The sequence below is a fragment of the Alishewanella sp. SMS8 genome, assembly GCF_030737935.1.
GTDB lineage: Bacteria > Pseudomonadota > Gammaproteobacteria > Enterobacterales > Alteromonadaceae > Alishewanella > Alishewanella maricola.
The window spans coordinates 406,442-449,920 of the sequence record NZ_JAPJEA010000003.1; the positions used below are offsets into that span (position 1 = coordinate 406,442).

Annotated in this window: 44 protein-coding genes and 1 pseudogene (1 of these 45 running past the window's edge); 26 read left to right on the forward strand and 19 right to left on the reverse strand. The window is 46.8% G+C overall.

What is annotated here, in order from left to right; genetic code table 11:
- The 7 genes from ORJ01_RS12290 to ORJ01_RS12320 all read left to right on the forward strand — a co-directional run.
- Positions 1-506: the end of a CoA-acylating methylmalonate-semialdehyde dehydrogenase gene (locus tag ORJ01_RS12290; protein ID WP_306178272.1), read on the forward strand. It extends 991 nt beyond the left edge of the window; the window shows 506 of its 1,497 coding nt (coding positions 992-1,497); its start codon lies off the left edge, out of view; the stop codon is at positions 504-506.
- A 106-nt stretch (positions 507-612) separates the two neighbouring features.
- Positions 613-1,770 (forward strand): acyl-CoA dehydrogenase family protein, encoded by a 1,158-nt coding sequence (locus ORJ01_RS12295; protein WP_226750094.1) that lies wholly within the window; start codon positions 613-615, stop codon positions 1,768-1,770.
- A gap of 93 nt (positions 1,771-1,863) precedes the next feature.
- Positions 1,864-3,018, forward strand: coding sequence for an enoyl-CoA hydratase/isomerase family protein (locus tag ORJ01_RS12300; protein ID WP_306178273.1), 1,155 nt, complete (start codon positions 1,864-1,866; stop codon positions 3,016-3,018).
- 3 nt (positions 3,019-3,021) lie between these two features.
- Positions 3,022-3,918: a 3-hydroxyisobutyrate dehydrogenase gene (gene mmsB, locus ORJ01_RS12305; protein WP_306178274.1), complete on the forward strand. Its 897-nt coding sequence runs from the start codon at positions 3,022-3,024 to the stop codon at positions 3,916-3,918.
- Positions 3,919-4,288: 370 nt separating this feature from the next.
- Positions 4,289-5,047 carry an SDR family oxidoreductase gene (locus tag ORJ01_RS12310; RefSeq protein ID WP_306178275.1) on the forward strand — a complete coding sequence of 253 codons (759 nt, stop codon included), beginning with the start codon at positions 4,289-4,291 and terminating at the stop codon, positions 5,045-5,047.
- Between the two features lie 165 nt (positions 5,048-5,212).
- The gene (locus ORJ01_RS12315) at positions 5,213-5,650 is read left to right on the forward strand and encodes a nuclear transport factor 2 family protein (RefSeq protein WP_306178276.1); all 438 of its coding nucleotides are present in this window, start codon (positions 5,213-5,215) and stop codon (positions 5,648-5,650) included.
- Between the two features lie 383 nt (positions 5,651-6,033).
- The gene (locus ORJ01_RS12320) at positions 6,034-6,330 is read left to right on the forward strand and encodes a DUF6482 family protein (RefSeq protein ID WP_226750089.1); all 297 of its coding nucleotides are present in this window, start codon (positions 6,034-6,036) and stop codon (positions 6,328-6,330) included.
- A gap of 106 nt (positions 6,331-6,436) precedes the next feature.
- Here ORJ01_RS12320 and ORJ01_RS12325 read toward each other — a convergent pair whose 3' ends face one another.
- From ORJ01_RS12325 to wecA, 3 genes are read right to left on the reverse strand one after another with little or no spacing between them, the layout of a single operon-like run.
- Complete coding sequence (locus ORJ01_RS12325) at positions 6,437-7,600, reverse strand: polysaccharide pyruvyl transferase family protein (RefSeq protein ID WP_306178277.1); 1,164 nt, start codon at positions 7,598-7,600, stop codon at positions 6,437-6,439.
- Positions 7,593-8,933 carry a flippase gene (locus tag ORJ01_RS12330; RefSeq protein WP_236129445.1) on the reverse strand — a complete coding sequence of 447 codons (1,341 nt, stop codon included), beginning with the start codon at positions 8,931-8,933 and terminating at the stop codon, positions 7,593-7,595. Before ORJ01_RS12330 ends, ORJ01_RS12325 begins: the two co-directional genes overlap by 8 nt.
- The gene (gene wecA / locus ORJ01_RS12335; protein ID WP_226750086.1) at positions 8,930-9,991 is read right to left on the reverse strand and encodes a UDP-N-acetylglucosamine--undecaprenyl-phosphate N-acetylglucosaminephosphotransferase; all 1,062 of its coding nucleotides are present in this window, start codon (positions 9,989-9,991) and stop codon (positions 8,930-8,932) included. The genes ORJ01_RS12330 and wecA overlap by 4 nt, the downstream gene beginning before the upstream one ends.
- 209 nt (positions 9,992-10,200) lie before the next feature.
- Between wecA and ORJ01_RS12340 the strand changes: the two genes are divergently transcribed.
- From ORJ01_RS12340 to ORJ01_RS12360, 5 genes are read left to right on the forward strand one after another with little or no spacing between them, the layout of a single operon-like run.
- Positions 10,201-11,256, forward strand: a complete 1,056-nt coding sequence (locus ORJ01_RS12340) for a glycosyltransferase family 4 protein (protein ID WP_306178278.1) — start codon at positions 10,201-10,203, stop codon at positions 11,254-11,256.
- 1 nt (position 11,257) lies between these two features.
- Complete coding sequence (locus ORJ01_RS12345; RefSeq protein ID WP_306178279.1) at positions 11,258-12,004, forward strand: WecB/TagA/CpsF family glycosyltransferase; 747 nt, start codon at positions 11,258-11,260, stop codon at positions 12,002-12,004.
- A 10-nt stretch (positions 12,005-12,014) separates the two neighbouring features.
- A complete protein-coding gene (locus ORJ01_RS12350; RefSeq protein WP_226750083.1) occupies positions 12,015-12,908 on the forward strand; it encodes a glycosyltransferase in 894 nt (297 codons plus the stop codon).
- A complete protein-coding gene (locus tag ORJ01_RS12355; protein WP_306178280.1) occupies positions 12,908-14,230 on the forward strand; it encodes a hypothetical protein in 1,323 nt (440 codons plus the stop codon). The genes ORJ01_RS12350 and ORJ01_RS12355 overlap by 1 nt, the downstream gene beginning before the upstream one ends.
- Positions 14,214-14,936: a YdcF family protein gene (locus ORJ01_RS12360; protein WP_306178281.1), complete on the forward strand. Its 723-nt coding sequence runs from the start codon at positions 14,214-14,216 to the stop codon at positions 14,934-14,936. The genes ORJ01_RS12355 and ORJ01_RS12360 overlap by 17 nt, the downstream gene beginning before the upstream one ends.
- A 48-nt stretch (positions 14,937-14,984) precedes the next feature.
- Here the strand turns inward: ORJ01_RS12360 and rrtA are convergent, their stop codons facing one another.
- Complete coding sequence (gene rrtA, locus ORJ01_RS12365; protein ID WP_306178282.1) at positions 14,985-15,503, reverse strand: rhombosortase; 519 nt, start codon at positions 15,501-15,503, stop codon at positions 14,985-14,987.
- Between the two features lie 130 nt (positions 15,504-15,633).
- Between rrtA and ggt the strand changes: the two genes are divergently transcribed.
- Both ggt and ORJ01_RS12375 read left to right on the forward strand, forming a co-directional pair.
- Positions 15,634-17,373: a gamma-glutamyltransferase gene (ggt, locus tag ORJ01_RS12370; RefSeq protein ID WP_306178283.1), complete on the forward strand. Its 1,740-nt coding sequence runs from the start codon at positions 15,634-15,636 to the stop codon at positions 17,371-17,373.
- Positions 17,374-17,392: 19 nt separating this feature from the next.
- Complete coding sequence (locus tag ORJ01_RS12375) at positions 17,393-18,136, forward strand: enoyl-CoA hydratase-related protein (RefSeq protein WP_306178284.1); 744 nt, start codon at positions 17,393-17,395, stop codon at positions 18,134-18,136.
- A 41-nt stretch (positions 18,137-18,177) separates the two neighbouring features.
- Here ORJ01_RS12375 and ORJ01_RS12380 read toward each other — a convergent pair whose 3' ends face one another.
- Positions 18,178-18,627: a hypothetical protein gene (locus ORJ01_RS12380; protein WP_226750077.1), complete on the reverse strand. Its 450-nt coding sequence runs from the start codon at positions 18,625-18,627 to the stop codon at positions 18,178-18,180.
- A 171-nt stretch (positions 18,628-18,798) separates the two neighbouring features.
- The gene (gene cysK, locus ORJ01_RS12385; RefSeq protein ID WP_226750076.1) at positions 18,799-19,770 is read right to left on the reverse strand and encodes a cysteine synthase A; all 972 of its coding nucleotides are present in this window, start codon (positions 19,768-19,770) and stop codon (positions 18,799-18,801) included.
- 126 nt (positions 19,771-19,896) lie between these two features.
- Here cysK and ORJ01_RS12390 point away from each other — a divergent pair, with 126 nt between their 5' ends.
- The 3 genes from ORJ01_RS12390 to ORJ01_RS12400 are packed head-to-tail and all read left to right on the forward strand — an operon-like array spanning position 19,897 to position 22,286.
- The gene (locus ORJ01_RS12390; protein WP_306178285.1) at positions 19,897-20,739 is read left to right on the forward strand and encodes a MoxR family ATPase; all 843 of its coding nucleotides are present in this window, start codon (positions 19,897-19,899) and stop codon (positions 20,737-20,739) included.
- Between the two features lie 44 nt (positions 20,740-20,783).
- Positions 20,784-21,953, forward strand: a complete 1,170-nt coding sequence (locus tag ORJ01_RS12395; RefSeq protein ID WP_306178286.1) for a VWA domain-containing protein — start codon at positions 20,784-20,786, stop codon at positions 21,951-21,953.
- A 45-nt stretch (positions 21,954-21,998) separates the two neighbouring features.
- Positions 21,999-22,286 carry a hypothetical protein gene (locus ORJ01_RS12400; protein ID WP_306178287.1) on the forward strand — a complete coding sequence of 96 codons (288 nt, stop codon included), beginning with the start codon at positions 21,999-22,001 and terminating at the stop codon, positions 22,284-22,286.
- Between the two features lie 1,000 nt (positions 22,287-23,286).
- Here the strand turns inward: ORJ01_RS12400 and ORJ01_RS12405 are convergent.
- The 6 genes from ORJ01_RS12405 to ORJ01_RS12430 all read right to left on the reverse strand — a co-directional run bounded on the left by ORJ01_RS12405 (position 23,287) and on the right by ORJ01_RS12430 (position 28,641).
- A complete protein-coding gene (locus ORJ01_RS12405; RefSeq protein WP_306178288.1) occupies positions 23,287-24,804 on the reverse strand; it encodes a DUF3360 family protein in 1,518 nt (505 codons plus the stop codon).
- Positions 24,805-25,179: 375 nt separating this feature from the next.
- Positions 25,180-26,037 (reverse strand): PA4780 family RIO1-like protein kinase, encoded by an 858-nt coding sequence (locus ORJ01_RS12410; protein ID WP_226750073.1) that lies wholly within the window; start codon positions 26,035-26,037, stop codon positions 25,180-25,182.
- Between the two features lie 91 nt (positions 26,038-26,128).
- On the reverse strand, positions 26,129-27,025 hold the full coding sequence (locus ORJ01_RS12415) for a hypothetical protein (protein WP_306178289.1): 897 nt from the start codon (positions 27,023-27,025) through the stop codon (positions 26,129-26,131).
- Between the two features lie 11 nt (positions 27,026-27,036).
- Positions 27,037-27,801: a hypothetical protein gene (locus tag ORJ01_RS12420; RefSeq protein WP_226750071.1), complete on the reverse strand. Its 765-nt coding sequence runs from the start codon at positions 27,799-27,801 to the stop codon at positions 27,037-27,039.
- Between the two features lie 2 nt (positions 27,802-27,803).
- Positions 27,804-28,349: a hypothetical protein gene (locus ORJ01_RS12425; protein WP_226750070.1), complete on the reverse strand. Its 546-nt coding sequence runs from the start codon at positions 28,347-28,349 to the stop codon at positions 27,804-27,806.
- 7 nt (positions 28,350-28,356) lie between these two features.
- Positions 28,357-28,641, reverse strand: a complete 285-nt coding sequence (locus tag ORJ01_RS12430; RefSeq protein WP_226750069.1) for a J domain-containing protein — start codon at positions 28,639-28,641, stop codon at positions 28,357-28,359.
- A gap of 221 nt (positions 28,642-28,862) precedes the next feature.
- On the opposite strand from ORJ01_RS12430, the gene ORJ01_RS12435 reads away from it, so the two are divergent.
- The 3 genes from ORJ01_RS12435 (at position 28,863) to secF (ending at position 32,199) form a co-directional block, all read left to right on the forward strand.
- Positions 28,863-29,180 carry a hypothetical protein gene (locus tag ORJ01_RS12435; RefSeq protein WP_306178291.1) on the forward strand — a complete coding sequence of 106 codons (318 nt, stop codon included), beginning with the start codon at positions 28,863-28,865 and terminating at the stop codon, positions 29,178-29,180.
- 210 nt (positions 29,181-29,390) lie between these two features.
- On the forward strand, positions 29,391-31,244 hold the full coding sequence (gene secD / locus ORJ01_RS12440) for a protein translocase subunit SecD (RefSeq protein WP_306178292.1): 1,854 nt from the start codon (positions 29,391-29,393) through the stop codon (positions 31,242-31,244).
- Positions 31,245-31,254: 10 nt separating this feature from the next.
- Positions 31,255-32,199: a protein translocase subunit SecF gene (secF, locus tag ORJ01_RS12445; protein ID WP_306178293.1), complete on the forward strand. Its 945-nt coding sequence runs from the start codon at positions 31,255-31,257 to the stop codon at positions 32,197-32,199.
- Positions 32,200-32,458: 259 nt separating this feature from the next.
- On the opposite strand, the gene asnB is transcribed toward secF, so the two are convergent.
- The gene (asnB, locus tag ORJ01_RS12450; protein WP_226750065.1) at positions 32,459-34,123 is read right to left on the reverse strand and encodes an asparagine synthase B; all 1,665 of its coding nucleotides are present in this window, start codon (positions 34,121-34,123) and stop codon (positions 32,459-32,461) included.
- Positions 34,124-34,286: 163 nt separating this feature from the next.
- On the opposite strand from asnB, the gene ORJ01_RS12455 reads away from it, so the two are divergent.
- From ORJ01_RS12455 to ORJ01_RS12480, 6 genes are all read left to right on the forward strand, one after another.
- The gene (locus ORJ01_RS12455; protein WP_306178294.1) at positions 34,287-35,108 is read left to right on the forward strand and encodes a DUF3025 domain-containing protein; all 822 of its coding nucleotides are present in this window, start codon (positions 34,287-34,289) and stop codon (positions 35,106-35,108) included.
- 9 nt (positions 35,109-35,117) lie between these two features.
- Positions 35,118-35,918, forward strand: a complete 801-nt coding sequence (locus ORJ01_RS12460; protein ID WP_226750063.1) for an ATP-binding cassette domain-containing protein — start codon at positions 35,118-35,120, stop codon at positions 35,916-35,918.
- On the forward strand, positions 35,918-37,120 hold the full coding sequence (locus ORJ01_RS12465; protein WP_306178295.1) for an ABC transporter permease: 1,203 nt from the start codon (positions 35,918-35,920) through the stop codon (positions 37,118-37,120). Before ORJ01_RS12460 ends, ORJ01_RS12465 begins: the two co-directional genes overlap by 1 nt.
- A 75-nt stretch (positions 37,121-37,195) precedes the next feature.
- Positions 37,196-37,411: a bacterioferritin-associated ferredoxin gene (locus ORJ01_RS12470; RefSeq protein WP_306178296.1), complete on the forward strand. Its 216-nt coding sequence runs from the start codon at positions 37,196-37,198 to the stop codon at positions 37,409-37,411.
- A gap of 161 nt (positions 37,412-37,572) precedes the next feature.
- The gene (locus ORJ01_RS12475; protein ID WP_306178297.1) at positions 37,573-38,463 is read left to right on the forward strand and encodes an aspartoacylase; all 891 of its coding nucleotides are present in this window, start codon (positions 37,573-37,575) and stop codon (positions 38,461-38,463) included.
- Between the two features lie 45 nt (positions 38,464-38,508).
- A complete protein-coding gene (locus ORJ01_RS12480; RefSeq protein ID WP_306178299.1) occupies positions 38,509-39,348 on the forward strand; it encodes an ABC transporter substrate-binding protein in 840 nt (279 codons plus the stop codon).
- A gap of 55 nt (positions 39,349-39,403) precedes the next feature.
- Here the strand turns inward: ORJ01_RS12480 and gloA are convergent, their stop codons facing one another.
- The 6 genes and pseudogenes from gloA to ORJ01_RS12510 all read right to left on the reverse strand — a co-directional run.
- On the reverse strand, positions 39,404-39,805 hold the full coding sequence (gene gloA / locus ORJ01_RS12485; RefSeq protein WP_229584247.1) for a lactoylglutathione lyase: 402 nt from the start codon (positions 39,803-39,805) through the stop codon (positions 39,404-39,406).
- A gap of 217 nt (positions 39,806-40,022) precedes the next feature.
- Positions 40,023-40,682, reverse strand: coding sequence for an endonuclease III (gene nth, locus ORJ01_RS12490; protein WP_306178300.1), 660 nt, complete (start codon positions 40,680-40,682; stop codon positions 40,023-40,025).
- A gap of 13 nt (positions 40,683-40,695) precedes the next feature.
- Positions 40,696-41,391 (reverse strand): electron transport complex subunit E, encoded by a 696-nt coding sequence (locus tag ORJ01_RS12495; RefSeq protein WP_306178301.1) that lies wholly within the window; start codon positions 41,389-41,391, stop codon positions 40,696-40,698.
- The gene (gene rsxG / locus ORJ01_RS12500) at positions 41,388-42,017 is read right to left on the reverse strand and encodes an electron transport complex subunit RsxG (RefSeq protein WP_306178302.1); all 630 of its coding nucleotides are present in this window, start codon (positions 42,015-42,017) and stop codon (positions 41,388-41,390) included. Before rsxG ends, ORJ01_RS12495 begins: the two co-directional genes overlap by 4 nt.
- A complete protein-coding gene (gene rsxD / locus ORJ01_RS12505) occupies positions 42,014-43,081 on the reverse strand; it encodes an electron transport complex subunit RsxD (protein ID WP_306178304.1) in 1,068 nt (355 codons plus the stop codon). The genes rsxG and rsxD overlap by 4 nt, the downstream gene beginning before the upstream one ends.
- Positions 43,078-43,479 (reverse strand): annotated as a pseudogene (locus ORJ01_RS12510) (electron transport complex subunit RsxC); the annotation flags it as partial. The gene rsxD and the pseudogene ORJ01_RS12510, both read right to left, overlap by 4 nt.

Genomic DNA, 43,479 nt, shown 5'->3' on the forward strand with positions numbered 1-43,479 from the left:
GCGTGCTATCACTGATTGAGCAAGGTAAAAAAGAAGGCGCGACCTGCGTGTTAGATGGCTCTGACTGCGTGGTCGATGGCTACCCTAACGGTAACTGGGTTGGCCCTACCGTGTTCAGTAATGTCACCACCGAGATGGAAATCTACAAGCAAGAAATCTTTGGGCCGGTGTTATCTACCATGACGGTAGATTCGTTAGAAGAGGCGTTAAAAGTCGTTAACGACAGTCCTTTTGGTAACGGCACGTCAATTTTCACCGCCAGTGGGGCCGCTGCTCGGAAGTATCAGCACAACGTAGAAGTGGGTCAGGTGGGTATTAATATTCCTATCCCAGTACCGCTACCCTTTTTCTCCTTTACCGGATGGAAAGGCTCGTTTTACGGCGATCAACATGCTTATGGTAAACAAGCTGTGCGCTTCTACACTGAGACTAAAACCATTACGGCGCGTTGGTTCGATGACGATATTCCGGTAGCCGGCCCGAATATGTCGATTAATTTACGTTAAGAGTTGACAGGGGCGAACGTGGCGACGGCGACAGCGAAGACAAAACCATTAAAAATTTGCAGCTGCGCCGTCGTCCGTTTTGCTTAGAACAGTACAGGAAATCTCTATGAATTTTAATTTAACCGAAGATCAACAAGCCTTTGTTGATGTGGCTAAGCAGTTTGCTGAGCAAGAATTAGCCCCACATGCAGCACAGTGGGATCGAGATCATTTCTTTCCAAAAGCCGTGATCCAAAAAGCGGGTGAACTGGGATTTTGTTCGCTGTATACCGCAGAAGAAGATGGCGGTATGGGGTTATCACGCTTAGATTCGTCGATTATTTTTGAACAACTCGCCATGGGCTGTACTGCGACCACGGCCATGTTGACTATTCACAACATGGCGACCTGGATGATTGCAACTTGGGGCACGGCAACCGCTAAAAGTGAGTGGGTTGAGTCGCTCGTGACCGGGCAAAAGCTAGCGTCTTATTGCTTAACTGAACCGGGCTCAGGCTCTGATGCCGCAGGTTTGCGTACCAGCGCGAAGAAAGACGGTGATCATTATGTGCTCAATGGCTCAAAAATGTTTATCTCGGGCGCGGGCGAAACCGAAGTGTTAGTGGTGATGGCGCGTACCGGAGAAGCTGGGCCTAAAGGGATATCAGCCTTTATTGTACCTGCTGATGCCAAAGGCGTGATTTACGGTAAAGCCGAAGAGAAAATGGGCTGGAATGCACAGCCTACACGCTTAATTACTTTTGAAGATGTGCGTATTCCTGCGCACAATTTATTAGGCAATGAAGGCGAAGGTTTTTCTTTTGCTATGAAAGGCTTAGACGGCGGCCGCATTAATATTGCGACCTGCTCTATCGGTACAGCGCAACAAGCGATGAATACCGCGCGTAATTATATGTTAGAGCGTCAGCAATTTGGTAAGCCTTTAGCGGCGTTTCAAGCGCTGCAGTTTAAACTGGCCGATATGGCCACTGAATTGGTAGCGGCTCGGCAACTGGTGCGCTTAGCAGCCTTTAAATTAGATCAGCAAGACAGTGAAGCCACCGCTTATTGTGCGATGGCCAAACGTTTTGCCACCGATGTCGGTTTCCAAGTGTGTGATCAAGCACTGCAACTGCATGGCGGTTACGGTTACATCAAAGAGTATCCTCTTGAGCGGCATTTCCGTGATGTCCGCGTACACCAGATCTTAGAAGGTACGAACGAAATTATGCGGCTGATTATCGGCCGGCGTTTATTAGATGAAGCGGCAGGCGATATCTTATAACGATAAAAAATCACGGTAACGCTGAGCTTATGCCATGTTATGTCACACACAGGGCTTACACTCAGCGTTACTGTACACTTTTAAGGAATGTTTATGCTGGTAAATACTGACAGTAGTGTAGTGCTTTATCAGGAGTTGCAAGCAGCCAATGGAAAGCTGATTGGCGTGGCGACACTCAACTCAGAAAAATCACTTAATGCCTTAAGCTTGCCGATGGTTGAATCCTTACTGCCACAATTGCAAGCATGGCAAGCTGATCCAACCGTCGCTATGGTGATGTTGCAAGGCGCGGGTGATAAAGCTTTTTGTGCGGGTGGCGATATTCGCGATTTGTATCAAGCTATGCAGGATGCCCCGGGCCAATTTCAACCTTATGTTGCTGATTTCTTCTGCAAAGAATACACCCTCGATTATTTGATCCATACCTTTGGCAAGCCCGTGTTAGTGTGGGGTAATGGCATCGTCATGGGCGGTGGTTTAGGCCTGATGGCGGGCGCTTCGCATCGTATCGTGACCGCGAGCAGTCGTATTGCCATGCCGGAAATGGCCATCGGTTTATATCCTGATGTTGGCGCTAGCTGGTTTTTAAATCGAATGCCGGCAGGCTGTGGTTTATTTTTAGGTTTAACCGGTGCATCCATTAATGCCGCAGATGCGCGATTTATTGGTTTAGCGGATGTATTTATTTGCCATGAGCAAAAAGCCGAGTTAGTGCAAAAGCTTTGCAGTATTAACTGGGGTAATACGGTGTCGTTAAACCACCAGAAGCTGTCTGATGCACTGCGGGTGCAAGAACAAGGTTGTCGCACACAAATGCCACTTAGCCAGATCCGTGTGCATCAAGAGCCTATCGCGGCTTTAGCCCAAGCAGCGACCTTAGCCGAGGTGGTCAATAGTATTATGGCGATGCCAGGTGAAGATAAATGGCTGACTAAAGCCAAAGCGTCGCTGAGCTATGGCAGCCCGATCACCGCTCATATTGTGTTTCGTTTATTACAGCTGGGTCAAACAAAAATACTGGCCGACAGTTTCCGTTTGGAACTGGGCTTAAGTGTGCAATGTGGCAAGTTAGGCGAATTTCAAGAAGGTGTGAGAGCTTTATTAATTGATAAAGACTTACAACCTAAGTGGTTATATCCCGACGTGGCAGCCGTGCCGGTGGAAGTGGTGGCAGAACTGTTTCGTTCGCCATGGTCAGAAGCCGCACATCCCCTCGCACAATTGGGTAAACAACAACAAGGATATTAGAACATGGCAAAAGTGGCATTTATTGGTTTAGGTAATATGGGTGGCCCGATGGCACTCAATTTGCTGAAAGCAGGTCATCAGGTTACGGCTTTTGATTTATCAGCTGCAGCACTGGCACAAGTGCAAGCAGAAGGTGCTGCGGTTGCGGCATCGGCCGCTGAGGCGGTGTTAGGTGCAGAGTTTGTCATTTCTATGCTGCCTGCGGGTAAGCATGTTGTAGGTTTATATTTAGGCGAGCAGGGCATCGCGGGCAATATTAGTCAATCGGCTTTAGTGATTGATTGCTCGACAATTGATGCTGAAAGTGCGCGTAAAGTCGGTGCCGGGTTGCGTGAGCAAGGGATTGCCTTTATTGATGCGCCCGTATCGGGTGGCGTAGGTGGAGCTAAAGCCGGTACCTTAACCTTTATCATCGGTGGTACTGCAGCCGATTATGAGCGAGCGAAAACGGTGTTAGCGAACATGGGTAAAAACCTGTTTCATGCCGGTGATGTTGGCGCCGGACAGGTTGCGAAGATCTGTAACAATATGCTGTTAAGCATTTTGATGGCGGGTACTTCTGAAGCCTTGCAGATGGGCATTGCCAATGGTTTAGATCCCAAAGTGCTTTCTGAAATCATGCTGAAAAGTTCAGGTCGTAACTGGACGCTAGAGTTATACAATCCCTGCCCAGGTGTGATTGATACTGTTCCTTCAAGCAATCATTATCAAGGTGGCTTTATGGTCGACTTGATGGCGAAAGACTTAGGCTTGGCGATGGAAGCGGCAGAGCAAAGCGCAAGTAAAACGCCATTAGGCAGTTTGGTACGTGATTTGTATGTGAGTCATCAGCAAGCTGGTTACGGTAAATTAGATTTTTCGAGTATTTTTACGTCATTTAAAAAGTCAGATGCTAATTAGTTGATTAGTTGATTAGTTGATTAGTTGATTAGTTGATTAGTTAAATAGTTTGATTTTTTTGTTTGAGGGGGCTTGTGTGATAGCGCCAAGTACGTCCTGAACAAGTGTTAACTTTGACTAAAACTAGCGGTCGACCGTTTTATAAAGAGCAGTATTAGTTGATGCTGTTACTGCGTACGTTTTTTCTGCAACACGCCATGAACCATCCCAAGGCTCCTTTTCGGCCATCCATGGCCTACAACGGTTGCAGAAAAAAGTACATCCGTAACGGCTGGCTTGGTTTGTGTAGCGGCCTTGTTTTATCTTCGGCTAAATAAAGTACATCGACCATCATCCTATTGAACAAAATATTACAAACAAAGGTAATAAAATGAATCTTAAAGACAAAACCATCGTGATCACGGGCGGCGCTCAAGGCCTGGGTTTAGAGATGGCGCGTATGTGTGCTAGTGAAGGCGCCAAGCTGGCGTTAATTGATATGAATACCGAGCAATTGGCTGCTGCAAAAGCCGAACTCTCGGCACAAACCACGGTGCACGTATACCAAGCTAACGTAGCCGTTGAAGACGAAGTTGAGGTGACTTTCAGCCAAATCGACAGTGATTTTAACGGTATCGATGGTTTGATTAACAACGCCGGGATCCTGCGTGATGGATTGTTATTGAAATTCAAAGATGGCGAAATCACCAGCAAGATGCCGTTGGCACAATTTCAATCGGTTATTGATGTTAACCTGACAGGCGTATTTTTATGTGGCCGTGAAGCGGCAGCAGCGATGGTGAAGCGTGGCAACAAAGGCGTTATTATCAATATGTCGAGTGTCGCGCGTGGCGGTAACATGGGGCAAACCAACTATGCAGCATCTAAAGCCGGTGTTGTGGCAATGACCGTGACCTGGGCACGTGAGTTAGGGCGTTACGGTATTCGGGTTGGCGCCATTGCCCCGGGCGTTATTCGTACCGCGATGACAGATGCCATGAAGCCAGAAGCACGTGATCGTTTAGAGAAAATGAAACCGGTTGGCCGGCTAGGTGAGGCCAGTGAAGTGGCCCATACCGCTAAGTACATTTTTGAGAATGATTTTTTTACCGGTCGTGTGGTAGAAATAGATGGTGGCATCAGTATGTAAAGCGGGTTAGGCGCTTCAGCTCATGTTTGCTATTGATGAAGCCTTGAGCTTCGCCCTAAAGGTCGTGTTGCAGGCTTTAGCGGGGCTTGCGCAAAACGCTCAAGACACTATGGCTGCTTTTGCGCCTTAACCTGTGATAACCCTTATCTTTAGAGGATCTGACCGATGAAAAGCTTATTTTTTTGTTTGTTATTAGCGCTGCCTAGCGCCGTATGGGCGGATGAACAACGCGTCCTTACGAACATGTTGGACACCTTTTTAGATGGGGCGAGCCGAAATGATCCCATGATACATAATGCCTTTTGGGCAGAAGAGCTGATTTACACCAGTTCTGCGGGTACCCGTTTTGGTAAAGCGCAGTTAATGCAAGGCGTAAATAGCCGTGGCGAGATCCCTGCTGCGGAAGTGAGCATGCGTTATGGTCGTGAAGATTTGCAAATTATGCAGTATGGCGATACTGCCGTGGTGGCCTTTGTTTTGGTAGGAAAATCAGCAACAGAAACACTGCGCTTTTTAAATAGTGGTACTTTGGTCAAGCGCAACGGACAGTGGCAAGTGGTCAACTGGCAGGCCACTAAATTGAGTGGGCCGAGCATTAATTAAGTGTTAGTAAACGCCTGCTGGACGAGGTGAAGATCCGATCTTAAGGTTAAGTCGTACATTCTTTAGACAAACCTTAGGGCTTGTTGACGTTTCCTGTTTAGATTTTGTTCGTTTGGCGATGTTTTGATCGCGAAACGAGGAGTGTAATTTAGTTATTCTAAATAAACGACGAGAGACAAAGAGCAAAGCATCGCCAGACGAACCCTTCGGGCAGCGTGTGGCTGGCATTTCTACTGCGTTATCGCTTGTTTATGTAGAATAACTACACGGCACAAGCTCTGCCTTGTATAAATACCAGCCACTCAGCTGCAAAAACAACCAGCAAACGTCAACAAGCCCTAGTTAGGTAATCCCCTTAACGTTCACAGCTTGGAGTTACTGCTATGCCACATCATCGCCTTACCCATTTGAACCATCAAGACGTACGCATTGATGAGTTAACCGTACACTCTTATGAAATGGGCCTTTATTTGGTTGAAGCTGACTTTGACGGCCGTAAAGGCTTCATTGTTGATGAGCAAAATCAACCACAACATTTTCATAGTGTCGAACAGGTTAAAAAGTCGCTCAGCGATTGCACGGTTAAACAGGCTTGGTTAGTTCACAAATCTGCTTATGATGAAATGTGCGGTGGCCCAGAAAAAGTAGATAACACCTTGAAGCTCGCTTTGTTCGTTTAAACGTGAGCACTGTTTTTGTGAAAACGGGCGGGTCAGTTTTCAGACCCGCCCGTTTGTTGTTAGCCTGCGTGAGCTCATTCGGCTAAACAGACACTCAGAGGCAAGCTTACCAGCCAATCGCCCGATACAAACGTTGCCACATCAGCTTGTTCTGCTGCTTTAAACTCGTGGCTTTTAAGGCCACTTCTTTGGTGAGTGCTTCTTTTTGTTCAATTAATTCGGCGACGCTGCGCAGCAGGTTGTCTTCAGTCAACTCTTCGACACAAAACTTGCCCATACCAAAATCACTCATCATGGCGTGATATTTATGGCTCCAACTGGTCGCGATGCAAGGCACACCTTGGCTTAGTGCATTGACTGCGCCATGAAAGCGCGAGCTGATGGCTAACTCGGCTTTTCCGATAAAGGCTTTAACGGCAAGAGGGTCCTCAATTTGTACTAAGCCACAGGGTGATAAGGCGGCAATTTCAGCACATAACTCGGCGTCTTCTTTACCTTCGTGGTTAACCAGCACGGGCTGAATGCCAAGCACCGTTAAGTAATCCGCTGCGGCAGCAAAAGCCATCACATATTGCTGGCGCATCGCTTCAGCATTGGCATGATTGTATTTTGACACGACCTTAGAGTTAGGGATCAAGGCCGCAAAAGGCATATCTAACTCAGGTAGTTCTTGATTGCCGATAGGGCTTAAGCCTACGGTGAAATCAGGGGTAAGCACGACGTGCTCGGGTAACACCTCAACACAGCTTTGTAAGTGCTTTAAGGACACGGGGTCACGCACAAAAATCAGCCGGGCATGATGGATAATATCGCGCATAGCCGCTTTACTTTCTTTGGAAGTAAAGGGGCCAAAGGCTTGTGGCATAAAGATAAATGGCTTGCCTGCTTGGCCAAAGCGCACCACTTCTTTTGCGGTATTTTGTAAAAAGGTTAGCGGCCATTGATCACCATAGGCAAAGCCGCTGGCTTCTAACACCAAATCGACATCGCGCTCGGTGACCATGCCATAGCGTTTAAATAAATTACGCAGTCCGCCAGGCAGCTTGCCAAGCAGACCAGTTACATCAATACCTTTGCGTCGAAACGCCAATTTTTGCCAAGCACCGTGGCGTGCTCGCTCGGGGTAGGGCAAATTCGGCCCGGGTGATAACACCAATTCAAAGGCTTTGTCTTTCGCTTTTAAGCCTTGCAGGCAGGCGAGCAGCATCAAATAGGCGCCTTTGTTGCGAAATTGCACGCCTTTAATTTCGATAAAATAAGGTTTAGTCATTCATTGTTCCATTATCAGTCAAGGATGCGCGTTTTACTCGTAGCAATTGCCAGAATTGCGTGCGGGTACTTTTTGCAAAAAATAAGAAGAAAAAAGAGGCGTAAGCATAAGAAATCAAGGTAGCCCAAGCGGCACCAACGATGCCGTATTGTGGGATCCACCAAAGATTTAAGCCGACATTAATCAGCGCACCCATACCATGGCTAAACAGCGATAGCGGTTCTTGCTCGGTGATTACTAAGTGTTGGCCAATCAGGTAGCGTACGAAAATAAAACATCCGGCCCAGATATGGATGCGTAGCACAGTGACGGCATCGTTAAAGGCTTCGCCAAACAGTAATAAAATTAACCATTCGGCACAAAGCGTCATCACCAGGGCGATAGCTAAGGCTGCAGAAAAAAACATTAGCGCGAAGCGGCGCAGTTTTAATAAATAGCCGTTCCAGCCTTTTTCAAAGGCTTTTAGCATATCAGGGTAATAGCGCACCGCTAAGGTGGCAGGGAAGATATACCATAATTCAGAAAGTCGACTGGCGGCGGCATAAATACCGGCTTGCTCTGCGCCGGCGATACTGCCCAGCATCACAATATCGATTTTCAGATAAATGACCGAAACAATGCCAGATAACCATAACCAGGCGGAGCGCTTGAGCAGCACTTTGGCTTGAGCGAAGCTAAAATGGCGCGGATGGTAACGCTGCCAACGCTGGGTTTCTTCTTTAAAAGGTTGGTGTTTACGTAGATATAGCAGATATTGGGTTAAGCCGACTAATAAAAACTCGATAGCCGTCATTAACAATAAGCTGGCGATGCCAAAGCCTTGCAGTAACAACAGCAGCTTAACGGCGAAACTGAGCAGCGAGATAACCGATTTAGCATAGGCTGGGCTGCGAAAGGTGCCTTGGTAATTTAGGTAAAACTCAAACAATAAAAAGCCAAAAAAGGCCTGCAGCATAAATAACAGCGGGATGGCATAGTTAAGATGACCACTAAACAGTTCTGGGTTCAGCAAATAAAACAAGCCGAGTAAAACACCACCGCCTATCAGGCCAAGTGTTAAACGAATACTCACTGCCGTATACAACATCGTCATGGCTTCTTGACCGCTTGATAGCTTGGTCATTTGCCTAACCACAAGGTTATTTAAGCCCATGCTGGTTAGGGGTACTAAAAACGCACTCCACGCCATAACGATAGAATAAATACCTAACTCGGCCGCACCGAGCATCCGTGCCACAAAGACGGTTAAGATGGCGCCAGCGGCTAATTTAACTAATTTGTCGCCGAGCATGGCGGTAGCCCGTGCCATCAATAACTTTTTAATGATCTTCATTTACGAGCTCCGGCGGCACGGCGGCGTAAGGTCGAAACAATACGCCAGACATTTTGCAGTAGCAAAATATAGCCGGCAAAGGCCGCGGCAAACAGCAGTAACATTACGGGTTCGGGCACCATTAAATACTCACCAATTACGCCAATACAAGCAAAGATACACGATAACGCGACGATTAAAGTGAGGGCTTCCCGCGAATTTAAACCTAAGCGTAATGAAATATGATGCAAATGCTCGCGATCGGCTTGAAATGGCGATTGGCCTTTGCGAATGCGTCGCAACATAATCGCCGCCATATCCATTAGCGGAATAGCAATTAGCCATAACGCGGTAACTGGGCGAAAACTGGCTGTCTCACTTTGGGTGCCAATCAGTAATAACCAAATAACAGATAAACCAATCAGCATACTGCCGGCATCACCCATAAAGATTTTTTTACCGGGTACCAATTGCAGGTTAAAGGCTAAATAGGGCAGTAGCGCACAAATTAAGGTTAACGGTAGCAAGGCATATTCTTGTTGGCCCCAGAGCAACATAAAGCCGGCAATGACCACAAAGCTAACCAAACTGAGCATACCGGCAAGGCCGTCAATACCGTCGGTCATATTAAAGGCGTTGATCGCAGCAATAACCGCTATCAAGGTGATAGGGATGCCCAGTGGGCCTAAGGTCACTTCGCCTAAGCCGAAAATATTGCCCAAGCTATTCAGGTGTAAATCAAGCGCGAACACCATGCCAAGGCCAATGGCTAATTGCACGGCAAGGCGCAGTTTGACACTGAGATCGAGGTAATCGTCAAAGGCACCTAAGATCACTAAGGCACCGGCTAATAACAAATAATAGATAGGTTCCAGTTCAGAAGGGGCGAATAAGCCCAAGGCCACGGCTAAACCACAAAACACCGATAAACCACCAATTAGCGGAACGGCACCTTGATGCTGTTTACGACCCCTAGGAATATCCACTAAGCCTACGCGTTGTGACAGCGGGTACAATAATATAATGGCTAACAGGCAACAGCCTAAAGCTGAACTCATTAACAGTAACTGGGATTTCATAACCGACTAATTTTTCTCAATTTTGTTAAACCGCAGAATTATTCAGCCAGGCGTCAGCTGAAACTTGTTGTAATAATAATGCTTAGTGACAGAATAAACGACTGGCTTTACGTAATAGTTAAAAATATTGTTTTTTCTCGCTTGTATAACCCTGACCCCGCCCCGTTTTTTTAGCACTAAACGGTTGGCTTTAAGGAGCATTCATCGTTGTGTTAGTTGCCACTAAAAAACTGCTTGTGATCACCAATATGGGCCCGAAAGCGTCTGCGCCTTTTCAAGGCCAGTTTGTGCGAGCACAAGTAGATGAACTTGAGGCACAAGGCCATCCTTCTGCTTATCATTATATGCGCTGGCATAGTGACTCTTGGCTGAACAGGTTATTGAAATATCCGGTTTTCTTTTTGGATTTTCTGTGGCGATATATGTTGAGCCGTCAGCGTTATGACCTTATTCATGTGCACTTTTTTTATCCGACGATTTGGCTAGCATTGTTATATCGAGGCTTGCGTAATCGGCAGGTTAAGATTGTGGTGACCTGTCATGGCAGTGATATTTATCATTATCAACCGCCCGGTAAGCTTTACCGTTGGTGTGCAAAACAGGTGCAGGCTTGGGTTTTTACCAGCCAAGCATTAAGTGAACAGTTTTATTTTCAAGCCAAGCCACAACGGATCTTGTCAGCGGGTATCCAGAGTCGCTATGCTGCCGCGCGTTTTCAAACGCGTACCGAAAAAGACATTGATCTGCTGTATGTCGGCGCCTTAGATCGCAATAAAGGCATGGACAGGCTATTGGCTATGTTGCCCGCGTTGAGAGAACTGCACATCGTGATTGCCGGCACCGGGCCATGGCAACGTCAGCTAGAACAGGCGGTTGCAGATTACCCCAATGTGCGTTTATTAGGTGCTCAAGATGCTGAGGCTTTAGTCAAACTTTATCAACGTGCCCGCTGTTTTATCAGCTTATCGCGTAATGAATCTTTTGGTTTAGTGATGGCAGAGGCAATGGCTTGTTATACGCCAGTGGTGGCTACCGATACGGATGGCGCTAAAGCGCAAATAACATCGGGGGTAACCGGTTATCGCGTTTCACAGCAACAAGCAGAAGCGCAACTCTGTCAGCAATTGGTTTTAGCCATAAAGGCGCTGTTAATGTTAGACGAGCCAGAATATCGCGCAATGCAGCAAGCGGGTCGCCAACAAGCAGAGCAGGTGTTGTTACCCGAAGTGATACATCAGTTAACCCAACTTTATCAGGAACTTTAGCATGAGTGTTACAGAACAGGATTTGACGGAGGCCATTGCTGAAGTCAAGGTTGGCCCGGTTAAGGTGTCAGCCTTTAAAGATATGACGCATCTGCTGCAGTTTATTTTACCTGAGCAGGGCGAGAGCTATGCCGGTTCTGCCATTGCCATTAACCCCGAAAAAGTGTTAACTGCGATGGAAAATTCGGCCATTATGTCGGTTATCGAGCAAGCGGATATTCGTTATGCGGATGGTATCGGCGTGGTGAAAGTGATGCGTCGTCGGTTAGGTCGTCATGTTGAACGGATCCCTGGCTGTGAGCTTTGGCAACAACTGATGTCACGTGCGGCAAAACAACAAGTACCGGTGTTCTTAGTTGGGGCCAAGCCCGAGGTATTAGCGCAAACACAAGCCAAGTTACTGGCTGAGGGTGTAAACGTGGTCGGTGCTATTGATGGCTATTTCAAAGATGAAGCCGCGCTTATCGCTGCCATTAAACACGCCGATGCGAAAATTGTCAGCGTTGCCATGGGATCGCCCAAGCAAGAGTTATTGATCCAGCGTATTCAAGCTGCCCATCCTCACTGTTTTTATATGGGAGTCGGTGGCACTTATGATGTGTATACCGGTAATGTGAAACGTGCACCGGCCTTGTGGTGTAAATTAAATTTAGAGTGGGCGTATCGGTTATTAGCGCAGCCCAGTCGCATTGGCCGTCAACTTCGTTTATTCCGATACCTTTGGTGGTATGGACTGGGTAAAATTTAAGGGAAGCACTATGTCGCAATGGCCATTAATCAGTGTATATATGCCGACTTACAATCGTGCGCAGATGGCGTGTCGCGCTATCGATTCGGTGTTAGCCCAAACTTATCCTAACATCGAGCTTATTGTGGTCGATGACGCCTCCAAAGATGACACCTTTGCGGTGTTATCCGAACGTTATGCATCCGATGTACGTGTTCGAATTTTACGGCAAACCGAGGGGCAGGGGGCTTGTGCCGCGCGCAATAGAGCCATTGAAGTGGCTAACGGTGAGTTTGTCACGGGCTTGGATGACGATGACGAGTTTTTACCACAGCGTCTAAGCCAACTTTATGCCGCTTATGATGATCGTTATAGCTGTGTGTGTTCGGCCTATTTGTGGGATTACGGTAGCTTTACTAAAACCCTATTTGCGCAAAGACAAACCGTGAATTTGTCCAATTTACTGGATTTACACACTTTATCGAACCAAGCCTTAGTTAAACGTGAACGCATGCTGCAATTAGGCGGTTTCGATGTTAGCTTGGCGGCGTTTCAAGATTACGATATGTGGGTGCGAGTGGTCGCGGCCTATGGCCCTGCACTGCGTTTGGCGGAAGCCAGTTATCGCGTGCATGTAGGGCATGAGCAAGGCCGTATTACCAATTCACCGAAACGCCTAGATGCTCATCAGCAGTTTGTAGCGAAGCATCGCTCTTTAATGAGTGAGCGTAACTTACAAAATCAGATGTTTTATCGGCTGACGATGCAGCATCATGTGCTGCGGTTCACAGAATTTTTAAGCCTGTGCCGATATGGCTTGGTTAAAGTGAAGTGGCGTTACTATTTAAAACATAAATTAGCCGGTTTAAGTCAATTGCGGATGCGATTGCTGAGCAAAGGCTTAAGTGGATTATTTAAAAAATAATGTCAAGCATCCGACATTACCTCAGTATCGCCACGCCGCTTGATAAGCTTCTGGTGTTGCTCGCCTCGTTGCTGGTATTTATCGATTGGGGTAATGGCCTGTTGTGGCATACCTTTGGGAGCAGTTTTGGTTTCTCGGCCAGTATTAAACTGCTGCTATTGTTGCTGTTAATTTACCGTGGTTGGCAGTTAAATCGCCAAGCCTTGTACTGGCCCTTGTCGTTAATGCTGCTGATGTTACCCGGGCCTTTATATGTTTTATGGCTAACAGGCCATCACTATGGCTTGGCCGATCTGCAATTAATCAGTAAATCAGCAGCGCTATTAGTGGCACTGGCTTATTTTTCTGAATTGGCGCGCCAGCAACCCCAGGCTTTTTTACGCTGGCTAGACGGTGTGTTTGCTGCCAGCTTTCTGCTGTTGTTTGTTAATAGCCTGCTGGGGTTAGCCGGGTACGGTGGCACGGCCTATCAGCCGATGGATGAAGTGGCGCAGCCCTTTCTTGGCGTAAAAGGTTTCTTTATTTCAACCAATGAGTTGTCAGGTTTGTTACTGGTGCTCAGCTGTTGGTTGTTAGTTCGCAGTTGGCAAGCGCTGCGCTGGTTCTATCCCTTGCTCAGTTTGGCGGCACTGTCGATAGCTGCGTTATTGCTAACGAAAACCGGTTTGTTTGGTGTGCTGCTGTTAGTGCTACTGATCCCCATTTTATTAACGCCAAGCGCTTATTTTTACGCGAAACGGCAATGGCTGTTGGGGCTAAGCGCCATCATTTTAGGTTTATTGATGCTACTGCTATGGAATTTAAGCAGTGTCCTGCAATGGGTAGGAATTTACGACAAGCTGCAATTTGCTTATCAACAGCGGGGTATTATGGGCATTATTTTGTCCTCCCGCGATTATTATTTACAGCGTAATTTCACCCTTGTCGCTGAGCGTTACCCTGAGTGGTTACAATTATTTGGTGTCGGCCAAGGTGGCTTGCGTCTGCATTTGAAAAAATACTTTATCGAATTAGATTTATTCGATCTGCTGTTGTTTTACGGTTTAGCCGGAGGCTTATTATTCGCCTTATCTTTTTGGCGCGTGTTTGGTTTAAGTGCCGGTGCCTTGAAAAAAGCTTCAGCAGCGGGGCCGGTGTTACTGTTAAATAGCCTGTTATTATTGGTCGCGTTACTCGCCGGACATGTCCTGACCTCAGGCATGTTATGGCTGCCTTGGGCGTTGATTAATGCCGCCTTACTGGCACAGCAAGCATTGCCGCGAGCCTTGGCATTAACGCTTTTACAGACCGAAACGGGAGCCGCTGATGAAAGATCTGCTTGAGCCGCTAATTTATCCGCATAATATGCTGCTATATGGGTTGTTATTCGCTTGTATCGCCTATCGAAAAAAAGGCTTGTGGTGCTTGTTGCTATTTTATTATTTAATTGGCAATACCTTTGTGGCTAATCAGGTACGGCAATGGTATCAACAGCAAGCTGTCGTTTCAGCATCCAGTGTATCAGGGCGAACGCCTGATTTATTTGTGATGTTAGGCTGTGGTGGCTCAGCCGAGCAGATACCAGCCTGTGCAGCAGCGCGTATTCAACAATTAAACAGTGAAATTGCCCTATTACCCCAAGCGGCGCCCCTGGCCGTGGTTATCACAACCCGTTATTGCGAGCCTTATTTAGCTGCGTTACAACAGACGGTAAGGCATGGCGCTATCGATTGTTTTGATGCGGGTGAAAATACTTATCAAGAGTTTCAAGCCCTTGCTAAGCGTTTAAACCCACAACACGCTATTCGCTTTATCACCAGTGATTTTCATAGCTGGCGGGTGCGACAGTTAATTAAAGAATATCAATTATCAGCCAGTGTAGGAGTGGTGCGCTCGCAAACGTTTCGCCCGGTCAATTGCACTTTAAACTGCCTGCTGACGGTCAACTTAAGTAATTTAGATTTGTACAGTAAGCTAATGGCCGAGTTTGCCAGTTATGCGGTGTATCGCGTGGCCGGCAAAGAATTGACTGGCGTGGTGTCTGACTAAATAACATCATACTGAGCAGACTCTCGGCACTGGCACCACACAGGTGAGTTACTGGCGTGGTGTCCGACTCAATAACACCAGACCAAGCAGACAACCGACACTGGCACCAAACAGGTGGGCATCGATGGCAACATCAGCGTTGATTTGTGCCGCTAGGGCTAAATCAGGCGCAGAGAATTGTTCGCTCAGGATTTTTACCAGTACACCCGCCAAAATGAGATAGCCGGTACGAAAGCCTTGTTTAATATCAATGACTGCGCCATAGCATAAAATGCCATGCAAAACGCCTGATAAGCCTACGTAATACAGCATGTCGGGCGCCAGCCACCATAATCCCGCACTCGTGCCCAAGCCTAAGATCAGTAATTGCCAGCCAAAGGCTAAGCGCCCTGGTAAATGCCCATGGATCAGCATAATTAACAGCAAACCCACCATATTCATCAGCAAATGATAGGCATTACTGTGTAATAAATGGCCGGTCAGAACACGCCATACTTCACCTTGGCCAATGGCTGGTCGGCTGTATTGCAGCAGCTCATGCCATGCTAAGGGACTAAAATGTAACAAGAATATTAAAAAACCTAGCAAAAAATAGGGCGCATAAGATTTAATTGTTTGAGATAGCATAGTGCTGGTTGATCTTATTATAGGAACTGAGTAGGGTGTTTATGACTGTATTATAAGGAAAGTCTTGATAATGAAAAGCACTCTTATCCCACTCGTTTCGTTATTCCTAATAAGTTTTGCCCCCAGCTTATTAGCCCAAGCTACGCAGGAAACGCGTGAACCTGAAGCTACTACTGGTATTGTGCAACAACAACTTACCCGCTTTCCTACGGCAATGGTCTCTGCGGCGCATCCCTTAGCATCTGATGCGGGCGAGCGCGTGTTGCGAGCTGGCGGCAGTGCCATTGATGCGGCTATTGCCACACAGTTAGTGCTGGGTTTAGTTGAACCACAAAGCTCAGGGATCGGCGGCGGCGCTTTTATCTTACATTGGCAAGCGGATAACCAAGCCTTAACCACTTTTGACGGTCGTGAAACGGCACCTGCTGCTGCGGGCCCTTATTTATTTGCCGATCATGGCAAGGTGATGAGTTGGCGCGAAGCTTATGTTGGCGGTAAATCGGTGGGGGTGCCGGGTGTACTTAAAGCCTTAGCCGATGCCCATCAACGCTACGGCCAACTGCCTTGGGAATCGCTATTTACCGATGCCATTACCCTAGCCGAGCAGGGCTTTGCCGTGAGTAGCCGCACCTCGAAGCAATTAGCGATGGGCTGGAACAGTGGTTTGAAGCAGCTGTCGCCGGCTAAAGAGTTTTTTTATCCGAATGGCAGCTCATTACTTGAAGGCGCAACGCTGAAAAACCCAGCGTATGCGGCGCTGTTACGTAACATTGCCAAAGACGGGGTCAGTGCTTTTTATCAAGGTGAAAATGCCGAGGCGATGGTCAAAACGGTGCAACAAGCCGCGATTAACCCAGGCAGTTTGGCGTTATCTGATTTAGCCAATTATCAAGCCATTGAACGTGATGCGCTCTGTGTGGCGTATCGGGTATATCAAGTATGTGGCATGGCCCCCCCTAGCTCTGGCGGCCTTGCGGTGTTGCAAATGCTCGGTATTTTAGAGCATTTCCCACTGGCCGAGATGCAGCCCAATAGTGCCCAAGCTGTGCATGTCATCAGCCAAGCCTCTCGCCTCGCGTTTGCTGACCGCGATCTGTATGTAACGGATCCGGCTTTTGGTCATGTGCCGCTGGCCGGTTTGCTCGATCCGGCCTATTTAAAGCAACGCGCCGGCCTGATTAGTGCTCAAGATCAAATGGCCACAGCGGGTATCCCGCGGGGTGCTGAAGCACAAGCCACCTCAAAGGCAGTGGAGTTTCCGAATACCAGTCATTTTTCGGTAGTGGATGCAAAAGGTAATGCGGTGAGTATGACCACCAGTATCGAAAATGTGTTTGGCTCAGGTTTAATGGTTAACGGCTATTTACTTAATAACCAGTTAACGGATTTTAGCTTAGCGCCTCGCGATGGTGAGCTTTGGGTAGCCAACCGTGTTGAAGGTGGCAAAAGGCCTCGCAGCTCGATGGCACCGATGATGGTATTTGATGCCGATAATAATTTACGTTTAGTGATTGGTTCGCCTGGTGGCAGCCGTATTATCAATTATGTGGCGTTAAGTATCATCGCCATATTGGATTGGGATTTAGATGTGCAGCAAGCCATCAACTTGCCTCGTTTTACCCATCGCAATGATTATTTGGCGTTAGAGCAGGGCACGCCGTTGGCTGAGTTAAAAGAGAGCTTAACCGCAATGGGTTATGATGTGCGGATCCAAGATCTCAACAGTGGTTTACACGCCATTGAAGTACAAGCAAAACAGCTCGAAGGTGCTGCAGATCCCCGCCGCGAAGGCAAAGTCAGTGGTTTTTAAGCGTTAGGTTGGAGTAATTATGACTATCTTGATTGAGCAAGCGGCCAGCGGTGTGTTAACACTGACGATGCGGCGCCCTGAAAAAAAGAATGCGTTAAATCTGGCGATGTATCGGCAGCTTACGGCGGCATTACAACAAGCACGGCAGCAGTCACAGACTAAAGTTGTGGTAATTCAAGGGGATGCAGATTGCTTTACCAGTGGTAATGATTTGCAAGATTTTTTATCTGCGGGTGCTTTAGATATGCAGCATCCGGTGGTGCAGTTTTTATACGAAGCCGCAAGTTTTCCCAAGCCCTTGATAGCCGCTGTGGCAGGGCTTGCCATTGGCATCGGTACTACATTATTGCTGCACTGTGATCTGGTTTACGCTGCGCCAGCCAGCCGTTTGCAGATGCCGTTCACATTGCTGGGGTTATGCCCTGAAGCCGCATCCAGTTTATTATTACCGCAGATCGCCGGTTACCAGCGCGCCGCGCAATATTTGTTATTGGGGGAGGCTTTTAGCAGTGAGCAAGCCGCACAATTTGGCTTAGTAAATGACATTGTGCCGGCCGAGCAGCTATTGGCTTTTGTTGCGGCCAAAGCAGCAACGCTGGCGGCATTACCTAGCGAAGCGGTGTTACGCAGTAAGGCGCTGTTAAAGGCCCCTCAACAGGCGTTAGTGCAGCAAGTGATTGGCCAGGAGTTGCTGGATTTTCAGCAGTTATTGTCATCTGACGCTTGCCAACAACAGCTGGCTGCTTTTTTTAAACGACGCTAAGGCTAAGTGAAGCACGGACTTAGCCTTAAGGCCGCCATTTACTAACGAATGGCGGTACTAAACTTGTCGGCTTGTACCGTTTTGACTAGCCAGGAACCTCGATGTCTTACCATTTCAACTGTCCGAGTGTCTTGCACGCGTTTGTTATCAAATTCGCCATCAAAAACCAGCTGAATAGTTGCATCGTTATCGTACTGCTGGCGCAAATTACGACCGCTATTGTTGACGTTAATGACTACGGTATCAAAGCTCATATTCAATAGGGTACGGCTGACTTGTTTTACCGAGCCGTAAGACTCTAAGATTTTGGCGTATTCATTGGTCGACAAGCTTTTCGCCCGATTTAAATCTTTTTCATTATAAATAGCATGAAAAAATTCACCGGCGATAAATTCAGGCGTGCCAATTTGCGCATTAACTTGCGGGTTGTCTTCAGTGCAGCTGACTAATAGCAATAGTAGCGGTAACAGTAGGAGTTTTAAATAAGCCATAACATCATATTTTCCTTAAGCGATAGCAGAATTGTGGGTGTTTTCAGGCTATCTGTAAAGAAAAAGGCGGCGAAAAGGCTATTTATCTGGCCATCCATGGCCGACAACGTGGCTTAAACACACCCGTCATGCTTTACTGAGGGGCATCACAGCTAAGGCCGCATTTATCCATTAGGCTTCTAATTCTTGCTCGGTGAAAATATTGGCGAACAAGGGGCTTGATAAGTAACGCTCTGCCGCGCTGGCTAGGATCACCACGATATTTTTACCGGCAAACTCGGGTAACTCGGCTAAACGTGCTGCGGCAACTACCGCGGCACCTGATGAGATACCGGCTAAAATGCCTTCTTCTTTCATCAAGCGATGTGTCATGGCAATGGCATCATCACTGCTGACTTGCTCAACCCGATCAATTAAATCGACATCTAACACACCAGGAATAAAACCGGCACCGATACCTTGAATTTTATGTGGGCCAGGTTTGATTTCTTCACCGGCTTTAACTTGGCTAATGACCGGCGATTCCGAGGGCTCAACCGCCACGGTGACTAGCGGATGCTGCTTCTCTTGTTTTAAAAAGCGACTGACACCCGTGATAGTCCCGCCAGTACCAACACCGGCAATAAACACATCCACTGCACCGTCTAAATCATTCCAAATCTCTGGGCCGGTCGTTTCAAAGTGAATTTGTGGGTTAGCCGGGTTATCGAACTGACCCAAAATGAGGTATTTATCTGGGTTAGATGCTTGAATTTCTCTGGCTTTTTCAATTGCGCCTTTCATGCCTTTTGGCCCTTCAGTTAACACCAAGTTGGCGCCTAAGGCTTTTAACAATTTACGACGCTCTAAACTCATGGTGGCCGGCATGGTGAGGGTGAGCTTGTAACCGCGGCTCGCCGCCACAAATGCCAGGGCGATACCCGTGTTACCTGAGGTTGGCTCGACTAATTCGGTGTCTTTTGTCAGGATGCCACGTTTCTCTGCATCCCAAATTAAAGCAGCGCCTAAGCGACATTTCACACTAAAGCTTGGGTTGCGCGCTTCAATTTTGGCATAGACATTGGCGCCTTTAACGACACGGTTTAATTTGACCAAAGGGGTGCGGCCGATCGACAATGTGTTATCTGCGTATACATTAGCCATAAAAACTCCAAAAAAAAGATAAGGAATAACCAGTACAATAACCCATAGCATACGCGGCCTAGCTAAAAGTTAAAGTAGCAATTTGCTATAACATATATCAGTTTTTTCACTAAGCACGGAGCCTGTATGGCCTTTCAAAGTACCGAAAACTACATCGTGTCTGCCGAGCTGGCACTGGCGGTTAATGCCGCTGTTATCCTAGAAAAACCCTTATTAATTAAAGGCGAACCGGGCACTGGTAAAACACGTCTGGCCGAAGAGCTTGCCGAGAGTTTGGACACTGAGCTGATTCAGTGGCATATTAAGTCCACCACCAAAGCGCAACAGGGCTTATATGAATATGATGCCGTATCACGCTTGCGTGATAGCCAACTAGGCAGTGAAAAGGTGCAACATATTGCCAATTATATTAAACCGGGCAAACTGTGGCAGGCCTTTACTGCGGCAAAACGACCTGTGTTGTTGATTGATGAAATTGATAAAGCCGACATCGAGTTTCCGAATGATTTGTTGCATGAATTGGATCGGATGGCGTTTTATGTGCATGAAACCGGTGAGCATATCAGCGCTGAGCAGCGACCGATTGTGATTATTACTTCCAATAATGAAAAAGAATTGCCAGATGCGTTTTTAAGGCGCTGCTTTTTTCATTACATACGCTTTCCTGATGCCGAGGTGTTACGCGAGATTGTGGCGGTGCATTTTCCGACTATTCGTCAGCAATTACTCAGTACCGCTCTTGAGGTGTTCTTCGAGTTACGTGAGCTACCGGGTTTAAAGAAAAAGCCTTCTACCTCCGAACTACTTGACTGGTTAAAATTATTGTTAGCCGAGCAAATTCCGGCCGAAGTGTTGCAACAAAAACAGCAGCAGGGCGGCTTAATGCCGATGTTCGGCGCGCTGTTAAAAAACGAGCAAGATGTGCAGTTGGTTGAAAAACTCGCGTTTATTGCTAAGCGGGGGCGTTAGAATGTTGCCGTTTAGTGTTTTATCGACTGCCATCGTGTGTTGTTATGCTTATTGAGTTTTTTTTCACCCTGCGCAAATACGGCTTAAAAGTTAGTATTACTGAGCTGTTGGATTTACTCAACGCGCTAGAGCAGCAGGTGATCTTTGCCGATAGCGAAGCCTTTTATCAGCTAGCGCGTTTAATCATGGTAAAAGACGAGAGTCAGTATGACAAGTTTGACCGTGCCTTTGCTGAGTATTTTGAAGGGGTTGCGGCGGTCGATCTAGCCAGCAGTATTCCTGATGAATGGCTCATTCCAGATATCATTCGTCAGTTATCAGCCCAAGATAAAGCTGCGTTAAAAGGGTTGGGCAGTTTAGAGGCCTTAATGGCGCAGTTGCGTGAGCGTTTGGCCGAACAGCAAAAACGCCATGCTGGCGGCAATAAATGGATCGGCACCGGCGGTACCTCGCCGTTTGGCGCTTATGGCTTTAACCCGGAAGGCGTGCGTATTGGCCAACAAGGCAGTGGTGCGCGCCGCGCGGTAAAAGTGTGGGATAAACGCGAGTTTAAAGATTTAGACAGTCATAGCGAGCTCAACAATCGCAGTATTAAGTTGGCGCTACGTCAGTTACGGCGCTTTGCCCGCAGTGGTGCGGCGACGGAATTGGATTTAAACGGTACCATTCAAGCCACCTCAGAGCAGGGAGGTTATCTGGATCTACGCTTTGTACCCGAGCGACATAATGCCGTCAAGGTACTCATGTTTTTTGATGTGGGTGGCTCGATGGATGATCATATCACGCTTTGTCAGCAACTCTTTTCGGCCGTGAAAACCGAGTTTAAGCATCTGGAGTTTTTTTACTTTCATAACTGCGTATATGAAGGTGTCTGGCGTGATAATAGCCGACGGTTTACCGAACAAACCTCAGTGCTCGATGTGATCCACACTTACGGTAGCGATTACAAGCTGATTTTTGTTGGTGATGCCACTATGGGCCCTTATGAAATTGACTTCCCTGGCGGCAGTGTTGAACACTGGAATGCCGAGCCTGGGCGAGTGTGGTTAAACCGTTTGCTGCAACAATACCCCAAAGCGGCGTGGTTAAATCCGCAGCCGCTGGCATGGTGGGGGCATTATCATTCCATCAGTCTGGTTCAAAGCATTATGCAGCAGCGTATGTTTCCGTTAACCCTTACCGGTTTATCTGATGCCATTAAAAGCCTTAGCTAAGCGCAACATTAATCGCTATTGGCGATGCTTAATAGGAGTAAACTGATGAGTGCGGAACTCAGTGTTATTTTACTGACTTCAGTATTGTTGTTACTTGCGTACTTTTGGTTATATCCCAGAGTGGCTGGCGCAGATCTAAAAAAAGTTGCGTTGTTTGATGGCTTAACCACCGTCATCGCGCTTGGCATCGTGGGTACTAAGTATTGTCAAACAGAGCACGTGTTTGAGTTTGCCGGTCTGCATCTAAACTGGTTTTGGTTTACGCTGGTCTGTTATCTGATCCTCGAAATTCCGTTGTCGATTTGGTATCTAAAACGCTTTCGAGCAAAGTAAGACGCTTTACGCAGCGTTTAACGTTTTGCAAACTTAAAACTTCGGGTTAGATGCCAAGAACCTTGCTGCTGATTCTGCTTGAAGCTAAATCATAGTGCACTGATAAACTTCATATTTTCGCCTTTGGCGAGATACTTTCTTTTGTGTCGCCAAAAGAAAGTATCCAAAGAAAATGCGACCCTACATTGCTGCGAAAGCCCGGCTCAACCTGACACGAGCAAGGCGACGAGGTAACTCGTTCGGCACTACCGTGCCTCGCTCAAACACCCCTCGTCTTAAAACCTTGGCCGTGCCAAGTTGACCGGCTTGCAATGTAATGGGATTAACAGCTAAAAATGGCCATGGATTTTTAAATACTTTAGATTTGATGCAATGCGAGTTAATAGCGAAGTCAACGTTGGCTGGAGACGTCTTTTTCAGGGATGAAAAAGAGGAGCGTACAGGGATTGTATTTACAGCGTGCTCCAGCCGACGCTTTACGCAGCGTTTAACGTTTTGCCAGCTTCTAGCTTCGGGAGCAGGTTCCAACATCCTCGATGCCGACTCTGCTTGAGTTTAAACACTAATTTACTGATAATCTTTACGTTTTCGCCGTTGGCGAGATACTTTCTTTTGTGTCGCCAAAAGAAAGTATCCAAAGAAAATGCGACCCCACTTCCGCTCGAAAGCCCGGCTGCTCATGCGTTGTCCAAGGCGAAAACGTAACTCGTGCGGCGCTACCGTCGCCGCACTCAAACACCCGTTTTCTTAAAACCTTGGCCAACGATGATCAGTCGGCTCGCTACAAAGGGGATTAAGAGCAAAAACGGATTTTCTTAGCGGAACAATTTACACCTAATTGTTATTTCTAAAACCTGGGTCAACGGTGTTTAGGCGGATCGTTTTAAGGGTGAGCGATTTTGTAATTACCCTAAGTTGAAAACCTACTAAGACGCTTATTGCCTTTGCGGGTTTTAAGGGATAAAGCTTCACTTATCAGTGAAGCTTTATGACGGTTGCTTTATTGCCGGAAGCTTGGCATCAGGGCTGGGATACCTGGTAGCATACCCACAATCGCCATCACCGTAGTTAACACGATAAACATTACCAGTGGTATGATCCAACGGCTCATATGGGTTAACTTAGCGCTACGTTCTTTACAGCCAATTAAGCCTAAATTGTCCAACAGAATGGTTAATGACCAACCAAAAGCGGGGTTAACCAAGGTTGAAGCAAAGACCACAATGGCTGCGGATTGCGTGGTTTTACCTTCACGGGTCATTTCCATACCCGCCTCTAACAGGGGGATAAACACCCCCACAATTAAGGCGACACAGAGTACCGGTTGCCAAATAGCCAGATCCATCGGGTAACCCCAGATCCCTGCAATAATACAAAATAGCGCGGTGAGGATAGCACCTGCGGGGATAGGGCGTTTAGCAATAGCGGCTGGTACAATATAGGTTCCCCAAGACGACGTAAAGTTAGCCCCGCCGAGCAATGACCCAAAGGTTTGTCTGGCTGAAGCGCTTAACATGGTGTCATCAATGTTCATTATTACTTTTTCAGTCCGTTGCGGGTAACTGATTTTTTGAAATACTTGATGACCTAAAAAGTCAGGTGACCACATGGCAACGGCAAGGATGGCAAAAGGCAGAACTACTACGAAGCTTTCTAATGTGGGTAAACCTAGCATCCAGCCAGTGTTGTCACCCCACCAGTACATCGGGTTCATATTAGGTAAACCCGGTGCCGTATGAAACTCAAAGGGCGCGCCAAGAGCAAAGGCCATAGTCCCCCCTAAAAAGCAGCTTAAAGGTACTGCTAACCAGCGTTTTTTAAAATGCTCTAAGAACGCATAGAGTAATATGGTCGACAAGATGACCACAAAGGCGATATGCGTTTTTTCGATCCCTTCTGCCCAAACGAACAATTTTTTCACTTGCGAGGTGGTACCAATAAAGCCGAGGTACAGCAGTAAGCCGCCACAAACGCCTTTACTGGTCAGTCGTGCCAATAAGCTACCTCCTTTACTAAGCGCTAAAATTAAACCAAAAGCTCCAATTAACAGACCAAAGGCCATTGGGTGACCGCCTGTGGCGACAACAATCGGGATCAATGGGATCAGCGGGCCATGGGTGCCGGCTAAGTTAGCGGTGGGTAAAATAAAACCGGAAAATAACAGAATAAAAACGGATGCGATTAACAGTTCGTAGCGAACGTTTTCAAGAATAAACGCATCGCCTAAACCTAAGGCATTGGCAAAGGTCGCAGCAATGGCGGCTACCATCACGACTTTACCGATCGTGGCCGCCATTGCTGGAATGGTATCTTCATACTCGAATCGATAGTCCCGAAACGGTAAATTGGCTCGCCAACGTTTGGGCTGCATAATTTGCAGTTCATGCTTGAGGTAGGCTTCTCGGCTACTGAACTTTGAACTGGGTTTGTGTAAATTTTGGTAGCTATCGGTAAAGGCGTGGTCCGCCGTTACCTGTGCAGCTACAGACAAGCTGTTATCTTCAGGCTTGGTGTTCATGCTATCCCCGGCAACATAGTTGCTACTAAAAAATTAAAATCACAGTTTTTTATAAGCAATTAGATGTTGAGGTAGCAGAATAAAACAGCCGCTAGAAAATTGTTATTAGTCAAAGGTCGAGGTTGACAGAAATTAATTCGGTTTTAGTGTTAAGTTTAGTCTGGTTTTGCTGCTGCGTTGCGGCTGACACGAGGGCAGCTTGTGGTGTGTGATGTGTTAGGTGTTATTTCAGCAAGAAAGCTGGCAGCTAAAGCATGACAACAACTCAAGGCCGTGATGTGGATGGGCGAATTTTTGCTGACCCGAACAAGGTGAAAAAAACGGACATGCGCTGTCCGTTATGAAAGAGGTGATAAAGCAATACTGATTTTGTGGCTAATCGTCTTGCTCTGCCGCCGCATTGCGCGCTTTACGTTCTTGCATCTCATTATAAGCGGCGTTAATTTCATCGAGCACTGCATCGATATCGGCTAACTGTTCATCTTCGGCAAATTCACCGGTCAGTTCAGTGTCAGGATTCAGGTTACCGGCTTCAAACAAGGCCCAGATTTCTTTAGCATATTTTGTGTTTAATAGCTCAGGTGCAAATTGCCCATAATATTGGGTGATATTATTCACGTCTCGGCTTAACATCCACTGAGCGTTGTTATTGGCTGCCGCATCCACTGCTTGAGGTAAGTCAATAATGACCGGGCCAGTAGGATCTTGCAGTACATTAAATTCAGAGAGATCGCCATGCACCAAACCTGCGGCTAACATGCGCAAAATATGTTGCATCATGGTTTTGTGATCGCGTTTGGCTTGCTCGGGTTCTAACGTGATATCATTTAAACGCGGCGCGACATCGCCATCTTCGTCTAAAATTAATTCCATCAGCAAGATACCATCATAACAACCGTAAGGCTCAGGTACGCGTACTCCAGCATCGGCTAACTTATATAAGGCATCTACTTCAGCATGTTGCCAGCTTTCTTCTTGTTGCTCACGGCCAAAGCTTGAGCCTTTCTCCATGGCGCGAGCGCGGCGCGAGCTGCGCACTTTGCGGCCCTCTTGATACTGTACTGCTTTTTTAAAACTGCGTTGGCTAGCATCCTTATACACTTTGGCACATCGAATGGCGTTACCGCAACGAACGACATAGACAGAGGCTTCTTTACCGCTCATCAATGGCCGTAATACTTCATCGATAATACCTTCATCAATTAAAGGTTGGATGCGTTTTGGTGTTTTCATAACACCCCTATAGTAAATTGGCAAAGTGCCAAACGTTAAGCCGATCCATGGCAACAGGCTGCGGTTGCAGCAGCATATTGCCAACGGGAGGTTACAAATCTAAATAATGTGGCCAACCTAGCAGTGGGCTGGTTAAACCGTGTTTATGTTCAAAGGCATCGAGTTTTTCTGGCGATGCGTCTAACCGTTGCTGTTTTTGATATTCACGGCAAAACAACAAGGTACGCTGTAAGGCAGGATGAAAATGCTGGCCCAGATCCTGGCGGATCGCACTGGCGTTTTCAGCGGGCAATTCAGCTAATACCGCTTCGGTTTGTAACATAAGGTAAGAATCATTAAACCAATGCTCGGCAAAGTCAATTTCGCGTAGCCGACGTTTTAAATCCTGCTTTACTTGACCACCACCCGTTAAAGCACGATAGAGCACAATCTCAGCCAACACTTCTTCTAAGCTAAAATGCTCGAATTCATCAAATTGTTGCCGTTGATAAAACTGTTGTCGTAATAGCTGCATAGCCTGAAAACGATGATGCTCGGTCAAGGCTTGTTGATAGGCTTGCCAACCTAGCCACTCTTCTGAATCGGGCGGACAAGACACTTGTGACAGCAATTGTTCATCAACTTCGCCATATAAGGAACTCTTGCCTGAGGTTTTACGATGCACAGTGCTGAGCATATGCCAGCCTTTTTGAAACGGTTTAACTAAACCTTCAGGCGCTAGTAAGAGCTGGAGAGCCCGTACTTGATCTTTATCGCTTAACGCCATCAGGCCCAGACTGACAATGCCGATGACATCGTAAGCGGCTTGTTCTAACAGGTGCATCTTGTATTTGTTATAGAACTTGTCAGCAAACTTTAGGCTCATCAACACGGCTTTGCTTTTAATTTGCGCTAATTCAGTGGCATTTAATTGTTCTGCCGCTTGCGCGTATCGAATCACCTGCGTTAAAAAGGGGCCTTGCTGGCTATCTCGCACCACTAACTGCATGAAAATTATCCCTAATCCAAAAAGCTAAACATATCGTCGACTTCGCTAAATTCGTCTTCAGCTTGGTTTTTCTCTTTAGCTTGCATCACCAACTCGGTAGCAAATTTATTGATAATACCTTCCCAGCCAGATTTTTCATTGCGGATCAGCGCTTTAATGGCTGTTTCTACCTTAGGGGTTAATTGGCGGATCAGTGCCAATAAGCTCTTCGGATCATCATAGCCAATGTTGTGGGCATCTTCGGCAAGCTGGCGTTCAGTGAAACTTTCGGCCTCTTCTAAATGTTCTTCATCTTCATACAGCTTATCTTCCCAGTAGTTTTCATACTCTAGAATTTCACCGCGATAAATTTCAATAAAAGGGATCGATAAATAGAACAAGCCGGCGGGATCTTCAGCAATACACTCTAAGATCTCAGCTTGTTTATCTTCGTTATCTTGGGTGCGGATCAGGTAAGTTAAAAAATCAAAGGTATGCTGTTTCAGATCTTCCGCATTGTTTTTGATTTTTTCTTCCCAATACAAGGGTTGCTGACACACAATATCGCGGATTTTTTCTGGCGTCATCAGCTCAGAAATAATCGATGGGAACGATAAGTCATGCTGGCTGTTCATTTGTGTTAGCGTAACAATATCAATTTGCTCAATCACATCAACCAGTTGTTGATCGCTCATGGTGTTGGCAATAATCTCAAAACGTTTACTGGCTTGTTTTGGTTCGACTAGCGCTAATTCTTTTATTTCTGCTGCAGCAATAGCAATTAAATCGGTACTCACTCTCAGCCCTCCCGGTTAAAGCGGATTTCATCATATTGATCGTCGTAGCCTTCTTCATCGCTATCGTCGTCATCGTGTTCGTCATCACCACCAAAACCATAGGGTGCGTCTTCTTGTTCATCATCGCTGTCGTCAGCCGCGTGGTTTTTGGGCATGGTCACATTTTGCGTTAGTAAATACAGTGCGGCACAGGCTTCAATTAACATCGTTTCAGAATAATCACGAATGGCTTTTACCAAGGGCAAATCGGCATTATTAAAGGCAACAGACACTTTAAACTCTTCCCAACTGGGCTTTTTAGCGGCGCTTAACCATTGCTGCCATTTTGCTGCCGCGGCAGGGGGGAACTTAACTCGGCCATAAAGCGCCATCGGTAAATACTCTGGTACCGACTCAAGCATTTCAGGATCAGCTAGTAATACGGCTTTCATTTTGCTGGTAAATTGCTCAAGCGCTTTCGGATTTTCCGGGTCGCTATACGAATCTATATTTTCACCGGCGTCGGTTTGTAAGGCGCGGATCCGTGCCAAGTTTAATTTGCTGCTCATGATGGCCTCAGGCGTAATATTCGTCCCACAGCTCACGCATTGCGGCTGCAGGATCGGTAACAATAACGTTATTAAAATCTTTTAAGAAGGCGCTACGTAACTTCGGATCGCCCAGCACTTCATAGGCTGTTTTGACCCGTTGTAATTGATTGGCGGCTTGCTGCAATTCTTCTTCTGATAAACCGTGTAGTTTATCGGGGTGAAACTTATTGGCTAAGCGGCGATACGCTTTTTTAATCTCGTCATCACTGGCATTAGACTTTACGCCCAGTACCCGAAAGTGATTAATCATGTTGTTATCCTGTACAGACGGCGACTAGGGGTTAAACAGTAAATTATAGCCGCAAATCATAGCAGATCTGATGCAGGGTTGGCAGCGCATTATGCAATTCCACTTTATTAAGTTCGGCCACTTGAGTAATGCGCTATTTAGCCGCATCATATGCAGGCCTATGTTACGTTTTCACTGCGTTTTTAAGCGGCGTAGCAGGCTTTTTTCTCCATCGAGGTGTTATGCGCTGGTTTAGCGGTTTAATCATTTTGTTGTATCTAACGGTACTTTGCACACCGCATTCGTCTGCGGTGTATGACGTTAGAGTATTGCCGCAGATGGATAGCCAGTTGCAAGCGGTGCCGGTGGCACTGCCGCAGTTTTTAGCTAACGAAGCGGATGAAGAACCCGAACAGCCTGATGTTGCCCTGCTTAGTCGCAACCTTGGGCTAGGGCATCTTAGTACCCCTGTTGCGATGACGCAGCGCTTAGCGGTGTTGGTCAACCGCTTATTTTCATCTGCGCAAGCACGCGCCCCCCCTTTGTTCCTCAGCATTTAAATGATGGCGCGACCCATTGTGGTTCGTCGCACTGTTTAAGATAGCTTAATCAAAGCCAAGAAGCGCTTTGGTGTGAGAGGAAAATATGGTTTTTATTGATATTGCGCTTATGCCTGGCAAAGCGTTATTGCCTGTGCTTTTTATATTATTTACCCCGCTGTTACTTCAAGTGTGTCGGCATGTTGATGCGCCTGTTAGCAAGGAGCAGCTATGCTAAACAAGAATTCAACTTGGCAGGTATGCATGGTGATCAGTTTGCTGCTGTTGGCTCTGGTTTACGCACTGCCTAATCTGTATCCAGCCGATCCGGCACTGAGTATCAGTGCAACCCGTGGCGCGCAAATCAGTGAACACACTCAGGCGCAGTTAAGCCAAACGCTGCAACAAGCGAACATCCCCGTTAAAGCCCTGCAATTACAAGACGGTCAATTACTGTTACGTTTTGCCGATACCGAAACGCAGTTACAAGCGCAAGCCTTGTTCAACAAAACACTTGATCATAATTATGTTACGGCCTTGAGTTTAGCGCCTGCCACGCCCTCGTGGTTAGCCCGGATTGGTGCGACGCCAATGAAGTTGGGTTTAGACTTACGCGGTGGCGTGCATTTTTTGTTAGCGGTGGATATGCAAGCGGCACAGCAAAAACACATGAATGATTTGCAGCAGCGGCTGCGTGTGGAAATGCGGCAAGCCGATATCCGTTATCGCAGCGTGCAAGCCGATCCAACTCATGCCCAACTGCAGATTGCGCTGCGAAGCGCTACTGATTTAGCCTCGTTAGAATCACTGCTGTCAAAACGAGATCGACAGTGGTTGCTTAGTCGTGCCGATGATGGTGTTACCTTGCTGTTGCAACTGTCTGAGCTGCAATTAAAAGCGCTGCGTGAAGAGGCGCTGGAACAAAATATAACGATTTTGCGTAATCGGGTAAACGAAATTGGTGTTGCCGAGCCGATTGTGCAGCGCCAAGGTGCCGATCGGATTATTGTGCAATTACCCGGTGTGCAAGATACCGCGCAAGCCAAAGAGATTTTAGGGGCGACGGCTTCTTTAGAGTTTCGCCTGGTGAACACCCAAGCTGATATAGCCGCTGCGCTCGCCGGTCGCGTACCCGCCGATGCTGAGCTATTCCAAACCCGTGACGGGCAGCCCATTTTACTTGAAAAACGCATTATGCTGACCGGGGATCGGATCACCGATGCCAGCTCTGGCTATGATGAATATGGTATGCCGCAAGTCAGTATCATGTTAGATGCTCAGGGCGGTGAGTTGCTCTCTGCGGGAACGAAAAACGCCACCGGGCGGCGCATGGCGTCAGTGTTTGTTGAATACAAAGCCAGTGCCGAGCGTGCTGAAGATGGCAGTGCCGTGCTGATTAAACAGCAAGAGGTGATAAACGATGCGACCATTCGTATGCGCCTTGGCCATAGTTTTCAAATTACCGGTTTAAGCTCGTCTGCTGAAGCTCAACAGCTGGCGTCGTTATTACGCGCGGGCGCCTTAATCGCACCGATCCAAATCTTAGAAGAACGCAGCATCGGCCCTAGTTTAGGCCAAGAAAATATTAAGCTTGGTATGCAAGCCATCTCTTTTGGCATGCTGGCCGTGTTGCTGTTTATGCTGGTGTATTACAAAGGCTTTGGTTTGGTCGCGAATGTTGCTTTGCTCGCCAATGTGGTGTTGCTGGTGGGGCTATTGTCGATGATTCCTGGCGCCACCCTAAGTTTGCCCGGCATGGCTGGCATAGTGTTAACCGTTGGCATGGCAGTGGATGCCAATGTGTTGATCTTTGAGCGGATCAGAGAAGAGCTCAGCGCAGGGCGCTCTGTTCAACAGGCTATTCATGAAGGCTACGATCGCGCCTTTGCCACCATTGCCGATTCCAATATTACCACCTTGTTAGTGGCATTAATTCTGTTTGGTATTGGCACCGGCCCGGTGAAAGGTTTTGCTATTACACTGGCACTGGGGATCTTAACCTCGATTTTTACCGCGGTGCTGTGTACTCGCCTGCTTGTTAACATGATTTGGGGTGGCCGCCGTGTGCAGTCACTGTCTATTTAAGGGGTATTTGATGCAAGTATTTAACTTTACGCAACCGGCTAATTTTATGCGCTATAAATGGCTGGCCGTGAGTGTGTCAGTACTGTTGGTGCTTAGCTCGTTGATGCTATTAACTACGCGTGGTTTAAATTGGGGTTTAGATTTTACTGGCGGTACAGTGATTGAAGTGGCATTTCAGCAAGCCGCTAATTTGGTGCAAGTGCGCGAGGTTTTAGCCGGTGCCGGTTATGCGGATGCTGTTGTGCAATTGTTTGGCAGTAGTCAGGATGTGTTAATCCGTATTCCGTTGCAGCAAGGGCTTGCACAAACACAGCTGGGCAGCACGGTATTAGGCGCGTTAACACAGCAGATTGATCCTCTGATCAGTTTGCAGCGCATTGAGTTTGTGGGGCCAAGTGTTGGCGCGGGTTTAAAGCAAGATGGGGGCTTAGCGTTGCTAGTCGCCTTATTAGGTATTTTACTCTATGTTACCCTTCGCTTTGAATGGCGCTTGTCACTTGGGGCCGTTTTGGCTTTAGGGCACGATGTGATTTTAACGCTGGGTTTATTTTCTTTATTGCAGTTAGAGTTCGATTTGACCGTTTTAGCGGCAGTGCTGGCGCTGATTGGATATTCAATCAACGATACGATTGTGGTATTTGACCGCATTCGCGAGAGCTTTCGCAAGCTGCGTGATAGTAGCGCGGAAGAAACCATTAACCATGCTATTACCACCACCTTAAACCGTACGGTTATTACCTCGTTAACTACGCTATTGGTGTTACTGGTACTGTTTTATATGGGGGGCGCGCTGATCCATGGTTTTGCAACGGCGTTGTTGTTCGGCATTCTGGTCGGCACCTATTCGTCAGTTTATGTGGCCAGTGCCATCGCCTTATTGTTGGGTTTAACCCGGGAAGATTTGCTGGTACCCATGATTGAGAAAGAAGGCGCCTCGAATGATTTGCCGCTATAAAAGTGCTTAAAGGTAGGTCGTTAATCATTTGACGTTCAGCTAAGCTGAAGGTAGCAGAAAAGAGCACCGATCATCGGATATGAGCGGTGCTCTTTAAAGCAACAAAGGGGTATCAGCAGGCTATTTAGGGGGGAGAGCCGCCCGCAATGAAAAGGACCTAAGTCCTTTTCAACTGAGTCTCGGTGCCACAACGATAAAAGTGTGCTGTTTAGCGGTTAGGCTTTTTCAGGCAACTTTTATAGCTAAAAAACGCGATGGCTTAATAACCTTGTGCGTGAACATCTCGAACCGCCCGGCCCGAAGGATCGGTCATTTCAGCCATTTTGGCATCCCAAGCTAATGCTTCTGGTGTGGAACAAGCGACAGACTTACCCCCTGGCACACAAGAGATGGCACCTGCATGTGGGAAATGCTCTTCAAAGATCACCCGGTAGTAATAGGCTTCTTTGCTATCTGGCGTGTTGACCGGGAAGCGGAAGCTGGCGGTGGCCATCTGCTGATCAGACACTTCTTTCGCGGCATGCGCTTTTAAGCTGTCAATCCAGTTGTAACCGACACCGTCCGAGAATTGCTCTTTTTGCCGCCATAAAATTTCATTAGGCAGTAAACCCTCAAATGCATGGCGTAAAATGTGTTTTTCCATTTTGCCACCACCGCACATCTTCGCTTGTGGGTTTAAGCGCATAGCCACATCCATAAATTCTTTATCTAGGAACGGCACACGCGCTTCAATACCCCAAGCTGACATGGCTTTGTTAGCACGATTACAATCAAACAAATGTAAACGGTCTAATTTACGCAGTGTTTCTTCATGGAACTCTTTGGCATTTGGCGCTTTATGGAAATACAAATAACCACCAAACAGTTCATCCGAGCCTTCGCCAGATAACACCATTTTAATGCCCATGGCTTTAATTTTACGAGCCATCAAATACATCGGTGTGGAAGCACGGATCGTGGTTACATCATAGGTTTCTAAGTGATAAACCACATCACGCAGTGAGTCTAATGCCTCTTGCACGCTAAAGTGCACCGTGTGATGCACAGTACCAATGGCATCTGCTACTTTTTGGGCGGCAATCAGATCAGGCGAGCCGGGTAAACCGACGGCAAAAGAGTGCAAACGGGGCCACCAAGCTTCTGATTGATCATCATCTTCGACACGGCGCTTGGCAAATTGCTGAGCAATAGCTGAAATTAAGGACGAGTCTAAACCGCCGGATAACAATACCCCATAAGGTACGTCTGACATCAGGTGAGTTTTTACGCTGTGCTCAAGTGCTTCGCGTAGCTCAGTTTCATTGGCAGGGTTGTCTTTAACCGCATCGAAACTTTGCCAATCACGTTGATAGTACTGACGCAGTTCACCAATTTTGCTATCAAAATAATGGCCTGGCGGGAATTCTTTTATTTGCTTACAAACCGGTACCAGCGCTTTTAACTCTGAGGCGACAAATAGCTGACCATGTTCGTCATAGCCGTAATACAATGGAATAATGCCCATATGATCACGCGCAATTAAATAGCGTTGCTGTTCGGCATCATACAAAATAAATGCAAACATGCCGTGCAGCTGATCAATAAATTCAGCTCCATGCTCTAAATACAACGGTAAGATCACTTCACAATCCGATTTTGTTTTAAACGGATAGGGCGTACTCAAGGTTTTTTCGAGTGCTTTATGATTGTAGATCTCACCATTCACTGCCAGAATGTGATTTCGCTCGGTATTAATGAGAGGTTGGGCACCATTTTCAGTATCTACAATCGCTAGGCGCTCATGCACCAGAATAGCATTATCATCGTTCCAAATGCCTGACCAGTCAGGACCACGATGACGTAATAACTTAGATAACTGCAGCGCTTGCTGGCGCAATGCTTTAACATCTGTCTTGATGTCAAGCACCCCAAATATCGAACACATGATAACCTCTGATAATCAAATTAATAACACAATAAGTTTTGGCAGTATGTACGTCTATACGTACCCATTGAATGTGCCATGCTAGCGTTAAATTGCAAGTGCTTTTTGGTTTATTTCCTTTAATAGTCCAAAAAATAACCACTCTCGTCAAATGTGAAAGCTTATGAATAAAAAATCAGCAAAAAACCGCTTTAACGCCCCCGCCAACTGGTCGGCGCAGTATTTAAGCGCTAACCCGATCTTCAGCGAGTTGTGTCAGTTGTTTCCACTGACCGAACTTAACAACTGGCCAACCTTAGTCCAACTTAATCATTGGTTGGGCCAAAGCGATTATCGCTTGGTGGACGATGCGCTGTTGCAAGCTGACGGACGTTACTACGAAGCTTTTATTTTTGCGACGTCGCACATTCCGACCCGTGCTGAAAATTGGCATGATCTGTTTGGCGGTTTAATTTGGGGGTTGTTTCCTAAAACCAAACGTCAGATCAACCAGCTTCACATCAGTGAAATGGCCTTACATGGACAACAGCAGCGTAGTAAAATTCGCAACAAATTAACCTTGCTGGATGAATGTGGTGTGCTGATTGCGCTGGAGCCGAGCGCTCAGGCTCATCGTCAGTGGTTACAACAGCATGCTTGGCGGCGCAGTTTTTGGCAGCAGCGCCATGATTGGCAACACGCTATTGTGCCAGTGATCTTCGGCCATGCTATTTATGAAATGGCCACTCAACCCTTTATCGGCTTAACCGCGAAAACCTGGTTTATTGATGTGCCTACCGGTTTTAGTCAATGGGCTTTAACAGATCGTTACACTTTTCTCGATGAAAAACTCTCTCAACAAATTGCTAACACTGAGCAACTGCTTAATAATGACCAGCTTACACCTTTGCCGTTATTAGGTTTACCCGGTTGGTATGCAGATAATAATGCAGAGGATTTTTATGCCAATACGGAGTATTTTCGTCCACGCAAGACTCAACAATAGGACTGTTAGATGATAGAAATAAAACAACTTGCCAAGGGCTTTACGTTAAGTAAAGGCAATAAGTTATCTGATACAGAGAAACAGGATGTTCGCTACAGTAATAAAGTCTTTCATTCGGTACGTGATGTCAGTTTTACCTGTGGTCAAGGTGAAGTGTTAGGCTTGCTTGGTCCGAATGGCGCGGGTAAAACTACGACGTTACGGATGCTGTCAACGGCCTTAAAACCTGATGCGGGTGCGGTGTTGATTAACGGTGTGGATGTCTTAAAAGAACCCGTAAAAGCCCGTAAGTTAATTGGTTTTTTATCAGCGGATACTGGCTTATATGGCAAATTAACCGCCTATGAAAATATTGCTTATTTTGCCAAATTACATGGTATGTCTGATGCGGCCATTAAAAAGCGCATTGATGAACTGTTTACCTTGCTGAACATGCACGATTTTGCCAATCGGCGAGCCGATAATATGTCTACCGGTATGAAACAAAAAACGGCGATAGCGCGGGCGGTAGTTCATTCTCCCAAAGTGGTGATTTTCGATGAGCCGACCACAGGTTTAGACATCATGACCGTGCAAACGGTATTAGATTTTATTCAGTCGTTAAAAACGACAGGGATCCCAGTGATTTTCTCTACTCACCACTTAGATGAAGTGGCGAGTTTGTGTGATCGTGTGGTGGTCATTGATAAAGGGATCAGCAGCTTTTCGGGTGCATTGGCACAATTTAGTGCCTTAAGTGCCACGGGCGATTTACGTCAAGCCTTTTTATCTGTCTTACAGCAACAACCTGCAGCACAAGGAGCCGTCTAATGTGGCAAGTTTATCTTAAAGAACTTACGGAATTAATGCGGGATAAAAAAACATTAATTTTCGTGATCCTACTGCCAATTTTTATTTTCCCGGTGATCTTCGGCATTATGGGCTTGGTGTTATCTTCAACCACCAATAAAGCTATGCAAGAGCAACATCGCTACGTCATTATTAACGAGCAGCAAGCTCCTGAGTTTACCCAAGCGTTGTTTTATCATAAAAACTTTAAGCAGGTGACAACCTCATTGACCGAGCCTGAAGCGTTGATCGCGGCTATTCGTGCCGGTGATTTTGACGTTGCCGTGGTGATCCCTGCTGATTTTCAAGCAAAACAACAAGCGGTTGAACAAAGCCAATGGCAGCTAATTTATAACCAAGCCAGCCAGTTAGATTTTATGTCTCGTTACTTTAATGAAATGCTTGAAAATTATACTGGTACATTACAGCGTCAATCATTAAGTGCCTTGGGCGTTGATCCCGAAAAACTGACGGCAATTTTAAAACCGGTCTCTGTTGAAAAACTGGATACCGCGGCTAAACGTGAAAACCTCGGTGAAAAGTTCGGTGCCTTAGTGGCTTATATTTTGATCCCACTGTGTTTACTAGGTGCATCTTATCCGGCGATTGATATGGGCGCCGGTGAGAAAGAGCGCGGTACGCTAGAAACCTTACTGATTTGTCCAATCAGCCGCACCGCCATTGTGTTAGGCAAATTTGCTACCGTGCTCACTACCGGCTTAGCGGGGGCGCTGATCACGGTGGCCAGCTTCGGTATATGGGGCGCGGTGATAGGCTCTTTTGCCGGTTTTTCAGTGGTTAAAGAGGCGATGGGAGCGATTTCTGTACCAGAGCTGTTGTTAATTTTTATGATGATCGTACCAACGTCGGCCATCTTTGCCTCTTTATTATTGGCGATCTCGATTTATGCCAAAACCTTTAAAGAAGCGCAAAACTATATGAGTCCGCTCAGTATTTTGATGTTTGTGCCTCTTGCTGCAGCCATGATGCCGGGTGTTGAATTAAATGCGAAAACCGCTTTTATTCCGGTAATGAATGTCGCGTTAGCCATTAAAGAGTTGATTAAAGGTACGGCTGAAACCAGTATGATTGCGCTGATTTTTGGTGCGACAGTGCTATTAGCTGCGGTATTAATTGCCTTTTGTGTGCACTGGTTCCAACAAGAAAAAGTACTGTTTCGTTAAATGACAACTAAAAGCTATTGATAACGATTCGCAATAGTATTAATATGGCGTGGTGTCCAGAACGGAGATCACGCCATGTTCATTTGTGTTTGCAAAGCGGTATCTGACAAAGCCATTAAGCAGGCTATCGCTGAAGGTGCCGATTCAATGCGCGCACTCAAAAATCAGCTGGGGGTAGGCTCTCAGTGTGGTAAATGTCTGTGTCAGGCAGCACAGTTGCTGCATAATGAACTGGTGAAGCAACAACCGAGTGCCGATATTATCGACACGTTAGCGAAACCGGCTGCTTAAGTTCGTACCCAATTAATTCCGCTTATCGCCACATTTCTATTTTCATTCAGTCGCAAAGCCCAGCATAATAGCTCAATGTTGCTCATACAGAAGCCTGTAAAGGCGTTGCAGTATAGTAAACGTGGTTTTGTGAAGGTAAGTCGAACGCTTTGGAGCAGTTAATGGATAAGATTAAGCAGGTTGCCATCGTCGGTGGTGTACATGGTAATGAGTTTTCAGGGATCTACTTGGTCAAACAATATCAAGCTGAGCCTGAGCGCTGCCGCCGTACCAGTTTTACGACTGAAACGGTCTGGGCTAATCCTGCGGCTTATGCTGCCAATAAGCGCTATTTGCACAGCGATTTAAATCGACAATTTAAAAACGTGGATCTGGCAAACCTTGAGCTGACCGACTACGAGCAAAGCCGAGCTAAAGTGTTAAACGCCCAGCTGGGTCCCAAAGGCGCTGCTCGCACCGATCTGCTGATCGATTTGCACAACACCACCAGTAATATGGGCGCATGTTTGATTTTGACGCAAGCCGGGCCTTTTTATAATAAAATGGCGGCTTACGTTAAAATGAACATGCCAGACGCGATAATTTCGCGTGATGAAGATCATTTCGCGGCAGAAGAGCACGCTTTAATGTGTACCTTAGGCCGTTACGGCGTGTTGGTCGAAGTAGGGCCACAGCCACAATCGGTTTTACGCCAAGATGTGTTAGACTTAATGCAAACAATGGTGCAGCACATTCTTGATTTTGTTGAGCTTTACAATCAGGATAACTTACCAGCCTTACCGAAAAAAACCGAGGCGTTTCGTTACTTACATTCGATTAAGTTACCGATGAATGCAGCGGGTGAGCGCATAGGTATGGTGCATAAAAATGTGCAAGATCGTGATTATCAACCGATTAACCCAGGCGATCCAATCTTCACCTTGTTTGATGGTACTGAAGTACTTTATGAAGGTGAACATGTAGTCTATCCTACCTTTATTAATGAAGCGGCTTATTATGATAATAATTTGGCGATGTCATTAAATGAAAAAGTCATTATAGAATTGGAATAAAAAAGGCGTGCGCTAAACGAGTTCGCCTTTAAACATAGGATGTGTATGAGCTTATCTGTTAGTCATAGCACTTTACGGCGTGTTCGAGCACTTGGCTTGTGGTTGGTGTTGGGGGTGGCCTGTGCGCCTGCCTCAGCGCTCGGTTGTCAAAGCAAACAATGTCAAAGTTCAGTGGTGTTCTTAACTGAAACAAGCTATCCCGGTGTGCAACTTGATAGCCATGGTGACGTCATCGGGCCCACTATCGATCTGATGAATATCTTAGCTGAACGTGTTGGCAAAGAAAGGGTGTTTTATTTAATGCCTTGGGCGCGAGCCATGCAACGCGCTCAGCATACACCGCGCAGTATTTTGTTCGAAACCGTGCGTAATACCGAGCGCGAGCCATTATTTAAATGGGTTGGCCCTATTATGTATTTCGACATGCAGCTATATGGCCCACCAAAACTAAAGGGCATGAATGCAGAGCAGATCAGTAAAAACTATGTTGCCTGCGGTTATCGTGGCGCCTCTTATTTACCGATATTAGCAACATTAGGCTTTTCTGAAGATACCAATTTGGTCTTAATGAAAACGCAGACAGATTGTTTAGATATGCTCAGATTAGGCCGCGCTGATGTCACGCCCATGAATGGTTTTCGACGTGGCGACATGTACGAAGAGCCACAGCTGCGTTTAGTGCCGCTTATTGCACTCAATGAAGTGGCGTTGTATATGGCGTTTTCGTTGGATTTTTCTGACAGTGAAATTGCGTTGTGGCAGCAACAATTAGAACAATTGTATCGCGATGGCACCTTACGTCGATTTTATCAATCAAATTACCCAGCGCGCGTGATTGAAAAGCTTGAGCAATTAGCCGGTAAGTTGCCAAATACGGCATCCTAATGCTTGCTCGACACTTAGCGTTCAGCCGCTAAGCGTCGAGTTTTCAGGTTAAACCTTATAACGTATCGTAACTGGCTTTTTTCTGAATTAACTCAATAGCGTAATTGTCAGGATCGCGCACAAATGCGATTTCTGTTGTGCCACCTTTTACGGGGCCTGGCTCGCGGCTAATCACTCCGCCTTTAGCGCGGATCTTGTCGCAGGCGGCATAAACATCTTCTACTTCTAAGGCAATATGACCAAAAGCGCCACCTAGCTCATAGCTATCAACACCCCAATTGTAGGTCAGCTCTAAAACGGCATCACTTTTCTCATCGCCATAACCAACAAAAGCCAGCGTATAGCGATATTCACTGTTTTCGGATTGGCGTAATAATCTCATGCCCAGCACCTCGGTATAAAAGGCGATTGACCGTTCTAAATTTCCAACGCGTAGCATGGTATGTAAAATTCGCATGATGACCCTCTTTGCTGTGTTTGCTTGCAATTTGCTCAATGCTGCATTCTTTGCCTAAACATCGAAACGGTCATCGCAAGGATGCAAGACAAATTTATGTTGATGTTAACATAGTCTGAAATATGAAAAAATTGGTCTGTTAAGTTCAGGGGTACAACATGCCAATGGTTATCGGCATTAATATTCAGTTGATAGCGAAACACGGGTTTTTAGATGCTTATTCCGTTTTTTGTTTGAAGTCACAAAGGTCTTCAATAATACAAGAACCACAGCGAGGTTTTCTGGCGGTGCAGGTGTAGCGACCATGTAAAATCAACCAGTGATGCAGATCAAACATAAATTCAGATTTGTTTGGCGTATTTTTTATAATGCTCTGTTCTGTGGCTTCAACCGTGTTGCCTTTGGCGTAGCCGGTGCGATTAGCGACCCGCTGAATATGCGTATCAACCGCGATAAAGTACTTGCCTTCATTATCTTTTAGTAAACCAAAACCAGTATTAAGCACCACATTGGCTGTTTTGCGACCCACCCCAGGCAGTGCTTCTAAGGCCGCGCGGTTTTGCGGTACTTCACCACCATGCTGCTCAACCAAAATTCGACAGGTTTTAATGACATTTTCAGCCTTGGTATTAAACAAGCCGATGGTTTTAATATAGTGCTTTACGCCCTCAACATTCAGATCAAGCATGGCTTGTGCGGTGCGTGCGACTGGAAATAACTGCCGTGTGGCTTTATTGACGCCAACATCGGTCGCCTGTGCCGATAGCAATACCGCGATAAGGAGCTCAAAGGGTGAACTGTATTCAAGTTCGGTCTTCGGATGCGGATTGGCCTCGCGCAGCCGAGTGAGCATGGCAATACGTTTTTGTTTATTCATACTATCGCTCTGGTTATTGTGGGCTGCCGGTCACGCGGGCCCGAGCAATATCCCCTTTATTGACAACTTTTTTACTGGCGTAATGCTGATCGATACTATTTTTTAATGCGATAAGTAAGCCCATACCAATAAAAGCGCCTGGCGGTAGAATAGCCAGTAAAAAATGGCTATCGCTTTGAAATAACTGTAAATGCAAGCCGCTAGCCCAACTGCCTAACAATAAATCAGCCCCGGCAAATAAACTGCCTTGGCCTAAGATTTCGCGTATGGCGCCTAACACCAGTAACACCAATAAAAAGCCTAAACCCATCATCAGTGCATCTAGCGCTGAGGGCAGTACTGCATTTTTTGAAGCAAAGGCTTCTGCCCGGCCAATAATGGCGCAGTTGGTGACAATCAGCGGAATAAAAATGCCTAAGGATTGATACAAACCAAAGGTAAACGCATTCATCAGCAATTGTACGGCAGTGACAAAGGTGGCGATAATCATCACAAAAATCGGGATGCGAATTTCATTAGGCACGTGGCTACGGATCGACGACACCACGATATTCGAGCCGAGTAACACTAACAAGGTTGCCAAGCCTAAACCTAGCGCATTGATTACGGTGTTGGTCACCGCGAGCAACGGGCAAAGCCCCAATAATTGCACTAAGCCAGGGTTGTTTTTCCATAATCCTTGTAGCGTCAGTTCTTTAAATAGGCTCATGGGGTTAACTCACAATTTGTGGCGGCATGGGCCAGTTCAGGGTGCTGCTGCACATAGTTAGCGGCCCGATACACGGCGTTAATCACGGCGCGCGGCGTAATGGTTGCACCCGTAAATTGATCAAAATCGCCGCCATCTTTTTTAACAGCCCAGTGCTTAGCCTCAGCGGGTGTGGCGGCTTTGCCACTGAAACTGTAGATCCAGTTACTGCGTCTGGTTTCAATTTTATCACCTAAGCCCGGTGTTTCCTGATGGTTTAAAACGCGCGTACCAAGCACGGTACCGATTGGGCTAATGGCAACAATAAGCTCAATATTACCGCTGTAACCATCTGGAGCGGTGACATCAAGTACATAGGCACGAAGTTGGTCATCTTCTTGCCAACGATACACGCGCTGCGCCTTACCGCCAAGCTCGTCTGGTGCATTAACCAGCGTACAATTGGCCAACAATGCCCGCGTTTGCTGTACTTCAGGTAACACTTCACTGAGGATCGCCAGTTGGCTTAAGCGACGCTGCTCGGCAATTTTGGGCTGCGTTAATAAATGTAAACTGCCTAAAATGACCACACAAATAATCGCAACCAACGCTAGGGCTAAGGCATTTTTACTGACCATACGGATCATTTGGTTGCTCCTTTGGCTTTGTGGCCATAGGTACGCGGACGAGTATAATAGTCGATCAGCGGCACACACATATTCGCCAGTAACACCGCAAAAGCAATCGCGTCAGGATAACCGCCAAAGCTGCGGATTAAATAAATTAATAGACCAATTAACGCCCCGTACCACAAACGCCCTCGATCGGTGGTAGAGGCCGACACAGGATCGGTGGCGATGAAAAAGGCGGCTAACATGGTACCACCGCTAAATAAATGAAACAGTGGGCTGGCAAAAGCATCCGGTGATGCTAACCAACTCAACATAGTAAACACAAACAAGCTGGCCAGAACTGCCACCGGAATGCGCCAAGTAATGACTTTTTGCTGGAGTAAAAATAAGCCTCCGGCAAGGTAAGCTAAATTGATCCATAACCAGCCTGAGCCGGCAAAGCTTAGATAAACTGGCTTCTGCCAGCTTTCGGTTAAGGTTAAGCCTTGAGCCAGATCAGTACGTAGGGTATCCAGTGGTGTGGCTAAGGTGATGCCATCCACGCTAAGTTGCATCTGGCTTAAACTAAAGCCACCGCAGCTAAATTGGGTAAAGATGGTACAAATGGCATCTAATGGGCTGATGGTTACCGATTGTAAGGGCAAAGGCGGTAGCCACTGTGTCATCTGTACCGGGAAGGATATTAATAACATGACATAGGCTGCCATGGCCGGATTAAACAGATTATGCCCTAAACCGCCATACAGTTGTTTGACCATGATGATGGCAAAAGCGGTGCCAATAACAATTAACCACCAAGGCGCAAAAGGTGGGATAGCCACAGCGAGCAACACGGCTGTCACTAAAGCACTGTGATCCATTAAGCGCGGTCTGATGGCTTTATGGCGCAAGCTTAATATCATTGCCTCTGCCAACCAGGCGGTAGCAATCGCCAGCACCAATTGCACGAGCACACCATAGCCAAAAAACACGGCTTGTACGGCGATCCCTGGAATACAGGCAATCGCTACCAACTGCATTAAGCTGGCCGTACTACGTCGATTGTGATGATGCGGCGAACTGGCAATTTTAAAACTCATGCAGAGTCACCTTTTGTTTTGGCTAATTCAGCCTGGGCATTCTCGTCGTGCTCAGAGGCAAACCTCGTATCGGCTGCGGCTTGTTGTTTACGGGCTTTAGCGCGTGCTAAAGCGGCGGCAACGGCGGCTTTACGCGGATCATCTTGGCTTGGCGTGTTTTCTGATGCAGCCTCGCTGCTAGCGGCTGTCTCATCGTTGTTTTCTAAAGCGCTGTTTTGTTCAGCTTCCGCGCCCTGCTGCTGTTTACGTGCTTTGGCACGTGCTAAAGCGGCGGCAACCGCGGCTTTACGCGGATCATCCTCGCTTGCCGGGTTATCTGAGGCAGCCTCGCTGCTAGCGGCTGTCTCATCGTTGTTTTCTAAAGCGCTGTTTTGTTCAGCTTCCGCGCCCTGCTGCTG

What these genes read in the sequence shown, in the direction of transcription:
- wecA (WP_226750086.1), bottom strand. Translation starts at nt 9,991, where the DNA reads ATGAAATCCCAGTTACTGTTAATGAGTTCAGCTTTAGGCTGTTGCCTG.
- ORJ01_RS12480 (WP_306178299.1), top strand. Translation starts at nt 38,509, where the DNA reads ATGAGCTTATCTGTTAGTCATAGCACTTTACGGCGTGTTCGAGCACTT.
- secF (WP_306178293.1), top strand. Translation starts at nt 31,255, where the DNA reads ATGCAAGTATTTAACTTTACGCAACCGGCTAATTTTATGCGCTATAAA.
- ORJ01_RS12430 (WP_226750069.1), bottom strand. Translation starts at nt 28,641, where the DNA reads ATGATTAATCACTTTCGGGTACTGGGCGTAAAGTCTAATGCCAGTGAT.
- mmsB (WP_306178274.1), top strand. Translation starts at nt 3,022, where the DNA reads ATGGCAAAAGTGGCATTTATTGGTTTAGGTAATATGGGTGGCCCGATG.
- ORJ01_RS12325 (WP_306178277.1), bottom strand. Translation starts at nt 7,600, where the DNA reads ATGACTAAACCTTATTTTATCGAAATTAAAGGCGTGCAATTTCGCAAC.
- ORJ01_RS12330 (WP_236129445.1), bottom strand. Translation starts at nt 8,933, where the DNA reads ATGAAGATCATTAAAAAGTTATTGATGGCACGGGCTACCGCCATGCTC.
- ORJ01_RS12425 (WP_226750070.1), bottom strand. Translation starts at nt 28,349, where the DNA reads ATGAGCAGCAAATTAAACTTGGCACGGATCCGCGCCTTACAAACCGAC.
- asnB (WP_226750065.1), bottom strand. Translation starts at nt 34,123, where the DNA reads ATGTGTTCGATATTTGGGGTGCTTGACATCAAGACAGATGTTAAAGCA.
- ORJ01_RS12470 (WP_306178296.1), top strand. Translation starts at nt 37,196, where the DNA reads ATGTTCATTTGTGTTTGCAAAGCGGTATCTGACAAAGCCATTAAGCAG.
- nth (WP_306178300.1), bottom strand. Translation starts at nt 40,682, where the DNA reads ATGAATAAACAAAAACGTATTGCCATGCTCACTCGGCTGCGCGAGGCC.
- ORJ01_RS12320 (WP_226750089.1), top strand. Translation starts at nt 6,034, where the DNA reads ATGCCACATCATCGCCTTACCCATTTGAACCATCAAGACGTACGCATT.
- ORJ01_RS12455 (WP_306178294.1), top strand. Translation starts at nt 34,287, where the DNA reads ATGAATAAAAAATCAGCAAAAAACCGCTTTAACGCCCCCGCCAACTGG.
- secD (WP_306178292.1), top strand. Translation starts at nt 29,391, where the DNA reads ATGCTAAACAAGAATTCAACTTGGCAGGTATGCATGGTGATCAGTTTG.
- ORJ01_RS12395 (WP_306178286.1), top strand. Translation starts at nt 20,784, where the DNA reads ATGCTTATTGAGTTTTTTTTCACCCTGCGCAAATACGGCTTAAAAGTT.
- ORJ01_RS12465 (WP_306178295.1), top strand. Translation starts at nt 35,918, where the DNA reads ATGTGGCAAGTTTATCTTAAAGAACTTACGGAATTAATGCGGGATAAA.
- ORJ01_RS12405 (WP_306178288.1), bottom strand. Translation starts at nt 24,804, where the DNA reads ATGAACACCAAGCCTGAAGATAACAGCTTGTCTGTAGCTGCACAGGTA.
- ORJ01_RS12460 (WP_226750063.1), top strand. Translation starts at nt 35,118, where the DNA reads ATGATAGAAATAAAACAACTTGCCAAGGGCTTTACGTTAAGTAAAGGC.
- ORJ01_RS12375 (WP_306178284.1), top strand. Translation starts at nt 17,393, where the DNA reads ATGACTATCTTGATTGAGCAAGCGGCCAGCGGTGTGTTAACACTGACG.
- ORJ01_RS12310 (WP_306178275.1), top strand. Translation starts at nt 4,289, where the DNA reads ATGAATCTTAAAGACAAAACCATCGTGATCACGGGCGGCGCTCAAGGC.
- ORJ01_RS12295 (WP_226750094.1), top strand. Translation starts at nt 613, where the DNA reads ATGAATTTTAATTTAACCGAAGATCAACAAGCCTTTGTTGATGTGGCT.
- ORJ01_RS12390 (WP_306178285.1), top strand. Translation starts at nt 19,897, where the DNA reads ATGGCCTTTCAAAGTACCGAAAACTACATCGTGTCTGCCGAGCTGGCA.
- ORJ01_RS12415 (WP_306178289.1), bottom strand. Translation starts at nt 27,025, where the DNA reads ATGCAGTTAGTGGTGCGAGATAGCCAGCAAGGCCCCTTTTTAACGCAG.
- ORJ01_RS12495 (WP_306178301.1), bottom strand. Translation starts at nt 41,391, where the DNA reads ATGAGCCTATTTAAAGAACTGACGCTACAAGGATTATGGAAAAACAAC.
- ORJ01_RS12355 (WP_306178280.1), top strand. Translation starts at nt 12,908, where the DNA reads ATGTCAAGCATCCGACATTACCTCAGTATCGCCACGCCGCTTGATAAG.
- ORJ01_RS12315 (WP_306178276.1), top strand. Translation starts at nt 5,213, where the DNA reads ATGAAAAGCTTATTTTTTTGTTTGTTATTAGCGCTGCCTAGCGCCGTA.
- gloA (WP_229584247.1), bottom strand. Translation starts at nt 39,805, where the DNA reads ATGCGAATTTTACATACCATGCTACGCGTTGGAAATTTAGAACGGTCA.
- ORJ01_RS12475 (WP_306178297.1), top strand. Translation starts at nt 37,573, where the DNA reads ATGGATAAGATTAAGCAGGTTGCCATCGTCGGTGGTGTACATGGTAAT.
- ORJ01_RS12360 (WP_306178281.1), top strand. Translation starts at nt 14,214, where the DNA reads ATGAAAGATCTGCTTGAGCCGCTAATTTATCCGCATAATATGCTGCTA.
- ORJ01_RS12345 (WP_306178279.1), top strand. Translation starts at nt 11,258, where the DNA reads ATGAGTGTTACAGAACAGGATTTGACGGAGGCCATTGCTGAAGTCAAG.
- ORJ01_RS12300 (WP_306178273.1), top strand. Translation starts at nt 1,864, where the DNA reads ATGCTGGTAAATACTGACAGTAGTGTAGTGCTTTATCAGGAGTTGCAA.
- rsxG (WP_306178302.1), bottom strand. Translation starts at nt 42,017, where the DNA reads ATGATCCGTATGGTCAGTAAAAATGCCTTAGCCCTAGCGTTGGTTGCG.
- cysK (WP_226750076.1), bottom strand. Translation starts at nt 19,770, where the DNA reads ATGGCTAATGTATACGCAGATAACACATTGTCGATCGGCCGCACCCCT.
- ORJ01_RS12350 (WP_226750083.1), top strand. Translation starts at nt 12,015, where the DNA reads ATGTCGCAATGGCCATTAATCAGTGTATATATGCCGACTTACAATCGT.
- ORJ01_RS12435 (WP_306178291.1), top strand. Translation starts at nt 28,863, where the DNA reads ATGCGCTGGTTTAGCGGTTTAATCATTTTGTTGTATCTAACGGTACTT.
- ORJ01_RS12380 (WP_226750077.1), bottom strand. Translation starts at nt 18,627, where the DNA reads ATGGCTTATTTAAAACTCCTACTGTTACCGCTACTATTGCTATTAGTC.
- rsxD (WP_306178304.1), bottom strand. Translation starts at nt 43,081, where the DNA reads ATGAGTTTTAAAATTGCCAGTTCGCCGCATCATCACAATCGACGTAGT.
- ORJ01_RS12410 (WP_226750073.1), bottom strand. Translation starts at nt 26,037, where the DNA reads ATGAAAACACCAAAACGCATCCAACCTTTAATTGATGAAGGTATTATC.
- ORJ01_RS12400 (WP_306178287.1), top strand. Translation starts at nt 21,999, where the DNA reads ATGAGTGCGGAACTCAGTGTTATTTTACTGACTTCAGTATTGTTGTTA.
- ggt (WP_306178283.1), top strand. Translation starts at nt 15,634, where the DNA reads ATGAAAAGCACTCTTATCCCACTCGTTTCGTTATTCCTAATAAGTTTT.